Annotated in this window: 52 protein-coding genes, 1 tRNA gene and 1 pseudogene (1 of these 54 cut by a window edge); 22 read left to right on the top strand and 32 right to left on the bottom strand. The window is 62.3% G+C overall.

Going from position 1 to position 56,344, the window contains the following annotated elements; translation table 11 throughout:
• The 8 genes from AB4Y36_RS08325 to AB4Y36_RS08290 form a co-directional block, all read right to left on the bottom strand.
• Positions 1-31, bottom strand: partial view of a GntR family transcriptional regulator gene (locus AB4Y36_RS08325; RefSeq protein WP_368682719.1) — the start only. It extends 797 nt beyond the left edge of the window; the window shows 31 of its 828 coding nt (coding positions 1-31); its start codon is at positions 29-31; its stop codon lies off the left edge, out of view.
• Positions 32-83: 52 nt separating this feature from the next.
• Positions 84-308: a SymE family type I addiction module toxin gene (locus tag AB4Y36_RS08320; protein WP_081771492.1), complete on the bottom strand. Its 225-nt coding sequence runs from the start codon at positions 306-308 to the stop codon at positions 84-86.
• Between the two features lie 94 nt (positions 309-402).
• Positions 403-756 (bottom strand): helix-turn-helix domain-containing protein, encoded by a 354-nt coding sequence (locus AB4Y36_RS08315; RefSeq protein WP_266230456.1) that lies wholly within the window; start codon positions 754-756, stop codon positions 403-405.
• A 1,827-nt stretch (positions 757-2,583) separates the two neighbouring features.
• On the bottom strand, positions 2,584-3,492 hold the full coding sequence (locus AB4Y36_RS08310) for a hypothetical protein (RefSeq protein ID WP_368682718.1): 909 nt from the start codon (positions 3,490-3,492) through the stop codon (positions 2,584-2,586).
• Positions 3,493-3,606: 114 nt separating this feature from the next.
• Positions 3,607-6,687, bottom strand: coding sequence for a type I restriction endonuclease subunit R (locus AB4Y36_RS08305; RefSeq protein ID WP_368682717.1), 3,081 nt, complete (start codon positions 6,685-6,687; stop codon positions 3,607-3,609).
• Positions 6,684-7,742, bottom strand: a complete 1,059-nt coding sequence (locus tag AB4Y36_RS08300; RefSeq protein ID WP_368682716.1) for an SIR2 family protein — start codon at positions 7,740-7,742, stop codon at positions 6,684-6,686. The genes AB4Y36_RS08305 and AB4Y36_RS08300 overlap by 4 nt, the downstream gene beginning before the upstream one ends.
• Positions 7,739-9,016: a restriction endonuclease subunit S gene (locus AB4Y36_RS08295; protein WP_368682715.1), complete on the bottom strand. Its 1,278-nt coding sequence runs from the start codon at positions 9,014-9,016 to the stop codon at positions 7,739-7,741. Before AB4Y36_RS08295 ends, AB4Y36_RS08300 begins: the two co-directional genes overlap by 4 nt.
• A complete protein-coding gene (locus AB4Y36_RS08290) occupies positions 9,006-10,562 on the bottom strand; it encodes a type I restriction-modification system subunit M (protein ID WP_368682714.1) in 1,557 nt (518 codons plus the stop codon). The genes AB4Y36_RS08295 and AB4Y36_RS08290 overlap by 11 nt, the downstream gene beginning before the upstream one ends.
• A gap of 213 nt (positions 10,563-10,775) precedes the next feature.
• On the opposite strand from AB4Y36_RS08290, the gene AB4Y36_RS08285 reads away from it, so the two are divergent.
• Complete coding sequence (locus AB4Y36_RS08285) at positions 10,776-11,186, top strand: hypothetical protein (protein WP_368682713.1); 411 nt, start codon at positions 10,776-10,778, stop codon at positions 11,184-11,186.
• A gap of 65 nt (positions 11,187-11,251) precedes the next feature.
• Here AB4Y36_RS08285 and AB4Y36_RS08280 read toward each other — a convergent pair whose 3' ends face one another.
• Positions 11,252-11,866, bottom strand: coding sequence for a recombinase family protein (locus AB4Y36_RS08280; protein ID WP_368682712.1), 615 nt, complete (start codon positions 11,864-11,866; stop codon positions 11,252-11,254).
• Positions 11,867-12,521: 655 nt separating this feature from the next.
• Between AB4Y36_RS08280 and AB4Y36_RS08275 the strand changes: the two genes are divergently transcribed.
• Positions 12,522-13,004 carry a hypothetical protein gene (locus AB4Y36_RS08275; protein ID WP_368682711.1) on the top strand — a complete coding sequence of 161 codons (483 nt, stop codon included), beginning with the start codon at positions 12,522-12,524 and terminating at the stop codon, positions 13,002-13,004.
• A 63-nt stretch (positions 13,005-13,067) separates the two neighbouring features.
• Here the strand turns inward: AB4Y36_RS08275 and AB4Y36_RS08270 are convergent, their stop codons facing one another.
• The 12 genes from AB4Y36_RS08270 to AB4Y36_RS08215 all read right to left on the bottom strand — a co-directional run bounded on the left by AB4Y36_RS08270 (position 13,068) and on the right by AB4Y36_RS08215 (position 22,477).
• Positions 13,068-13,421: a lytic transglycosylase domain-containing protein gene (locus AB4Y36_RS08270; RefSeq protein ID WP_368682710.1), complete on the bottom strand. Its 354-nt coding sequence runs from the start codon at positions 13,419-13,421 to the stop codon at positions 13,068-13,070.
• A gap of 851 nt (positions 13,422-14,272) precedes the next feature.
• Entirely contained in the window at positions 14,273-16,405 is a 2,133-nt protein-coding gene (locus AB4Y36_RS08265) for a VapE domain-containing protein (RefSeq protein ID WP_368682709.1), read from the bottom strand.
• A gap of 159 nt (positions 16,406-16,564) precedes the next feature.
• The gene (locus tag AB4Y36_RS08260) at positions 16,565-17,098 is read right to left on the bottom strand and encodes a hypothetical protein (protein WP_368682708.1); all 534 of its coding nucleotides are present in this window, start codon (positions 17,096-17,098) and stop codon (positions 16,565-16,567) included.
• A 2-nt stretch (positions 17,099-17,100) separates the two neighbouring features.
• Entirely contained in the window at positions 17,101-17,343 is a 243-nt protein-coding gene (locus AB4Y36_RS08255) for a helix-turn-helix transcriptional regulator (RefSeq protein ID WP_368682707.1), read from the bottom strand.
• Positions 17,344-17,424: 81 nt separating this feature from the next.
• Positions 17,425-18,123, bottom strand: coding sequence for a hypothetical protein (locus AB4Y36_RS08250; protein ID WP_368682706.1), 699 nt, complete (start codon positions 18,121-18,123; stop codon positions 17,425-17,427).
• A gap of 4 nt (positions 18,124-18,127) precedes the next feature.
• The gene (locus tag AB4Y36_RS08245) at positions 18,128-19,339 is read right to left on the bottom strand and encodes a tyrosine-type recombinase/integrase (RefSeq protein WP_368682705.1); all 1,212 of its coding nucleotides are present in this window, start codon (positions 19,337-19,339) and stop codon (positions 18,128-18,130) included.
• Positions 19,340-19,341: 2 nt separating this feature from the next.
• A complete protein-coding gene (locus AB4Y36_RS08240; protein WP_368682704.1) occupies positions 19,342-19,782 on the bottom strand; it encodes an Arm DNA-binding domain-containing protein in 441 nt (146 codons plus the stop codon).
• 165 nt (positions 19,783-19,947) lie between these two features.
• Positions 19,948-20,023: transfer RNA gene (locus tag AB4Y36_RS08235), tRNA-Ala, on the bottom strand.
• A gap of 67 nt (positions 20,024-20,090) precedes the next feature.
• Complete coding sequence (locus tag AB4Y36_RS08230; protein WP_368682703.1) at positions 20,091-20,438, bottom strand: c-type cytochrome; 348 nt, start codon at positions 20,436-20,438, stop codon at positions 20,091-20,093.
• Positions 20,438-21,220 (bottom strand): BON domain-containing protein, encoded by a 783-nt coding sequence (locus AB4Y36_RS08225; RefSeq protein ID WP_368682702.1) that lies wholly within the window; start codon positions 21,218-21,220, stop codon positions 20,438-20,440. Before AB4Y36_RS08225 ends, AB4Y36_RS08230 begins: the two co-directional genes overlap by 1 nt.
• Before the next feature lie 28 nt (positions 21,221-21,248).
• Complete coding sequence (locus AB4Y36_RS08220) at positions 21,249-21,836, bottom strand: phosphoheptose isomerase (protein WP_069265196.1); 588 nt, start codon at positions 21,834-21,836, stop codon at positions 21,249-21,251.
• Between the two features lie 113 nt (positions 21,837-21,949).
• Positions 21,950-22,477 (bottom strand): YraN family protein, encoded by a 528-nt coding sequence (locus tag AB4Y36_RS08215; RefSeq protein WP_368618035.1) that lies wholly within the window; start codon positions 22,475-22,477, stop codon positions 21,950-21,952.
• Here AB4Y36_RS08215 and rsmI point away from each other — a divergent pair.
• Positions 22,476-23,378: a 16S rRNA (cytidine(1402)-2'-O)-methyltransferase gene (rsmI, locus tag AB4Y36_RS08210; protein WP_368682701.1), complete on the top strand. Its 903-nt coding sequence runs from the start codon at positions 22,476-22,478 to the stop codon at positions 23,376-23,378. The genes AB4Y36_RS08215 and rsmI overlap by 2 nt on opposite strands.
• Positions 23,379-23,533: 155 nt before the next feature.
• On the opposite strand, the gene AB4Y36_RS08205 is transcribed toward rsmI, so the two are convergent.
• Positions 23,534-24,133 carry a septal ring lytic transglycosylase RlpA family protein gene (locus AB4Y36_RS08205; protein ID WP_069265199.1) on the bottom strand — a complete coding sequence of 200 codons (600 nt, stop codon included), beginning with the start codon at positions 24,131-24,133 and terminating at the stop codon, positions 23,534-23,536.
• A 769-nt stretch (positions 24,134-24,902) separates the two neighbouring features.
• Here AB4Y36_RS08205 and AB4Y36_RS08200 point away from each other — a divergent pair.
• The 3 genes from AB4Y36_RS08200 to AB4Y36_RS08190 all read left to right on the top strand — a co-directional run bounded on the left by AB4Y36_RS08200 (position 24,903) and on the right by AB4Y36_RS08190 (position 26,742).
• Positions 24,903-25,547 carry an MBL fold metallo-hydrolase gene (locus AB4Y36_RS08200; protein ID WP_368682700.1) on the top strand — a complete coding sequence of 215 codons (645 nt, stop codon included), beginning with the start codon at positions 24,903-24,905 and terminating at the stop codon, positions 25,545-25,547.
• A gap of 14 nt (positions 25,548-25,561) precedes the next feature.
• Complete coding sequence (locus AB4Y36_RS08195) at positions 25,562-26,194, top strand: exonuclease (RefSeq protein WP_368682699.1); 633 nt, start codon at positions 25,562-25,564, stop codon at positions 26,192-26,194.
• A gap of 77 nt (positions 26,195-26,271) precedes the next feature.
• Positions 26,272-26,742 (top strand): Lrp/AsnC family transcriptional regulator, encoded by a 471-nt coding sequence (locus tag AB4Y36_RS08190; protein WP_174479506.1) that lies wholly within the window; start codon positions 26,272-26,274, stop codon positions 26,740-26,742.
• Positions 26,743-26,784: 42 nt separating this feature from the next.
• Here the strand turns inward: AB4Y36_RS08190 and AB4Y36_RS08185 are convergent, their stop codons facing one another.
• From AB4Y36_RS08185 to AB4Y36_RS08175, 3 genes are all read right to left on the bottom strand, one after another.
• On the bottom strand, positions 26,785-27,966 hold the full coding sequence (locus AB4Y36_RS08185) for a cation diffusion facilitator family transporter (protein ID WP_368682698.1): 1,182 nt from the start codon (positions 27,964-27,966) through the stop codon (positions 26,785-26,787).
• A gap of 295 nt (positions 27,967-28,261) precedes the next feature.
• Positions 28,262-28,570 (bottom strand): H-NS family nucleoid-associated regulatory protein, encoded by a 309-nt coding sequence (locus tag AB4Y36_RS08180; RefSeq protein WP_069265202.1) that lies wholly within the window; start codon positions 28,568-28,570, stop codon positions 28,262-28,264.
• Positions 28,571-28,983: 413 nt separating this feature from the next.
• Positions 28,984-29,670, bottom strand: a complete 687-nt coding sequence (locus tag AB4Y36_RS08175; RefSeq protein WP_368682697.1) for a HugZ family protein — start codon at positions 29,668-29,670, stop codon at positions 28,984-28,986.
• Positions 29,671-29,824: 154 nt separating this feature from the next.
• Here AB4Y36_RS08175 and AB4Y36_RS08170 point away from each other — a divergent pair, with 154 nt between their 5' ends.
• Positions 29,825-31,045, top strand: a complete 1,221-nt coding sequence (locus tag AB4Y36_RS08170) for an MFS transporter (protein ID WP_368682696.1) — start codon at positions 29,825-29,827, stop codon at positions 31,043-31,045.
• A 116-nt stretch (positions 31,046-31,161) separates the two neighbouring features.
• Here the strand turns inward: AB4Y36_RS08170 and AB4Y36_RS08165 are convergent, their stop codons facing one another.
• Entirely contained in the window at positions 31,162-32,307 is a 1,146-nt protein-coding gene (locus tag AB4Y36_RS08165) for a branched-chain amino acid ABC transporter substrate-binding protein (protein ID WP_342924397.1), read from the bottom strand.
• Positions 32,308-32,877: 570 nt separating this feature from the next.
• Positions 32,878-34,017 carry an NAD(P)H-dependent flavin oxidoreductase gene (locus AB4Y36_RS08160; protein ID WP_368682695.1) on the bottom strand — a complete coding sequence of 380 codons (1,140 nt, stop codon included), beginning with the start codon at positions 34,015-34,017 and terminating at the stop codon, positions 32,878-32,880.
• A 265-nt stretch (positions 34,018-34,282) separates the two neighbouring features.
• On the opposite strand from AB4Y36_RS08160, the gene AB4Y36_RS08155 reads away from it, so the two are divergent.
• Both AB4Y36_RS08155 and AB4Y36_RS08150 read left to right on the top strand, forming a co-directional pair.
• The gene (locus AB4Y36_RS08155; protein ID WP_368682694.1) at positions 34,283-34,981 is read left to right on the top strand and encodes a dienelactone hydrolase family protein; all 699 of its coding nucleotides are present in this window, start codon (positions 34,283-34,285) and stop codon (positions 34,979-34,981) included.
• 167 nt (positions 34,982-35,148) lie between these two features.
• Positions 35,149-36,663 (top strand): amidase, encoded by a 1,515-nt coding sequence (locus tag AB4Y36_RS08150; RefSeq protein WP_368682693.1) that lies wholly within the window; start codon positions 35,149-35,151, stop codon positions 36,661-36,663.
• A gap of 80 nt (positions 36,664-36,743) precedes the next feature.
• Here AB4Y36_RS08150 and AB4Y36_RS08145 read toward each other — a convergent pair whose 3' ends face one another.
• From AB4Y36_RS08145 to AB4Y36_RS08135, 3 genes are all read right to left on the bottom strand, one after another.
• Complete coding sequence (locus AB4Y36_RS08145; protein ID WP_069265209.1) at positions 36,744-37,055, bottom strand: high-potential iron-sulfur protein; 312 nt, start codon at positions 37,053-37,055, stop codon at positions 36,744-36,746.
• Positions 37,056-37,260: 205 nt separating this feature from the next.
• A complete protein-coding gene (locus AB4Y36_RS08140; RefSeq protein WP_069265210.1) occupies positions 37,261-38,367 on the bottom strand; it encodes an NAD(P)/FAD-dependent oxidoreductase in 1,107 nt (368 codons plus the stop codon).
• 201 nt (positions 38,368-38,568) lie between these two features.
• A complete protein-coding gene (locus AB4Y36_RS08135; protein ID WP_069265211.1) occupies positions 38,569-38,877 on the bottom strand; it encodes a DUF4148 domain-containing protein in 309 nt (102 codons plus the stop codon).
• A 649-nt stretch (positions 38,878-39,526) separates the two neighbouring features.
• On the opposite strand from AB4Y36_RS08135, the pseudogene AB4Y36_RS08130 reads away from it, so the two are divergent.
• The 13 genes and pseudogenes from AB4Y36_RS08130 to AB4Y36_RS08070 all read left to right on the top strand — a co-directional run.
• Positions 39,527-39,949, top strand: a pseudogene (locus tag AB4Y36_RS08130) (hypothetical protein); the annotation flags it as partial.
• Positions 39,950-40,003: 54 nt separating this feature from the next.
• A complete protein-coding gene (locus AB4Y36_RS08125) occupies positions 40,004-40,804 on the top strand; it encodes an endonuclease/exonuclease/phosphatase family protein (protein WP_069265212.1) in 801 nt (266 codons plus the stop codon).
• A 785-nt stretch (positions 40,805-41,589) separates the two neighbouring features.
• A complete protein-coding gene (locus AB4Y36_RS08120; protein ID WP_069265213.1) occupies positions 41,590-42,360 on the top strand; it encodes a ferredoxin--NADP reductase in 771 nt (256 codons plus the stop codon).
• 406 nt (positions 42,361-42,766) lie between these two features.
• Positions 42,767-43,795, top strand: coding sequence for a sensor histidine kinase (locus AB4Y36_RS08115; RefSeq protein ID WP_368682692.1), 1,029 nt, complete (start codon positions 42,767-42,769; stop codon positions 43,793-43,795).
• Entirely contained in the window at positions 43,792-44,448 is a 657-nt protein-coding gene (gene rqpR, locus AB4Y36_RS08110) for a response regulator transcription factor RqpR (protein WP_069265214.1), read from the top strand. The genes AB4Y36_RS08115 and rqpR overlap by 4 nt, the downstream gene beginning before the upstream one ends.
• 323 nt (positions 44,449-44,771) lie before the next feature.
• Positions 44,772-46,190, top strand: coding sequence for an amino acid permease (locus tag AB4Y36_RS08105; protein ID WP_368682691.1), 1,419 nt, complete (start codon positions 44,772-44,774; stop codon positions 46,188-46,190).
• A 435-nt stretch (positions 46,191-46,625) separates the two neighbouring features.
• Positions 46,626-47,123 (top strand): (2Fe-2S)-binding protein, encoded by a 498-nt coding sequence (locus tag AB4Y36_RS08100; protein ID WP_069265216.1) that lies wholly within the window; start codon positions 46,626-46,628, stop codon positions 47,121-47,123.
• A 14-nt stretch (positions 47,124-47,137) separates the two neighbouring features.
• Complete coding sequence (locus AB4Y36_RS08095) at positions 47,138-49,528, top strand: xanthine dehydrogenase family protein molybdopterin-binding subunit (protein ID WP_069265217.1); 2,391 nt, start codon at positions 47,138-47,140, stop codon at positions 49,526-49,528.
• Positions 49,529-49,541: 13 nt separating this feature from the next.
• On the top strand, positions 49,542-50,339 hold the full coding sequence (locus tag AB4Y36_RS08090; RefSeq protein WP_324162975.1) for a xanthine dehydrogenase family protein subunit M: 798 nt from the start codon (positions 49,542-49,544) through the stop codon (positions 50,337-50,339).
• Between the two features lie 77 nt (positions 50,340-50,416).
• Positions 50,417-51,304 carry an AAA family ATPase gene (locus AB4Y36_RS08085; RefSeq protein ID WP_368682690.1) on the top strand — a complete coding sequence of 296 codons (888 nt, stop codon included), beginning with the start codon at positions 50,417-50,419 and terminating at the stop codon, positions 51,302-51,304.
• Positions 51,305-51,309: 5 nt separating this feature from the next.
• Positions 51,310-52,620, top strand: coding sequence for a VWA domain-containing protein (locus AB4Y36_RS08080; protein WP_368682689.1), 1,311 nt, complete (start codon positions 51,310-51,312; stop codon positions 52,618-52,620).
• The gene (locus tag AB4Y36_RS08075; protein WP_368603788.1) at positions 52,611-53,183 is read left to right on the top strand and encodes a CoxG family protein; all 573 of its coding nucleotides are present in this window, start codon (positions 52,611-52,613) and stop codon (positions 53,181-53,183) included. The genes AB4Y36_RS08080 and AB4Y36_RS08075 overlap by 10 nt, the downstream gene beginning before the upstream one ends.
• On the top strand, positions 53,156-54,178 hold the full coding sequence (locus AB4Y36_RS08070; RefSeq protein ID WP_368682688.1) for an XdhC family protein: 1,023 nt from the start codon (positions 53,156-53,158) through the stop codon (positions 54,176-54,178). Before AB4Y36_RS08075 ends, AB4Y36_RS08070 begins: the two co-directional genes overlap by 28 nt.
• A 176-nt stretch (positions 54,179-54,354) precedes the next feature.
• On the opposite strand, the gene AB4Y36_RS08065 is transcribed toward AB4Y36_RS08070, so the two are convergent.
• Both AB4Y36_RS08065 and AB4Y36_RS08060 read right to left on the bottom strand, forming a co-directional pair.
• Positions 54,355-54,483: an oxalate:formate antiporter gene (locus tag AB4Y36_RS08065; protein ID WP_069265222.1), complete on the bottom strand. Its 129-nt coding sequence runs from the start codon at positions 54,481-54,483 to the stop codon at positions 54,355-54,357.
• A 13-nt stretch (positions 54,484-54,496) separates the two neighbouring features.
• Complete coding sequence (locus AB4Y36_RS08060; RefSeq protein WP_069265223.1) at positions 54,497-55,897, bottom strand: OFA family MFS transporter; 1,401 nt, start codon at positions 55,895-55,897, stop codon at positions 54,497-54,499.
• Positions 55,898-56,344 lie beyond the last annotated feature (447 nt).

The following is a 56,344-nucleotide window of genomic DNA, read 5'->3' as shown; positions in this document are numbered from 1 at the left end:
TGGTGATGGCTGCAGAAGGCGTGAAGGCCACGAACCTTGTGGGTTCGTGGCCTTCTTTGTGGGGCTTTGGTCTGACGGGTGGGCTAGTCTGGGGTGATCACAAGCCTTTTGTCTTCTACCGTGATTCGGACGCGCTGGCCTGGTTCAAAGCCTGCGACTTCGAGCCATCGGCCAGAAAGCTTGAGCCAGGGGTAAAGCGGCGGGTCATTTCTTGCCCGTGAACTGGACCTGCGGTACCGCCAGGACTGCTGGATGGTTACGCGGCGCTCGGGATGTGCGTGCGATGCATTAAGATTGGCGTCAGCCATGGTCAACTCCTCAGTTGAGTTGGTTTTGGTTAGCGGGCCGTGAGTGCTGGTAACACTCATGGCCCGCGCTTCGTTTACTGCATTGAGACTGCTACTACTTCCGTGCCTGTGCGAGCACGGTGTCCAACATTTGTGAGACGAACTGCTGTTTGGGCTTGGGGAGTTGTTCGATTGCGGCGATCTGACGTTGTAGGCGGGACATTGATCTGTAGCCTGCAACCGGCATGCCGAGCGGCTTGCCCAACAACTCATCGACAGTGAGCATCAACAGCTCCGCTATCATGGGCAACATGGACGCCGGAACGCGTGAGCGCCCGCCTTCATAGTGAGCAAGCGTCTGTTGGGCGATACCGAGTGCTTCGCCCAATTGCTGCTGAGTCAGGCCGTGCGATTTGCGCGCGCTGACGATGCGCTCCCCAAGCTCGCGGAAGAATTGTTCATCTTTCATGTTTGGGCCTCGCGGAAAAGCGTGCTAGCCAAATCCGAATATACAAGGATGATTGGTTAGGTCATTCTATAGAGAATCGGAGTACGAAGTACTGGATTTTGCTTATCTAAATTTACTTCTTATGTTTATTTGACTCAAGACAGATCGATGATGTGCACCGAACCGAAGATGCGCTCTTGAATGAAAGCACACTGTGAGTATGGTTCCCGTCACTGCACGGCTCGCCCTCTACGTGGCAGGTTCCCTGAAGCCCAGTGGTCAAAACCAGCGATGCGGTTATGCGAAGAAATCCAACGCGTACAGTGTGATCGACATCACCATCACAATGCAGATCCCACCTGTCCATTTGCGTACGGGCCATCTCTTCCACGCTACTGCATTTAGAATGGCAAGAGAAATCGCTGGTCCCAGTAGATAGGTAATGAGAAAGGGCAAGATCCACCAAGGGACAGCGCATTTTCCGAGTTCGTGGCAACCGCTAGCCACAGCATTCGGGTGCATAGTCCAATGGAAATACTTCAGAACGTGCAGACACACCCACGTTAGGGTGAATCCAGAGACGAACCCCACAAGGCTAACGAGACACCTTGTCAATTGCCCTCCCAAAAGAAGATATCTTTTGCCTCCAAGCCATGATCAACTGACGAACTGTGCCACTGTTAAGGCCACACTGCGGCGTAAAAACCAAAGTAATAAAGGACCGTGAAAGTGGCGAGCAGGGCTATCGAGGTGACGCGTGAGGACGCAACGGCATTAGCCTCTTTGAATCCAACGACAGCCCACAGCAAGCCAGGCCCAACAACGAATGCGGCAATAACTATGTAGCCCCACGCCGACACTTTGCAGTGCTCGATATCCCAACACTTGTGCCAACTGGTACTACATAGTGGCGGTGATAGTTGCCGCGACAATTTACTGAACCACAACGCTGACTGCCATGACAATAAAAGTCCAACAGTCAGGTAAGCGATCGATGGGGCGACACGCTTCACTGGATTTCCCAAAAAAGAATTTGCTTAGCCTTTCCCAAGTCTGCATACCATGCGAAAGATACACCGAGGGTAAAGCGCATGAACGAATTCACACGACCCTCTGTACCTTGCGACGTCAGTGATAGTCAGGCCGCTAATGTGGACATGAAATCGGATACGTCCGAAAAGGAGGACTACACGGTATCTATGATTCGGAGGACATCGGATGCTGCGTGCGGTTCGACACTCGTCAATTGCGTCGCGTTGCACGACGGGTTTCGCCATGCCATCGGGCGTTGCGGAATGTCTTCGAAAGAGGTGGTCCCCCAAGCGCGCCGATGCTGTCCACGCACGAGGGAGAGCGGATGCCACTCGACTACTCGACTGCAATGCGAACCGGCGCGTGCCAGCCACGCGCTTCATGGCCTGATCAAACTGTCACGCGAAGGGGAAGATATTCACTGGGGCGGAGGAGGATCGAACTTGGCTTGCGAGCCTAGGCTCATCAAGGATTTGTCGAAAACTGCTAGCCATGTTGCCCCCAAAGTCGTCCCCAACGGCTTGCTGCCGGTCGCGCCTATGGCTGCCCTCGCGACGGACAAGGTCGGTCGTACGCAGTCTGCCGCGCAAGGCTAGCGGCCGAAAAACTCGTGAGTACGATTTTCGAGTAGGTACTTTTCAAAATCGTACACTCGGGCAGGCCGATCCGCATTTCGTGGTCTGGCAGCCGGATCTGTGTACATGTAAAGATGGAATCGACCATTCGATCGTTGCTGGGCGAGGCAGCGACCAATCTGGCGCGTGTTGGTCGCGATCGACTCCCTGACGATTGTTAGCGTATTCATGCTTTCTTCGATCACCCGCGAAACCCCTCGACCTGCGTCATGCGCGGAATATATCGAAGCACCTCAACGACTTCGTAGTCCTTGTTGACGTAGATACCTGTATGGGGGTCGACCTGCTGTGTAACCCGCAGCTTCACGTCCAAAGCATCCCCCGGCGCGATGGTAACGCGATGCGCAAAGAATTCCGCGTAGAAGCGCTCGTCGAGAATTGGTGCAGACACCTTTATTCCGCGCCAGTAAAACTCCCACTTCCTGGTTCCACGCTCTAAGATTGCGCGTGAGATTTGAAGCGTGGCTTCTTCGACTATCTGGCGAGTGTCACCCTCCTGCTGCTCCGCATCAGGTTGCACTAACGAGAACTGCTCTCGCGAGATATAGAGATCGGGCCTTGAAGAGCTTTTAACCGGGCCGAATCCCAAGCCTTCCACGCTCGGGTCCTGCGTTGCTCCTTGCAACAGTCGACTCACGGACTGACGAAACTTGTTCGAGCGTTCAACCTCTTTCGTTGCGTCGTAGATCTCTCTGGGGATAACGACGGTTTGCGAACCGTTTTTCACCGTAACTAAATCGGGCGTCACACTGACCTGGAGAGGTTGAGTAGACACAAAGAGCTTGTCATAAAGGAAAGCTGCAAGGATGCTAAGCACGATGTTGCGAGCGTTCTCAGCCGAAAATAGATTGTGCGCCTCTCGCAGAACCGTACGCACAATCGCACGAAAGCTCCCCGGCTCCAGGGTATCTACAACGACCTCAACGTCATAGCCCGGATTGATGATGCTGTTCGCCTCCCGAACCGCATCAGCAAGTGCTACGAGCGTAGATGCCAGGGCGTACGCGTTGATTGACTGTTTCGGCGTTTCAAAATGCAGCACGAACCGATCGCTATCTGGCATTATTTCAATTGTCGTGGCTTCTATCATCGCTTGATGTGGGTCGTTGTTCGGGCTTTTGTGAGATGCCGAGCGGTCAACCAGCGCAGGAGCAGCTGGCTGCAGCGAACAGTTTGGCGGATATTGCTCGTGCCTTCGTGTCGTTTATGCCCATTCCGCACTCAACTTCTCGGCTTGCTGCAGTACTGTCTGCACGGCTTCCTCCTGCTGATCGGGCGGATACTTGTACTTCCGCAGAATCCGCTTCACCATCAGTCGCAGCTTCGCGCGCACACTCTCACGCTTCTCCCAGTCAACACTGACGCTCTTACGTAAGTTCTCCGTCAGATCATGGGCGATCATCTTCAGCGTCTCGTCACCGAGTAGCCGCACAGACGCTTCGTTGTTCGCGAGCGCATCGTAGAAGCGAAGCTCATCTTCATTCAGTCCTAGCCCCTCGCCCCTGTTCGCTGCCTCTCGAAACTTCTTTGCCATCTCAATTAGCTCCTCGATCACCTGTGCGGTCTCGATGGAGCGGTTCTGGTAGCGGGTGATCACACTAGCGAGCAGCTCCGAGAACTTCTTCTCCTGCACGACGTTGCTGCCGAAGCGACTCTTGATCTCCCCTTCGAGCAGACGCTCTAGCAGCTCGACGGCAAGGTTACGCTCAGGAAGATTCTGCACTTCGGCGAGGAAGCCATCGTCGAGAATGCCGATGTTCGGCTTGTCGAGGCCCACTGACTGGAAGATATCGACCACATCCTCCGACACGACTGCAGAGCCGATGATCTGCCGTATAGCCAGCTCTCGCTCCTCGTCTGTACGCTTCTTCTCGCTGATTTCCCGCTTCGTCAGCAAAACTTTCACAGCCTGAAAGAAGGCCACCTCCTCACGCACAGCCTTCGCCTCATCCAGAGTGCAGCACAGCGTGAACGCTTTGCTCATCTCCAGCGCAACATCAGCGAATCGCTTCTTGCCGTCCTTCTTTCCCAGGACAAAGTTGGCCGCACCGGCGAGCAGCTTGTGGCCGCCAGTCAGGAAGTCGGTATAGTCGAAGCCGTGGAGTATCCCTCTCAGGATGTCTAATTTCTCTTCGAGAACCGCGTAGGCCTCGTGAGCGTCTACGGTTGGTCGACCGCGACCATTGCTGGCCGTGTATTCTTTGAGCGCGAGCTTGAGGTCATTGGTAATACCGATGTAGTCGACCACTAGCCCGCCTTGCTTGTCCCTGAAGACGCGATTGACGCGTGCGATGGCCTGCATCAAGTTGTGGCCTTTCATCGGCTTGTCGACGTACAGCGTGTGCACGCACGGCGCATCAAAACCAGTAAGCCACATGTCGCGCACGATCACAAGCCGCAGTGGATCGGCTGGATCCTTGAAGCGCTTCTCTAGCCGCTTCTTAACCTGCTTCGGGTAGATATGCGAGCGCAGCAACGCCTTATCCGACGCAGACCCGGTCATGACGATCTTGATCTCCCCCTTCTCAGGATCGGGGTCGTGCCACTCAGGGCGCAGCTTCGCGATCTCGTCGTAGAGGTGAACGCAGATCTCGCGGCTCATCGCGACGATCATCGCCTTGCCGGGCATGGCCTTGTTACGCTCTTCGAAGTGTGCAACGAGGTCGGCTGCAATGCTCTTGACCCGGGGCTCTGCGCCCACGACCTTTTCGAGTGCAGCCCACCGCGTCTTCAGCCTCGATTGTTCGTCGGCCTCTTCATCCTCTGCCAGTTCATCGACTTCCTCATCGATCTCGAGCAGCGCCTCGTCCTTCAGCCCTAGCTTGGCAAGGCGCGACTCGTAGTAGATAGGAACCGTGGCCCCGTCATCGCGGGCCTGCTGCATGTCATAGACGTGGATGTAATCGCCGAAGACCGCGCGGGTATCACGATCCTCCTTCGAAACGGGAGTGCCCGTGAAAGCTACAAAGGTCGCGTTCGGCAATGCGTCGCGTAGGTGCTGCGCATAGCCAACCTGGTAGCCCTTCTCCTCGCCCTTGAACTTCGCAGAGAATCCGTACTGCGTGCGATGTGCTTCGTCCGCGATGACGACGATGTTGTGACGATCAGACAGTACAGGGAACGTATCCTCATCCTCGCCCGGCATGAACTTCTGGATTGTGGCGAAGACGATGCCGCCCGAGGGTCGATTTGCAAGCTTATCCCGCAAGTCCTGCCGGGTGGCAACTTGAACCGGCTCCTCACGAAGAAGGTCCTGCGAAAGCGAGAACACGCCGAATAGCTGGCCGTCGAGGTCGTTGCGATCGGTGATGACGACAATGGTGGGATTCCCCATCGCCTCCTCGCGCACGACTCGCGCAGCAAAGCAGGTCATCGTGATGCTCTTGCCGCTGCCTTGCGTGTGCCAGACAACGCCGCCCTTATGGCTCCCGTTTGGGCATGACGCTGCGATAACCTGCGCGATGGCCGCTCGTACCGCATGGAACTGATGGTAACCCGCGATTTTCTTCACTAGTCCGCCATCATCCTCGAATAGCACAAAGAAGCGAAGGTAGTCGAGCAGATAGGTCGGAGCGAGAACGCCGCGAATCAACGTTTCGAGTTCGTTAAACTGCCCCAGCGGGTCTAGCGCCGTGCCGTCGATGGTTCGCCAAGCCATGAACCGTTCAGAGTTGGCTGACAGAGAACCCATTCGTGCCTGGCTACCATCCGAAATCACAAGGATCTCGTTGTACTGGAATATGTCGGGGATCTGCTCTTTGTACGTCAGAATCTGGTCATACGCCTTCCAAATATCGGCGTTCTCATCGGCAGGGTTCTTCAGCTCCAGCAGCACCAGCGGCAAGCCATTCACGAACACTACGATGTCCGGGCGACGCGAGTGCTTTGGTCCTTTTATGCTGAACTGGTTGATTGCCAGCCACTCGTTGACAGAAGCATCGGCAAAGTCGATGAGCCTCACGTAGTCGCCACGAGTCTCGCCATCCTTCTGGTACTCGACTGGCACGCCGTTGACGAGCAGATTGTGAAAGTTGCGATTGGCCGATAGCAGGACCGGCATATCGAGATTGAGGACCTGGCGCAACGCGTCCTCGTGGGCCGCCAACGGCATCGAGGGGTTTAATCGAGCGATTGCGTCACGTAGTCGTTCGACGAGCACTACCTGTCGATAGTCGCTGCGCTCCGGAGAGTCTCCATCGGGTGCAATGTCTGGGCCATAGAAATGTTTGTAGCCAACGTCCCTCAGCCAGTCGAGTGCTTCCTGTTCAAGCTGGTCTTCAGTCATTGAGCGGCCCCGTTTGATAGTTTGGTCAACAAAGCTTCAATCGACTCATCATGCGTGCCTGCAGGGTACCAAATAGGGTAAATATGGCATCTCGCAAGCTCGCGTTGCCGTTCTAGCCGTTTTTCATTGGAATCTGGCTCAGCGAGGAACGCGTAATGCTTGGGCAGACGGTCATGCCCCTCTTCATTTACGTAATCACGAATCGCCGCAAGCGTTCGATCCACGGTCAGACTACACCCAAGGAAAAGTAGATTATGTGTATCACAAAATGATGCTATCGTTTTCTGAAGGGTTCGACCATTGGCGTAATGCTCTTCATACTCACTAAACGTGAGAATTCGTCCCCGCCCAGATGGAGCTTTTCCATGAAGCATAAGGAGGAAGTGCTCATCGTTCGCGAGCTTTCTCCTTATCTCCTGTGAATCACATCCAGAAAATGTTTCCACAAATTGATTGCCTGCGCTCGCAAAACTACGCGACAGCACATTGTCGAAATTCGTCGTAATTACGCTACCTTTGAATATATATGGCAGCAATTGGACAACTCCAGTCAATTCGCGCGTGCATCCAAAACTACTATCAACAGCCTCATTAAATGCGACATCCATCAGATCTGCGATACGCTGCGCAGCCTCTTCATACTTTCCTTCTTTGAGCAAATGCTCGAATTCTTCTTCAAGAATAGCCGTTTCTTTCCGCTGCCTTCTGAGAAACGTAGTCCAACCCGGATACCCGCTCGGCATCGAAAATCCCGCGCCTACAAACGGGACTACAGCACCCGTGTCATATGCTTCGGATAAGCGCCTGAAACGATCGCGTTGATCGTAGCGGTCGAGTATCTCGTCTGCCATTTGAAGCAAATCATCAGTTCGCTCCTCAAGCCAATTAGCAAATAGCTGATCGAAGACCTCATTTGTACCGTCTCTAGCGCCCGCCAACTCAACAATATCACTTGGTGACCAGTATCGCTCGCGGATATAAACCAGCCCATTCTTGACATAGAGATTCTCAGCCTCACCAAGTTCTTCTTTGAATTTTTGGTGCAGATGCTTCATTGGGGAGATTCCTCGCTCACCCGCGACGATTTGGACACTTCAATACGGCCGGAAATCAGACGCGGAAGCAGCGCATCGCGAATCTCCGCCAAGCTTTCAGAGTGCGCCGCATTTGCTCTCATGCGTTCATGCAACGTCATTGCGATAGCTTCGTATTTCTCGACACAGGCGCGGTTCGGGACAAGCTGCTTGAGGCCGTGCACATGATTGCGGTTAAGCGTTGGAACCGCCGATCCCGCATTGAACGAATGCAGATCTATGGTCTTTAATAATTCGTACGCGTAACACGGCGTCGCGCCACGAAAGTCTTTAATCCACAGCGTCGTGTTTAAAGGCCAAAAATCATCAATCTCAAAATACACGCGTCCCAAGACACCCGAGCGGCCCGTTACGACGCCTGGCCCTTTCACCATCGGGCTAACGTGAGTGCCCGCTGGACCGCTAGCAGCTATGATTGGGTATGCCCCCGGTACTCGATTAGCATTAGGCAAATCGAAGCCTCTTTGGAGAACGAGTAGATCCTCCAACCTGCCAACCTCCCACCCGATCGGTACCAGCCCCAACTCCGTCTCTACGAATCCGCCCGGAAACAGCGCAGCCGTCTCCGCATCGATGCCTACCGGGTCACGGCCTTCGGCCTTTGCACGAACCGGGTCGAAATCGACGAACCAAGACTTGAATAGTGCTTCAGCAATCGTTTCGAGTGTGGCATTGGTCTCACGAAGCAGGGCGATACGGTCATCCAGTGCTGCGACAATATGGCCGATAGCTCGCTGCGTTTGAATGTCCGGAAGTAAGACAACCAACTCGCGCTGCGCTGTCAGGCTCACATAGTCAGCCATATCGGTCTCACCCTTGCGAGCGGCAAGTTGTTCCCGAAACTCTTGGCTACGAAGATAGGCGAACAGATAAGACCTATCTATGCGGTCGCTGTCTCGCACTCGCCAGAATGTCGTCTGTGGCGAGCAAACGAATGGGGGGGCGTTCAATGGTGCAATTGCGACTTTCCCAACTGTGCCCTTGTGAGACAACAGCACGTCTCCGGGGCACCCGATACCTTTTCTAATTCGCGCAACTGCGACCTCGTTAATTTTCTCGGCGGTGTCGAACAGCACGCGCCCTGAATCCATATCAGCCGCCCGTATAAACGCCATTCCCCTGCTGCCGAATTCATCGGAGCGCGGACGATATTCGCCATGATTGCCGTCCTCGACGAGCAGAGCACCTTCAGATTGGAGTTGCGCGACCTTAGCGCGTTGCCATTCAGATGACATAACCTAGGCCCTCAAGCTTCTGTCGAATGAGCGCGTCCAGTTCCGCGCCCTTAGCCAATTGCTCACCGAGCTTCTCAGTAAGCTTTTGCATCTTCTCGGCGAAGGCCTCGTCATCGTCTTCAACCGCTTCCGCGCCGACATAGCGGCCCGGCGTCAACACGTGCCCATGCTCAGCGATTTCGGACAAGCTTGCACTACGGCAGAACCCCGGCACGTCGACATACGGCGTATTTGCCTGTGCGTCCCCGCGCCACGCATATACAGTCTCGGCGATCTTGGCGATGTGGTCATCACCCAGTTCGATCTGCACCCTGCTGACAGACTGTCCAAGCTTACGAGCGTCGATGAATAGCACTTCGCCTTTTCGAGTCGTCTTCTTCTTCGTGAGGAACCAGAGGCAAGCGGGAATTTGCGTATTGAAAAACAACTGCCCGGGCAACGAGATCATGCACTCAACCACATCGGCCTCGACCATTGCTGCTCGAATTTCGCCTTCGCCGTTCTGGCTCGAACTCATCGAGCCATTCGCGAGAACGATTCCAGCGCGGCCATCGGGCTTCAAGTGATAAAGCATATGCTGCAACCACCCGTAGTTCGCATTTCCCTGTGGCGGTGTACCGTAGACCCAGCGAGGATCGCCTTCCAGGCTGCCGTGCCACCAGTCCGACACGTTGAACGGCGGGTTAGCCAGTACGAAGTCGGCGCGCAGGTCGGGATGTTGGTTGCGGGTGAAACTATCCCCCGGCTCCTTGCCGAAGTCGAAATCGATCCCGCGAATCGCGAGATTCATAGCTGCGAGGCGCCACGTGGTCGGATTCGATTCCTGCCCATAGATTGACACGTCACCCAACTTGCCGCCGTGCGCCTCGATGAACTTCTCCGACTGCACGAACATGCCACCAGAGCCACAGCATGGGTCATAAACCTTGCCGTGATGGGGAGCGAGGACAGCAACGAGCGTCTTAACAATGCTGGCAGGCGTGTAGAACTGGCCGCCCTTCTTGCCCTCTGCACTTGCGAACTGGCCGAGGAAGTACTCGTACACCTGCCCGAGGATGTCGCGGGCGATATTGACGTCGTTGCCAAAGCCGATCTTCGAGATCAAGTCGACGAGTTCGCCGAGCTTGCCGTCAGGTAGTTGCGCACGAGCGTAGCGTTTGTCGAGGATGCCTTTGAGCTTCGGGTTCTCGGCTTCAATGGCCGCCAAAGCCTCATCGATGCGCTTACCGATATCGGCCTGCTTGGCTTGTGCTCGAAGGCTCTCCCATCGGGCGGCCTCGGGCACCCAAAACGCATTGACCTCCTTGTAGTAATCGCGGTCCTCCAGCTCGTCGGCAATCATGGCCTCGTCGCTGTCGGGCAGGAAGTAGTCGTCGCTCGGGTCGAGGAATCGGGCAGTCAGCTCTTCGCGCCGAGCCTGAAAGGTATCTGAAATATACTTGACAAAGATGAGCCCGAGCACAATGTGCTTGTACTCGGCGGCGTCCATATTCGCGCGCAGCTTGTCGGCTGCGGCCCACAGCGTTTTTCTGATGTCTTCGATCATTGTGGCTCTGTCGTTTCATTGTGCATTGGCGCGCACATTATGCCGCTTACCGCCGACTGGCGGCGAAGAAACGGGGACACCGAACGGCCCCCAACGCGAACAGGACTTCCCGACCCATACAAGATGAGGTTGACTGACGTACTCTGAATATGCGCCTGCCGAATGGTAGGGGCGAAATCCGGTTTCCCGCAACGTGATTGAACGAGGTGAAAAATGGCCAGTGTCGCAGGAGATTTTGGAGAAATTTATCAGAGGTTCATCGACGTACTCGGTCGGATAGCAGATACAGCGACCGGCAATTCAACGATCGATGAAACGCTTAAAGGTCAGGTACGTGATCAGCTTAATGCCGTGCTGCAGGAAGCTATGTCTCCAGCTGCAGTCGTTGCCGTGCGCAATGCGGCCTGCCAGCTGGATCCCACAAGCCGAAATCTGCTCGCCCAGGAACTCGAATTCTTTTGCGATCGTTACGCCGGGCAAGTGTATGGTGCCGCGAAAGAAATCGACGATGGAGAGACCGGAAAAGACAGTATTCTCGACCTCCTGGATGACTGGCTCCCAGACTGGCTGAAGAAACTGTTGAAGATTCTCGATCAGATACTATCGCTAATACGCCCCTCGTGATAACAAGCAAGGTTCAAGTTCGGGCTTCGATCTTGCAGCTGCTGCACGTTACGCCGCTTTCCTATCTAGCTCGCCTGTTGCGCGCCCTGTGTGGCGACCCGATGCACCGTCGCCACCCCGCAGCCCACCTTCTTTGCGATCCTCGCCATTGATACACCCTGTGCAAGCAGCGTGCGTATCTCCTCCTTACGTGGAGTTGCGATGCTTGGCCTGCCGAGTCGCTTCCCTTGTGCCCTCGCACGATCCAGGCCAGCACACACTCGGCTGATGATCATCGACCGTTCGAACTCTGCGAAGACTCCGCACATCTGGAAGAGCGCCTTCCCGCTTGGTGTAGTTGTGTCGACGCCCTGCTGGTGTAGATACAGGCCGACGCCCTTCGCTTCTATGTCGCCAAGGAAGGTAACGAGGTGCTGCAATGAGCGCCCCAGGCGGTCCACCGACCAAGCTGCGATAATGTCGAACTCCTTCCTCATCGCATCCTTCAGCAGCCGGTCGAACTCCGGTCGTTTGTCTCTGCCCTTCGCGCCGCTGATGCCGTGGTCGACGTATTCGCCCGCGATGCTCCATCCGTTCCTTAGTGCGACGGCACGTAGCTCAGCAAGTTGATTCTCAGTCGTCTGGCTGTCTGTTGATACACGGGCGTACAGGGCGACGCGCGGTTGCGGTTTGATATTCATAGCCCTACTCCTCTGCATTCCTTATGAACTCTCTCACACTTCCAGGATAGGACACTGCCATTCCGTTTACAACTGATTTCGGAGCGCGTCGAATTTCGCCCTGCGTGCCCCATGGCATCGTGTGCTATCGCAGAGGGGATTTCGGAATGGGTGCAGGCCCCGGACTGCAGCGCCGTCGCGCGCTGAGGCGTTCGCCCGGCATGACGCCAGCTATCCGCCTGCGCTACCTGGCCAAACCGCCCCTGTTGACCCGACGCAGTGTGGATCATTGAATCACTTTCATCTTGTGTCGGCGCAACACGTTCCATTAGAAAGCGTTTTTGCCGGCCAAGGGGGTAGGGAGGGGAAAAAAGAGATGGTCGGTGGTCGGTTTAAGCCGTGTCTAATACAGCAACAACCGGCGCGAATTTAAATCTTGATCGAGATTTTCTGTGGGCGCGGCTCGCCACGGTTTATCGCAATGTTACAGTCGTGCCCATGAATAGCCCTTATAGAACGCTCGAATCAAACGCCAGCCCATCTGGCGAGTGACCATACGATTCTCTTTCGGATCGAAGTGTTCGCAAGCTAACACCGGTCAGTGCGCGGATGTTGACCGCTCACGTGCCCCACAAATACCATAAGACTCGAAATTAATTAACCGATCGGAGAAACCATGCGGAAGTGGATCTGGGCACCTGGCCGAGCTGTCAAGAGTGTGCTTGCGAGAGGTATTGCCATCTTTCTCGGGAGTCTTGCTGGTTCCAGCGTCGCCCTTGCTTATACCGACGCCGATAAGCATGCGGTCATCCAGGCGGCACTGATCTCCAAGATGAACGAATTGAACAGCAGTACTCCAGTCATGATCGACAAAATTACGAGACTGGATAATGTCAACGGCCTCGGTTGGCAGCTCACCTACACCTATACAATCGTCGGAAGTAAGGCGAGCGAAATCGACAAAGCTGCCATAAACACGAATCTTCGTCCCTATCTGGCCAACGAACTCTGCACCAGTGAGGCGATGAAGGTGTTTTTCGACAACGGCGTACCTATCACCTATGTCTATCGTGATGACGCCGGAGCCGAGATCGGAAAATTCAGGTACACCGCCGCCGACTGTCGTCGCCGAGTCGCCAGTTCAAAGCCGGCGAGCTAGCCGAAACAAACCTGAAAGCAAAAAAGAAGCCTGCGTCAGCCGGGGCAGAGCCCCAGCGTTCCATCAGTCGTTCGAAGCCATCATCTGCGTCGCTTCAATCTTCTCCACCTGCTTCTGGATAAGCTTGGCGTAGCGCCGTCGCTCCTTGGGTGATTCGCTGTGATAGGCGCCGATCGCCGTTGTTGTGTTCCCGTGTTTCACCATCTTCTGCTTGAGCAGGAACGCGCCCGCATAGATGCTCTTGCACTCATCCATCAGATCTCGGCGATGGATGCCGTACTTGTTCAACTCTTTCAAATTCACCGAGTTGATCTGCATCATTCCGTAATCGACAGTGCCGTTTTTGTTTCGATGGACTGCCTTCGGGTTGTTGTTGCTCTCATGGGCAGCGATGCCTCGGAGAACCAGGGGATTCACGTGCTGATATGCAACTCGGCCAGGAAACTTAGTGTTGCATGCAACTCGTAGATCCACGGTCGCCCATAACGATGCCAATATTTAGTCACACAGGCAGTATATTTCGCGGGCATTTCGACATATGGTGATTGGCTCGGACGCCTTTCGCTGCGGGCATCTCCGCCGCTTTTTTGCACTTTGCTTGAGCGGTTATTTTCAGGTTCTTAGGCTGCCGCGCTAGCACTTAATATTCACGTTACGAGGTGGCCCGAGTTTCGAACACAGACCGAGGACGTCGCCAGTGCAAGCCTCGACGCAGCCCTGTGGAGTTTCCCGGCGCCTTCATCACTGAAAGGAATCACCGAGCTACATGCGGCGGAAGGGTTGTTTAGGCATCCCGTCACTGCGTCGTAATGGTACCCAGTGGTACTGATGTTGAAGCCGCGCAATTGGTAGGTTTCCCTCCAGTTGTAGCACAAGTGAGGGGGGGACCGGGGTATCCCCAGACGAGCAGGCGCACGCCCCGGGCTCGGCGGGGGCGGTCACCAGCCGACGAGGCGGTCTTGCAGGTTGCCGTGAGGACATAGGCAGGCCGCCGCTACGCTACACGCTACACATCCGCGACAGGTGGGGGTGTAACGCTTGAAACCTTTCTGGACCAAGGCTTCCGGGGGAACGCTACACCACTACGTCTGCTTCAGACTGAACTACTCTCCATATATACGCACTCCGTATTTCTCTATACCTCTCTTCCTCCTACAACTTTTTTTAGAAAAGAGGTGTAGTGGTGTAGTAGCGAGCCAGAAGCCTTATCCAGCAGGGATTCCGTCGTTACACGTGCCGGTGTAGCAGTGGCGTAGCAGGTGCAGCGGTTACCCCGACGCATCCGTTTGTCGTAGCCACCGCCGTTCCTGCTTGCCAGCGTAGTTACGATTCAGATTGCTGAAGCCCATCAGACGTAGTTCCCCGCATACCTCCTTGCGCGTTTGTGCGTTGACTTCCATCACCTCTTTTCCTGCCATGAGTTCCAGAAGCGTTTCCAGCTTGAACGGACCGTATTTTTCATAGAGATCTAGGACCAACGGCTTCATGAAATCATACAATTCGGAATGCTTCAGATAGCCTTGATGTACCTCACGGGATAGTTGCTCCGCCTCACGATATAGGACACCTGATCGACGATACAGTTGTACTGCCTCCGCCCATAGTTGTGGTACGTCTTCGCGCAGCAGCGCAAGATCGATCTGCTTCGCATCTATAGGAAACCAACGCCGGTTACCCGTTGTGTCCTTCAAGAACTCCCGTTCGTTTCCGGTAGCAATGAAAACCGTGCGACGCGGTGCGCGGTGTGGCAGTTCCTTGTACTTCGGCACCCATTCATCTTCCGTGGCGGAGATGAAATCCTTGATTGCTTCCTGATCGCGAGTGCCGAAGCCGCGCAACTCAGGTAGCTCACACACCAACTTCCCCTGCATTTTGCGGCAGATGTCGGCATCCCTGGTATCCAGCGCGATCTTCCCGGCTGCCAGAACGCCATCTATTGTCGGTGCGAGTGCCTGCACAAGGGATGTCTTGCCGATACCCTGGTCCCCCAGCAATACAATCACTCCGTCGGCTTTGATGCCCGGACTGCACGCACGTCCTGCGAGCGCGGTCCACAGGTACCTTGAAGCAGCAACGGCATAGGGATCGTTCTGGGCTCCGCAGTAGGTCGCAAAGAAGGTATCAACGCGAGACACCCCGTCCCATTCAGGCACCTCATTTTTTATCCACTCTTCAAGCGAGTCAAAATCATCGTCCTTTGCCCGCCGCTCAACGCAATCACGCAACAACTGTTTGTCCGGCGTCTTGAACCCCATGCGCTCCAGTTCCTCCTGCATCTTGTTATAGTCGGTCTCTACTAAGGGGCAACTCATGCCGTCAGACTTCCGAACCAGAACGACGCGGCTCATGAACCTGTCGTAGCGGATTGCAGTTGGCTGTGATCGCAGCGCGAGCATGATGTTTGTCACGTTCGGGATGATCTTGTTCTTCCTCGTGCCGTCTCGCTCAAATGTTGACGTGGGGGACACCCCCTGCCCCCCTATACTTGTGCTCTGCGCGGGCACACGCATTGATACAGCCGCCCCCGTGTACGCCATAGCTCTTACCTTGGCAATGTCCCTTAGCAGATCTTCACCTATGAGATCTTTGCGTGTAGGGTCACCATGATGCCGCAGAGGGCTGTGCTCAATGACCGAAGCAATCTCCTCATCAGGCCATCCCTTCTCGATAAATGCCCGGTACACAGCCGCTCTGGCCTCACTAGGTGACGCGTAATCACACCCTTCGGTCCAGCCCCCATGCAGTAGCCCGATCACCGCATCGTCTAACTCGACATCTGGCGAGCTAGACCGGTCAGGCTTCGATACATCAACATTTTCCCTATGCCGCTCCAGGTTTAGTAGTAGTTCAAAAAGATCATCCGGCATCCCTGCAATTTCAACGGTTGCATCCTTCCATCGATAAGAGCCATGAGCCGTTGTGGACGGTGCAACGACAATGATTGCATTGCCCGTGATGATATCGAGACCAGAGCTTTCTGGATGTGGCCCGAGCTTCGCATTCGTGTGCTTACGCAGTTTTCCTCGCTGGTCTGGCTTTAGCTCGAATACCTTGTGCCACGCACCCGACTGGGATCGCTGCGTAAGTGTGCCCCGCACCGCCGGGAAGCGCTGCGCAAACCATGCAAGCGTTGCTCGCCCTTGCTTCCCGTCCTTGAAGTCGAAATCAAGCGTCACATACTGTTCCCCCATGAGCCACCCGATGTTGTCCTCTGGATTGACCTCCCAATGTGCGGCAGCCAACTCGCACGTTGTTATAGGGCGACGCTGCCACCCCTCCCCTGTCGGATGCGTGGGGTTATACGGTCGCTTCATGTCTGGACGAACAGCAACGATGCTTCTTCCCCAGCCGACATATGTAGTGGCCGCACTCGCTTTCGTTAGAAGTGAATTTGTATCCATCCCAAACTTCCTATGCCGCATTCATGTACTTAGGTATCCTGTATATATAATACGGATATGACCCGGTGACAGGATGCAAATGGTCTCCCGGCGCACGCCTAATTGCTTTAGGAGCGACGAGACTTGCGCTTCTTCTTGTCCTCTATGAGACGACGAAACTCAGGGTTCCGGCGACAACTGCAGGATTGCAGTCTCTCTCAACTCTTTCTTTGCTGGCTCTCGCAGGCTTTCAATTTGAGCCTTCAGATTATCGACTGTCTCATCAATCTCACGCTCGGTGGCAAGTTGTACGGTGATAGTGATTGCACTGCCATCGCAGGAGCGACCGTAATTGCACAACGCAATCTTGATGTTGGCGGCAAGAGGATAGGTGCCGATCGCCTTGCCGCGAAACGGGTTATAGATGCGGAACGTCTGTCCGCCCTCCGAAATTGCTTCGGGCGGTAAATAGTCCGCCAGCGTTTCCCGTGCTAAAGCGATGCGCCAGCAGCGATGCTCACCGGAAGTGGTCCTCCGTACAGTGAAGCGAAATTCGCGATGACGCTTTGAGTACCTATACGCAGCCTCACGAACCCGACGAACGTGTGCAACCGGAACGGCGAAGCTGTCACCCTCTTGCATTGCGCCGAAAGGATACGTCTGCCTCAGCGGGGGGCATGGAATACGCGAAGTGACGTTGATCGGCCTCGTCATGATCACACCTCCTTTGCCGACAGTTTCGACTCACGGCGCGTAGCCGCAATGCGCGCTTCGAGCCAGTGGTCGATATCGGCTACAGTCCAGCCGACGGCTCTGGAACCGAGCTGGATCGGCGGAGGAAATGTTCCCTGTTGAATGCGCGCGTAGATGGTGCTGCGGGAAAGCCCCGTCAGCGTTTCGACTTGGGACCGGCGAAGGATGCGCTTCCGTTCAAGCGCTTCTTGTACTGCGACAGCCATGTTGGCCTCCTTTTGGATCCTCCGAGCCATCCTCGGAGTACATGGCTATCAAAATACTGTCACGTACTCGCGCGTAGCCGGCTAGCGCGAATCTTTTTTTGCCTTGGTTCTGCTCACTCGATCCTTGATCGCGGAGATCTTTGTTTTCTTGATCTGCCCGTCATCGGCATACCATTCAATATTGGATTCAGTGACCGTCTCGATAACGCCGTTGCACTGTTCCCTCTTAATTTCCCGTACCACCTGCACCGCACTCCATTGTGGATGCCGTTCGAGAATCTCTTCGATCAAACGCGTCAGCGCGTCCTTCTTGCGCCGGGGCTTGGAAGCGATCGATTGCTGGCGCAGCCTGAAACCGTCCTTGTACACTTCAGACATCTGTAGCGTTTCGGCGAGCGACTCAATATGCCAGAGGTAAAGGGCATAGTTATGGCAAGCTTCGATCGACGCGACTCCCCGCGCGGCTACGCTGTCAGACACCCGCCTGAAGAGAATTGCAGTTTCAATTACTGCCACCGCTGCCATTGAGGGAAGGTAGTCGCTCGCGAACCGTGGATCGATATCGTCATCAGACATGCCCGCCGGATAATCCGCGTTGGGGTATAGATGCTTCGCGAACATGACTGCTTTGGCGAACTCGTGCTCGCCCTCCTGCAGCGCGCGCAGATCGACCTGATACTGCTCGCCCCCAATCTCAATACCAGAATCGGCAAGAAACTGAGTCGCCACGGCCACTAAGGACTCGACCCGCTTGAGGTCATCTCGGAGCGCCGGATGCATGAGATTACGCCTCCTGGCGAAGGCTGCGAACCGCCACGCCTCGCTTCAAGCCGTCGAGGTAGTCAGCCCACTGCTGCATCATCTCTCGTCGCTCCTTGAGAAATTTTGTACGGTTGTAGGCCGTTCCCAAAGGATCCGGAACCTTGTGCGCAAGCTGATGCTCGATCACTTCCGGTTTGAAATGAAGCTCTTCATGCAGGATCGTGCGGGCCATCGCGCGAAACCCGTGGCCTGTAATTTCAGTTTTAGTGTCGTACCCCATACGCCGCAAAGCCGCGTTGATCGCCGCTTCGCTCATCGGCTTGCGTGGATCCCGGCCCGGAAACACGTAACGTCGTTGTCCGGTCAGCGCTTGCAGCTCCCTAAGAATCGCCACGGCTTGTGTTGAGAGTGGAACGAGGTGCTCGGTCTTCGTCTTGGTCACAAAATAGCGCCACTCTGCTTTTTCGAGATCGAATCCAGCCCATTCCGCCTTGCGCAATTCGCCGGGCCGCACGAATAACAGAGGAGACAACTGCAACGCGCACTTCACGACGAACGTGCCAAGAAAGCCGTCGATCGCACGCAGCAACTCCGCCACTTTTCCGGGATCGGTGATTGACGCGAAATTCTCGTGCCTGACAGGCGGCAGAGCTCCTTTCAGGTCAGCAGTGGGATCACGCATGGCCCGGCCCGTAGCCACGGCGTAGCGGAACACCTGTCCGCAGTTCTGCATTGCTCGATGGGCTGTATCCCTTGCACCCCGCTCTTCGATCCGCCGAATCACCGCCAACACCTCAGGGGCAGTAATCTCACCGATCGGTCGCTTGCCGAGCCAAGGGAAGATATCTTTTTCTAGGCGTTGAATAACCTTGTCAGCATGGCTCGCAGCCCAACCCTGCTCCTGCCCAGCAAACCACTCGCGGGCAACGACTTCAAACGAATTGGCTGCCGCTTCCTGTGTCGCGGCCTTTGTAGCCTTTTTCCGCGCGCTAGGGTCGATTCCGTGCGCCACGAGCGTGCGCGCCTCATCCCGACGCTCGCGCGCATCCTTCAAACTGATATCCGGATAGACGCCAAGCGACATCCGCTTCTCCTTGCCCCCAAAACGGTATTTGAAGCGCCACCACTTGCCCCCAGTGGCGGAAACCTCCAGATACATGCCGCGCTCGTCAAACAGGCGGTAGAGCTTGCCGGTCGCCTTGGCATTGCGAACGGCCACATCAGTCAGTGCCATGGTTACTCCTTCGGAAGCACCTCGCGCGTTGCGATCAGAAAAGCGCGAAGCCGGGCGGTCTCCGATGGATTCAGGTTCATGCGACGCGAGCCGAGCTGGATCGACAGCGCACCATCGCTGTCCACGGAAAAGCGCATTTCCGCCTCCAGCCTGGTGGCTTCGTGGTGTTGGATGGCGCGCTCTTCCTTCCGCACTTCGCTCGGATCGACTCCCTCAGCGAGAAGGGCTCGGGCTCTGTCTCGCAGGCCCCGCGCTGCCGTGAGTGAGACTGCCGGATAGACGCCGAACGACAGGCTTTTCTCCTTGCCGTCGAATCGGTACTTGAGCCGCCAGTATTTGCCCCGGTCGGGCGTGACGAGCAGGTATAGGCCACCGCCGTCGAACAGCTTCCTCGGCTTTTCGGCGGAGTTGGCTTGCCTGATGGTGGAATCGGTCAGCGCCATTTCGGGAATACTGCTCTGGCTGGATGAGCAGTAGCCCCAAAAATTCTCCCCTTTTCGGGCAGGATGTCAATGGATTGCGCTGGACAGTGCCGGAAACAAAAAACCCCACGAGCCTTGCTGGCTGCGGGGTTTGCGGACTTTCCTGGATTGCTCTGGAACTGTTTTTGGTGGAGCGGAGGAGGATCGAACTCCCGACCTTCGCATTGCGAACGCGACGCTCTCCCAGCTGAGCTACCGCCCCAACGAATCACCGATTCTACACACACAAAATCCGTTTTGCCAAGCGTCAAATTTGACCCCAAGCAAAACTACTTCGAAGGCGCCCCAGCGAGCACCCAGGTCACGACAGAATGGACATCGGCGGCGCTCATCCCCGGGTGCGAGGGCATAGGAATAGCTCCCCAAACCCCAGCCCCACCATCCCGCACCTTCTTCTCCAGCTTGGCCTGGGCCGCGGCATCGCCCTTGTACTTCGTGGCGACATCCTTAAACGACGGCCCCACAAGCTTGCGATCCACCGCATGGCACCCCATGCAAGCATTCGCCTGAGCCACCTTCAACCCATCGGGCACAGCAGCAAAAGCCGGCGAAGCGAGACCAAAACCAGCTACAGCAAGCACCACGCCAGCAACAACCCCACCAACCAAACGCAGCATCACAAAGCCCCCGTATTCCCCGGCTTCGTAGCCGACGAATTAGTCACAGGCGCGGGCGCCTGGTGCTCAATAGGCTGCGACGTCACGCCCGAATCAGGCACTGCCCCCACCGTCGGCGCATCGGCAGCAGGAGCCGCCGCCGGCGCACTGGTCGCAGCCGCCGTCGCCACCGTCGCCTGTTGCGGGTCGATGTACTGGTAGCACTTCACCACCTGCGCCACGCCCATCACCCCGGCCGTCGCGTTGGCGGCGATATTGCCTTCCTGCGGCGTAACAAGGCCCATCAGATAGATCGTGCCGCGCTCGCTCACCACCTTGAAGTTGTTCGCGGAGATGTCCTTATAGGCAATCAGCTCTCCCTTCACGCGTCCTTCGAGGTACGAGTCGTTCGCGCGCGAAGAGAACGAGCTGGCCGGCTGCACCGCCAGCTCGTTGACGATCGATGCAACGTTCGTCACGGCTCGCACAATGCTCTCGGCCTTCTGCTTCGAGGCGTCGTCGGGCACTTCACCCGTGATCAGCACGCGCTGGTTGAACACCGCCACGTTCACGTGCGCCGTGTCGGGCAGTTGCTTGCCGAGATCGGCCAGCGCCTTCACCTGGATCTCGCGGTCTTCCGTTTGCGATCCCACCGTGCGCCGGTCGGTTGCCACCAGCGCCGTGCCGCCCGCCGCGCCCGCCAGCGCCAGGAAGCAGCCCTGCAGGCTTGCGCAGAGCGAGGCTGCGAAGCCGATCGTCAGCGTGGTCCGTGCCAGCGCGCGCGTCATGCCGTATCTGCTCATCAACTTCCCCTCTCTTCGTCTTACGGTGTCAGTCTTCGCCCAGCAGCATCGCGTCGATGCCGTCGCACAGGCAGTGAATAGTTAACAGATGCACTTCCTGAACACGCGCCGTCCGGTCACTCGGCACGCACAGCTGAATGTCGGTATCGGCGAGCACGCTGTTCACGTCGCCGCCGCCCTTGCCGGTCAGCGCGATCACGACCATTTCGCGTTCGTGCGCTTCCTGAATGGCGGCCAGCACGTTCACGGAGTTGCCCGAGGTCGTGATAGCGAGCAGCACGTCGCCGGGCTGGCCAAGCGCACGCACCTGCTTCGCGAATACCTGCTCGTACGCGTAATCGTTGGCAACCGCGGTGAGCACCGAGGCGTCGGTGGTCAGCGCGAGCGCGGGCAGGCCCGGGCGTTCGCGCTCGAACCGGCCGATCAGTTCGGCGGCGAGTTGCTGGGCGGTGGCGGCGGATCCGCCATTGCCACACGCGAGAATCTTGTTGCTGTTCGCGAGCGCGGCGAACATCGTATCGACCGCGGCGGCTATCGGGACCGCCAGGGTTTCCATGGCCGCGAGCGTAGTGGCTGCGCTATCGCGGAAGTGCTGTTGAATGCGTTCGACGGACATCGACTCTCTAATCTGTACTGCGGGTATCGCAAAATTTCCGCGCGGTGCGGCGTGCCGCAAGTTTAGCGCACTCGAGGGCGTTCATTTTCACCCTTCTTTCTATTGCGTAAGTTTTAGCTCTCGTGCGCTTCCGGTTGAAAAGCGTCGCGCAGCCAGACGAGCCGGCCGCTCTCGAACGCGATCACGTCGAAGCGGCACGCGGGCGGCGTTCGCGCTTGCGTGGCCGCTTTCCCGTTCGCATCGGCGGCGCGCCACGTCGCGAGAAAGTAGCGCGCCGCGCGCAGTACGCGCTGCTGTTTGCGCCATCCCACGCTCGCCGCCGCCCCGCCGAATGCCGGCCGCGCGCGGGCGCGCACTTCCACGAAAACCAGCGTGCCGTCGCGCTCACGCATCACGAGATCGAGTTCGCCGCCGCGGCAATTCACGTTGCGCGCGACCAGCTCCAGGCGCTCGCGACGCAAAAACGCCAGTGCGTGCGCCTCGAAACGCGCGCCCGTCGCGCGGCGTTGGGCATTCGACTGCGCCCGCGCGCAAAAGTTGTCGACGCGTGCACTTTCGTTCGCGCCGCTTCCCTCGGGTGCGCTCGCGCCCGCGTGGCACAATGTCGGCCTCTTTTCCTGCTTTCGCGCGTTGCGTGTCATGACGTCCCTCTCGTCCCCCTTCGAACTCGCACAGGCCCAGCAGTATCCGGCCGCCACGCTGTACGTCGTGGCCACGCCCATCGGCAATGTCGCCGACATCACGCTGCGCGCCCTGCACGTGCTCGGCCTCGTCGATCGCATCGCCGCCGAAGACACGCGCAACACCGGCCAGCTCCTCGCGCGCTACGGTATTTCGAAGCCGCTCGTCGCCGTGCACGAGCACAACGAGCGCGAGGCCGCGCAGCGCGTGATCGAATTTCTGCGCGCCGGCGAGCGCGTGGCCTGCGTTTCGGACGCGGGCACGCCCGGCATTTCCGATCCGGGCGCGAAACTCGTGGACGCCGTGCGCGCCGCCGGCCTGAACGTCATGCCGCTACCTGGCGCGAGCGCACTCGCAACGGCGCTTTCCGCTGCCGGCGACTGGGTCTCGACCTTCACGTTCCTCGGTTTTCTGCCGCCCAAGCCCAAGCAGCGTGCAGCCGCATTGCAGCCGCTCGCCTCGCATACGCACGCGATGGTGTTCTACGAAGCCCCGCATCGCATCGTCGAAACCGTGCAGTCGCTCGCCGATGCGTTCGGTCCCGCGCGCCGCATCCTCATCGCCCGCGAATTGACGAAGCTACACGAGTCGCTCTGGAGCGGCACCCTGGCCGAAGCGCCAACGTGGCTCGCAGCGGATGCGAACCGTCAGCGCGGCGAGTTCGTGCTGGTGGTGGAAGGTGCGAGCGAGCAGGCGGAAGGCGAAGCCGATCACGACGCGCTCTTGCGCGTGCTGCTTCAGGAAGTACCGGTAAAGGGCGCGGCGAAGATCGCGGCGGCGCTCACGGGCGCGTCGCGCAATGCGCTCTACGCGCGGGCGCTGGAATTGAAGGGTGAAGGCGGGGAAGAAGCGGGCGACTGAGCCGCCAGCCAACTACAGTCAAAAGCACCAGCCAGAAAAACCGAAGGGCCGCCTGAGTCAATCAAGCGGCCCTTCGCGTATGCATTCGACTCTGCCAGGCGGGTCAGCCTCGGGCGCGTCGCGGCGCACTCAGCGCCACGCCCAAACGAGATCGCTTAGTGATCGATGTTCGAGTTCGCGGCAAGCATATCCGCTTGCGCGGCCTTCGCTTCCTGGCGCGTGAGGCCTTCGATGTCCACCTTCGCCGTACCCGCGTGCTGCACGCCAAGGAGCTTGGCGGCGGCATACGAGAGGTCGAGCACACGGCCACGTGCGTACGGGCCACGGTCGTTGATCTTCACCACCACCCACTTCGACGTGCCGGGCACGCTCACGCGCACATACGAGCCGAGCGGCAGCGTGCGGTGCGCAGCCGTGAGCGCCTTCATGTTGAAGCGCTCGCCGCTTGCGGTGCGGCGGCCGTGGAACGCGCGGCCGTACCACGAGGCGCGGCCGGTCTGGTGGAACGAGTGGACGTCCGGGCCGTTCTCGTCGATCGCCTCGGCGTTCGCGAGCGAGTTGTCCTTCGCGGTGCCCGATGCGGGCAGCGCAGCGAGCGCGGAGCCGTAGCCCTGCGGCGCAGTGAAAGCCGCGTCCTTCGTGCGAAGGGCGTCGCTGGATGCCTGGTCCTGCTGGGCAGGCGGCACCGCGCAACCGGCCAGAATGGACACGGCTGCGAGACTCCCGAGTCGTCGTCGAGTCAGTCTAAGGTTCATAACATTGCCATCACGTTCTCGAAGCCTGTCCCGCGCCATGTGTGCGCGTTGTCGGAAAGGCTTCGGCGGTCGCGGGCAAAGCTTCGCCATCGCTCGCCTGGAATGAAAAAGGCGAACGCGTGCCAATGCCCGGATGCAGCCCTAATAAGCCGCTAACCGCTAGTTATCTTTCACGTCTGGCGCAACCTGTCCCCGGCAGCCTGACCAGACCCCACATGCCGCCATCGAACGATGAAGCTCGTTCAGGCGCGCCGGAAACTCTCGGCGCACAGGAACGGCGGCGTAGGCCCCACCCAGCGTCACGGCATGTAGGCCGTTGCAGGCGCGTGGCACCTGGCTGGGCAAGACGTGCGGCGTCGAACGGATCGACACCTGATTTGCTATCTTGTAAGGCAGCCTGTTTCGGCCCGCCTAGAACGACAGCACTGCTTGACGGCGATGTATGCGACCTCTTTTTTTTACGAAGGTCACACCGCCCTTTGAAAGCACGAATTCCGTGCGTGATGGGTCGCATTATACCCAAAAGTTATTCCTGTCACGCCGGTGCCTCACAAATCTCCATGATTTTTCACTATTGATGTAACAAAGCCGTTCGCCTTGCGCCGCCGCATCCCTTGTCAGACAAGGGACTGAGGCTGTCGCGAGCGGCGTCGGCGGCGCTTCCTGCACCCCGGTACAATCGATCCTTTGGCTGGGGCCTTCGGCACGCGACGTCGATTTCGACGCGTCGCTGTACCCGCCCCGCAAGACCCGAACCCACGATCCCCGCATGAAAGTCACGCTGATTCCCGTCACGCCGTTCCAGCAAAACTGCTCGCTGCTCGTCGACGAAACGACGAACCGCGCCGCCGTCGTCGATCCGGGCGGCGACCTCGAACGCATCGAGGCCGAGATCGAACGTCAGGGCGTGCAGCTGGAAAAGGTGCTGCTCACCCATGGCCACCTCGACCACTGCGCCGGCGCGAAGGCGCTCGCCACGACGTTCGGCGTGCCGATCGAAGGCCCGCAGGAAGACGAGCGCTTCTGGATCGACCAGTTGCCGCAGCAGAGCGTGCGCTTCGGCTTCGGTCACGCCGAGGCGTTCGAGCCCACGCGCTGGCTTCAAGACGGCGACACGGTGCGCTTCGGCGGCGAGGAACTCGAGGTCTATCACTGCCCCGGGCACACGCCGGGTCACGTGATCTTCTTCAGCCGCAAGCACCGGGTCGCCACGGTCGGCGACGTGCTGTTCGCGGGTTCGATCGGCCGCACGGACTTTCCGCGCGGCAATCATGCGGACCTGATCCGTTCGATCCGCGAAAAGCTCTGGCCGCTGGGCGACGACGTCACGTTCGTGCCGGGCCATGGCCCCGTTTCGACATTCGGCGAGGAGCGCCGCTCCAACCCCTACGTCGCAGATGGCGTACCTGGATGAGAGTGAAAAGTAAGATGAATCAAGCCGCAATTGAGGAGATTTACGTCAGCACTGACGTCGAGGCCGATGGTCCCATTCCCGGCCCGCATTCGATGCTGAGTTTCGCTTCGGCGGCGTACACCGCCGACAAGCGTTTGATCGCCACGTTCTCGGCCAATCTCGAGATGCTCGAAGGCGCGGCGCCGCATCCGGTGCAGGCCGCCTGGTGGGAGACGCAGCCCGAGGCCTGGGCCGCATGCCGCAAGGATCTGCAAGACCCGGCGGCGGCGCTCGTGGCCTACGTCGAATGGGTGGAGGCGCTGCCCGGCAAGCCCGTGTTCGTGGCGATGCCGGCGGGCTTCGATTTCACCTTCATGTTCTGGTACATGATGCGTTTTGCCGGGCGTTGCCCGTTCTCGTGGTCGGCGCTCGACATCAAGACGCTCGCCTTCGCGATGACGGGCTTGCCGTACCGCAAGTGCATCAAGCCGCGCTTTCCGAAGCACTGGTTCGACGATCACCCGCACACGCATGTCGCGCTCGACGACGCGATCGAGCAAGGCGCCCTCTTCTGCAACATGCTGGCCGACCTGCGCGCACAGCAAGCCACGCTCGCCGCTGATGGGGACGACTCAGGACAAAACGCCGCGAGCACTCCGGCAAATTAGGTAATCTCCCTCATCATCTGCGCTTCGCATTGCGTTCTGTTCTCCTGGCCTCTAACATTCAGGAATACAGCGACGCAATGGAGGCGCAGTTGACACTCGATACGTTCTCTCAGAAGATCCTGCGCCTGCTGCAGCTCGACGCGCGCCGCTCGGTCCAGGAAATCTCCGACCAGGTGGGGCTCTCCAGCACCCCTTGCTGGCGCCGTATCAAGGACATGGAACAGTCGGGCGTGATCCAGCGCTACACGGCGCTGCTCGATCGCGAAAAGCTTGGCCTGCACGTCTGCGCGCTCGCGCATATCCATCTCACGCGCCACACCGAAGGCGGCGTCGAAGCCTTCGAACGCGAGATCGCCACCTGCCCCGAAGTCACCGAGTGTTACAGCACCACGGGCGAGTCGGACTACATCCTCAAGATCGTCGCGCCCGACATCAAGGCCTACGACGCCTTCCTGCACGAACGCATCTTCCGCATTCCCGCGGTGGCGCAGGTGCGCACGAGCGTCGTGCTGCGGGAAATCAAGTTCGATACGCAATTGCCGCTGTGAAGCCGCGACGGCGCGGCAGCTTCTCCGCCGCGCCAAGCGCATTCAATGCGACTCGCGCGATTTGCCGTGCGCGGCCAGTGCGCCATGCGCATCGAGCGGCTGCATCACGACGAGCTTGCTCGCGCCGAGGCGCGCGCGCAGCGCTTCCAGATCCATGGCGGCCACGCGCCGCGCGTCGTCCGCCGCGGCCAGCACCACCTGAATCTCCAGCCCCGTGCTCAGGTAGTGCAGCGTGATGCCTTCGACATGCACGTCATGCTCCGACAGCTCGCTTCGCAGGCGCCTGGCCACGTCGTCGCGCGCGGGCAGGTTGGCCACGGAGCGCACGTGCATGTCGTCTTCGGGATCGACGTGAATCAGTGCATCTAGTACGCGTGCATCGGTGAGCAGGCGAGCGCGCGCCGTCTCCGCGATGTAGTGCCCTTCCGAAACCGAAATCAGCGGATCGACGAGGATGTGCGCATCCACTAGCGCGAGGTCGCCGGTCTTGCGTGTGCGCATCTCGTGCACGTCGAGCACGCCCGGCGTGCCCATCAGCAGCGCGCGCAGGTCCGCGGCGGCGGCTTCGTCGAGCGCGCGGTCGGAGAGGTCCTGCAGCGCATCCCAGCCGAACACCCAGCCCATGCGCGCGACCATGAAGCCGACGATGGCCGCCGCGATCGGATCGAGCAGCCGCACGCCCGCGAGGCTGCCCACAATGCCGATCGCCACGACCAGCGACGAAGCCGCGTCCGAGCGCGCATGCCAGGCATTGGCGATCAGCATGGCCGAGCGCACGCGCTGCGCCTCGCGCAGCATGTAGCGAAAGAGCCCTTCCTTGGAAACCAGCACGAGGAGCGCCACGACCAGCGCGCTCACGTGCAGCGCCGGAATATCGCCGAGATTCATGATGCGCGTGCCGGCGCGCACCAGCATGCCGACGCCCACCGCAATCAATAATGCGCCAAGGAATAACGACGCGACCGTCTCATAACGGCTGTGGCCGTAGTTATGATCGGCGTCCGGCTTGGCGCCGCTATGCCGGTTGGCCAGCAGCACGACGAAGTCGGAAACGATATCGGCGAGTGAATGCACGCCATCGGCAATCAGCGCCTGCGAATGCGCAAACACACCGATGACGATTTGCAGCACCACCAGAACAGAATTGACGCCAACGCTGACCCACGTCGTACGGCGTGCGACCTCGTGTTTATCTGAGAACGGGGGGGCGGCGGAAGAAGTCATGCGCGGCGAGAGAGCAAATTAGGGAATAACCGCGATTGTAGCGACTACATGCGACGATTTTATGGATAGCCCTAAAAATCTCTTTTAAATCAGATGCCTACAATACCAGGAAGCATTCTCATTCAAGCCGTGGATGCGGTTCGAACCAAACCGCACATGGTGCAGAAAATCAAAAAGCCGCGCGTCCCCGGACTGCGCGGCTTCTTGTTTTCGAGAATCAGGAGATACCTCGCCCGACTCCGCTCCTGCTTTCACTCATGTGCAGCGCGTTCAAACGCGCCGCTGACAAGTTGATTTACTTCTGGATCAGAAAACGATCGCGGTCTTGACCGGCGATCCAGCGCGGCGGCTTGCCACGGCCCGACCACGTGCTGCCGCTGTCGGGATCGCGGTATTTCGGCGCAACGCTCGCACGCGAACGGCTGGCTGCCTTCGCGGCTTTGGCGCTGGCGCGGCCGCCACCGAGCTCTGCCAGGGTAATGCCGTAGTCGGCCATTTTCTGCTTGATTTCATCGAGGACCTCGGCATATTCGCGAGCCTTCGCCTCTTCAATCTGCTTTTCCAGCTTCTCTCGCTGAGCGAGAAGTTCCTTGTAGGAAGACATAGGTGCCCTTGTGGTTTGATCTTAATGGCTACTGATCTCGCGTCAGTATGCCGATTGATAGATGCGTGCCTCGGAAATCGGTGGCGAGATTAACACAGATTTGAATGCCGGGTTGCGTGTAAGCAATAAAAATAATTAAAGCCAGATTTCCAATCCCGCGCCTTCCAGCAAGCCTCTAACTCATTGTCATTTCGTGCAAATCGGTATTTTTACTAAATCCCGCTTTTGCCAGATAAATCCACATCTCATAATTAGCAGCGGATGAAAATTAAATGCGTTGAAATACGTCAAACATTTCATCGCATGACAACTTTGAGCCAATCAACGGGGATAGAAACCGGTTGCTGCGAAGCAGCATGAGGCGACGCGCTATATAGGACGGCGGACAACGCCCGCATGGGCGGAATAAACCGTCATTGCGTATGGCGCTCAATGCAGTCGGCTAGCACCGCATGCAAGGATTGCAAATCAAACTGTGGCGCATCGAAAACAAAGCGCGTGCGGGCGCCGTCGATCACGAGATCGGCGCCGTAGCGATCCACGCCTGCGAGGTCCAGTCCGGCTCGGCGGGTGGGGTGCGTTTCGAAAAAGCGGATCAGCGTGGTTTCGTCGGCGGGAGCGAGCGGGGGGAGCGCGTCGAGGTCGGCGCCGTCCATCCAGCCCATTGCGCCAAACCCGCCGATATAACGCAGCCGCTCGACGTGCATGACCCAGAAGGTGAAGTCGCCGAGTGCGAGATAGCGCTCGGCGTCCGGGTGATAGCGCACGTAGCGCCGCGCCAGCGCCTCGCTCGCTTCGTGGGCGGCTGAATCGACCGGCGCGACTGGTTCGAAGCGGCCGAGCAGCGTGGCGCGCGGGGCGTTCAGCACGTCGGCGTCGGGTACGTGCGCGACGAGAAAGCCCGCGCGCGGGTCGTCGAGCAAATTGCGCGTGTGCTCGGCCAGACGGCTCACCAGGATCACCGGACGGTGCTGCGCGTCGGGCGCGAACGGCAGCAGCGTCGGATACGGAAAACCGCGCGGCTCGCGCGAGTGCGTGGCGAGCGTGCCGATAGGCGCCTGGTGCAGCAGATGCAGTGGGGCGTGAGCGGGAATCTTCAAGGGCGCGTCCTCGAGTCGAACGATGGATGCTCCTGATATTAGAGCAGCTGACCCGGCCAACGCGCTGCGACAGGCCAGTCGCACCTTCGTTAGAATCATCGTTTGCTTTCAGGCGCCTTCCTGGTCCCTTCCCTTCCTTCTGCCCGGAATCCCCGTGTCCGACCGACCGACCGACCCCGCCCTCGCCGTTGCGAGCCCAGCCGCCCACCATCGGGCGCTGCCCGCCGGCACGCGTCATCGCGCGCGCATCGCGACCATGGCGCTCTTTTTCGTCGCCGGCATGATGTACGCGTCGTGGGGCGTGCACGTGCCGACCGTGCGCGACAAGTTTCATCTGAGCCCGGCACTTCTCTCTTACGCGCTCTTCGCGGTCGCGGGCGGCTCTATCGCCGCGATGACGACGATCGGCGGCTGGATCGCGCGCGTGGGCTCGCGCCGCGCCTGCCTCACCGGCGGCCTGACGATGTCCGTGTGCGGCGCGCTGATCCTGGTGGTCCCGTATTACTGGATGCTGATCGTGGTGCTCGCCTTTTTTGGCGTGGGCATGGCCACGCTCGACGTCGCCATGAACGCCGAAGCGAGCGCCGTGGAAGAAGCCGTCGCCAAGCCGATCATGTCGGGACTGCACGGCATGTTCAGCCTGGGCGGCATGGCGGGCGCGGCGATTGGCGGCGCGCTGCTCGCGCGCGGCATGGCGCCGGCGCTGCATCTCTTTCTCGCTTCGGCGCTGGCGGCGCTCGTGCTGTTCGTCTCGTGCCCGGCTGTCCTGCCGCACGTGCCGCACGCTACGCACGGCGAGCACGCGAAAACCGGCAACCGCTGGCGCACGCCCGCGCTCTGGGCGCTAGGCGCCATCGCGCTGATCGCTCTGATCGCCGAAGGCGCGATGTACGACTGGGCCACGGTCTACATGCGCGACGTGGTGCTCTCCACGCCTGCGCTCGCCAGCGCGGCCTACGCGGCGTTTTCGGGCGGCATGGCCGCGGCGCGCTTCGCCGGGGACGCCGTGCGCGCGCGCTTTGGCGCGCCGCAGCTCGTGATGGCGAGCGCCTCGCTCGCGTGCGCGGGCATGATCGGCGCGCTGTTGCTGCCGTTCTCGTTCACCGCGCTCACGGGCTTCACGCTGATGGGGCTCGGCCTCGCCAACATGATGCCGGTGCTGTTCGCGGCCGCTGCGCGCGTGAAAGGTATCCACGCGGCCGAAGGGCTCGCGCACGTCGCGGGCATCGCCTATTTCGGCTTGCTGTTCGGGCCGGTGGTGATCGGCGGCATCGCGCAGGTGACCAACCTCACGGTCGGGCTCGCCGTGGTGGCGTTGTGCGCGGCGCTCGTGGCGTTTGCGGGGCCGAAGGTGCTGCGGCGGCTGGGGATCTGAAAGCGCATCGATAACTGCGTCACGCGCAGCCCCAAACGAAAAAAAGCCCGCAGGCCGAAACCTGCGGGCTTTTCCAATCGCGTGAGCGAAATGGGTAAGTACGCGCTAAGCGCGAATTACATCTTCACGACGTCGAGCAGCGACTTCTTGCCCGACTTGTAGTTGTACAGCGAGATCACACCGTGCTTGAGGTCGCCCTTCGAATCGAAGGTCGTCTCGCCAATCACGCCCTTGTAGTCCGTCGTCGGCATTTCGGCGAGGATCTTTGCCGGATCCGTCGAGTTCGCACGCTTCATGGCGTCGACGATGATGTACACAGCGTCATACGTGAACGGTGCGTAGATCTGGATCGGCTGGCCGAAGCGCTTCTCGAACTTGGCTTCGAATTCCTTGCCGCCCGGCATCTTTTCGAGCGCCATGCCGGCTTCCGAACACACGATGTTGTCGGTCGCGTCGCCGGCGAGGTCGGCCAGCTTGTCGGTACAGACGCCGTCACCCGCGAGCACCTTCGCGCGCAGGCCAAGCTGCTTGGCTTGCTTGGCGAACGGGCCGCCGGTGGCATCCATGCCGCCGTACATGATCGCGTCGGGGTTTTCGCCCTTGATCTTCGTCAGAATGGCGCGGAAGTCCACGGCCTTGTCGTTCGTCGCGTCATGCGACAGCACGTTCATGCCGAGCGACTTGGCGGTCTTCTCGAACTCGTTCGCGAGACCCTGGCCATAAGCCGTCGAGTCGTCGACCACGGCAACGGTCTTGACCTTCAGGTTCTTCGCCGCGTAGTTCGCGAGCGCCGGGCCCTGCTGGGCGTCGGTCGCCACGACACGGTAGGTCGTCTTGAAGCCTTGTTGCGTGTAGGCCGGGTTCGTGGCCGACGGCGAGATCTGGACGATGCCTGCATCGCTGTAGATCTTCGATGCCGGGATCGACGTGCCCGAGTTCAGGTGGCCGACGACGGCAACGACCTTGTCGTCGACGAGCTTCTGCGCGACCTGGGTGGCCGTGCGCGGGTCAGCTGCGTCGTCTTGTGCGTCGAGCACGAGCGTGACCTTCTGGCCGCCGACCATGAGGCCCTTCGCGTTGATCTCTTCGACTGCGAGACGTGCGCCGTTTTCGTTGTCTTTACCGAGGTGCGCAATCCCACCCGTAAGCGGCGCGACGTGGCCAATCTTGACCGTAACGTCTGCGCTCGCTGCCGTTGCGAACGACGCGAACATAATGGCCGCAGCGCTGATCGGCAACAGCTTGTGAAGCTTGATAGTCATGTAAGTCTCCAGTTTCGAACCCAAAAGCTACGTAATCGCCCAGTGCTCCCGCGCCCCGAACGTGTCGCTCCCCGTGCGGACGACCACGCAGGATGCATCCTTGATGCACCTGGCCAGCATGGCGAATGGTCCGTTCATGGCGGGCCGCCCATCCATACTTGCGCGCAAGTGTAGGTGATCAAATTAATTTGGGGGACTTTTTTCAGATATTGGTGCGAGTACCAATATGCGTACTGCAAGAACAGTTCGAAACCCTGATCAATCGACCGCAAGCCTTATGTAATAAGGCATCCGGACTTTGGATCCAATTATTGGGAGATTCCCTGAGGGGTCCCGTGCGAATCGTTTTTTGGATTATTTGACGGGAGTTATTGGTGTGTTAGCGCACGCGTTCCGGGAATACACCAGGATGCCTTGCGACCATATCAAAATCCCTCCCATTCGCGATAACGTTTGCGAGTCGCACGGACGCCCGGAACGCACTTTTTTGCGCGTGCCGGTTCAAGTAAGCATTCGATTAATTTTGCACGCCGATGCGTTGCGGACTCGCCTCTCATGCGGCTACCTGCCTCACGCGTCGTGACTCAGTTTGCCTGACACAGCACGCCATTCGGCATCGAGCGCAGCGACGATTTGCGCGGCGCCGAGACCGGCCTCGCGCGTACGCGAAAGCGGTGCGCCCTGCCCCGACCACAGCGACAGATAATCGCCGTCGTTCTCGCGCGCCGCGCGCTGCCGCAACGGCTGCGTGAGCGCGTTTTGCACGGGGTACGGCGCGACCGTCTCGGGCCGAGCCTCGAGCTGCTGCATGAGCGGATTGCGAATGCCGCGCGCGTGGCGTCCGGTGATCGCGCGCGTGACCGAGGTCGCGGTATCCGTCGACGTACGCAGCCGCGCCTTCCAGTCGGCGGGAATCGCACTTTCCGCGCAGCCGAGAAACGCGGTGCCCATCTGCACGCCTTGCGCGCCCAGCGCGAGCGCCGCGACGATGCCGCGCCCGTCCATGATGCCGCCCGCCGCCAGGACCGGCAGGCCGACCGCACCGGGCGCAGCGACCGCATCGACGAGTTGCGGCACCAGCGCCATCGTGCCGATAAGCGCGTGCGGCGCCTCGCCGATGAACGTGCCGCGGTGGCCGCCCGCTTCGGCGCCTTGCGCGACGATCGCATCCGCACCCGCGTCGCGCCACGCGATGGCTTCGGCCACGTGAGTGGCCGTGCCCATCACGTAGCTGCCCGCCGCATGCAGGCGCGCGACGTCGGACTTGGGCAACAGGCCGAACGTGAAGCTCACCACCGGCACGCGCAGCTCGATCACCGCGTCGAGTTGCGCGCGAAAGTCGGGCGCGTAACGTGCGAGCGCCTCACCGGGCGGCAAACCGTGCTGAGCCGCCACCGGATCGATCGCCTCGAGCGCGCGGCGCACGGTGGCTTCGTCTGGATTCGCAGGGTCGAGCACGAAGAGATTCACGCCGAAGGGCTTGTCGGTAAGCGCGCGAATCGCGGCGACTTCGCTCGCGATCTTTTCGGGTGCGAGCGCCGCCCCGGCGAGAAAACCGAGCCCGCCCGCGTTCGACACCGCCGCGACGAGCGCGGGCGTGGTCGGGCCGCCCGCCATCGGCCCCTGCACGAGCGGCAGGCGCAAACCGAAGCGGCGGCTGAACGGCGTGGAAAAGTCGGGCGACGTGCGCAACGCGGGAGCAGAACTCATGAGGCGATCCTTGTATGGCTGAATGAGCGATGACGATGCAATCGCTACCGACTCTAGCCAAAGCCCTCCTGCCCGAAAAATGAATAATCGAGATCATTACGATCCGCTTGCGAGAACGGGTTTTCCGTGGCGTGCGCTGCAGAGGTCCAAGGGCCTATGGCAAACTGGCTCCCCGATTTCGCGATGCGCCGCGGGCAGTGTGCGAGCCGCCTGCCTGAGCGCTGCGGCGCGTCGCATGACTCATTGATGAAGACGGAGAAACAACATGAGCGTTTCGACCAAATGGATCGACATTCCCGCCGGCAATGACAGCTTCGGCGCGTACCTCGCGCTGCCCAGGGGCGGCAAGGGTCCGGGCATCGTCATCCTGCAGGAGATCTTCGGCGTGAACGGGCACATCCGCGACGTCGTCGAGCAATATGCGCTCGACGGCTACGTGGCGATCGCCCCCGACATGTTCTGGCGCGCGGCCCCTCGCGTCGAGCTCGACTACGTGGGCGCGGACCGCGATCGCGGCATCGCGCTGATGCAGAAGACGGACGTCAACCTCGTGGTCGAGGACATCGCCGCGACGGCGGCTGCGCTGCGCGCGCTGCCCGAGTGCACGGGCAAGGTCGCGGCGATCGGCTACTGCTTCGGCGGCCGTCTTGCCTACCTCGCGGCCGCCAGCGGTTCGGTGGATGCGGCGGTGTCGTACTACGGCGGCGGTATCCAGAATCAGCTCGATCTCGCCGACAAGGTCACCAAGCCGATCCTCTTCCACTACGCCGAACTCGATCACGGCATTCCGCTTTCGGCGGTGGGCCAGGTGAAGGAGCGCTTCGCGGGCCGCCCGAACGCCGAGTTCCACCTGTACCCGAACGCCGATCACGGCTTCAACTGCTCGGTGCGCGCCTCGTACAACCAGCACGCTGCGGCGCTCGCGCACGGCCGCACGTTGAGCTTCCTGGCCGAGCATCTGTAATACCCTTCGGGCGGCGACGACGGTTGTCGCCCGGCCGTCGTTGCGCACGCCTTGCTGCATCGATGCGCGCGCAACGACAAACCCCGCAAGCGCGCCGCCCGCTTACACTCCTTGCGTAGCCGTATCGCTCAAGCCCGGCCCCAACCCAACGACGAGGAGTGCGCGCCTTGCAATCCGACTATCTGGAATACGACGCCATCGGCCTCGCCGATCTCGTGCGCCGCCGCGAGGTGAGCGCGCGCGAGCTGCTCGACACCGCCATCGCCCGTGCGGAAGCCACCAATCCCGCGATCAACGCCATCGTCCTCAAGGACTATGAAGCGGCGCGCGAGCGCGCGCGGCGCATCGAGGCGTCCGGCAACGGCGTGAGCGCGCTGAGCGAAGGACCGCTCGCCGGCGTGCCGTTTCTCGTCAAGGACCTCGGCGCGGCCGTGGCCGGGCTGCGGATGACGCTTGGCAGCCGTCATTACCGCCACTACATTCCCACCGCCGACGCGCCCGTGGTTGCGCGGTTTCGCGCCGCGGGCCTGAATATCTTCGGCAAGACCAGCGCCTCGGAACTCGGGCAGATGCCCTATACCGAACCCGAGCTGTTCGGCCCCTGCCGCAACCCGTGGAACCTCGATCACACGCCCGGCGGCTCGAGCGGCGGCGCGGCCGCCTCGGTCGCGGCAGGCATCGTACCGCTCGCGCACGCGTCCGACGGTGGCGGTTCGATCCGCATTCCAGCGTCGTGCTGCGGGCTCTTCGGCTTCAAGCCGTCGCGCGCGTTCCAGCCGGCGTCCGACGTGCCGCCCCCGCCCGGCGCACTCGGCGTCGATCTCGCGGTGTCGCGCAGCGGGCGTGACAGCGCGCTGATGCTCGACCTGATCGCCGGCGACCCCGCGTTGCCTGCCGGCGCGCCCCGCACCTTCCTCGCCGCCGCGCGCGCCCCGCTCGACGGCTCGAAGCCGCTCGCCATCGCGCTGTTGACCGAGCCGATGTTCGCGGACACACTCGCGCCCGAAGTGCGCAGCGCGCTCGACGATGCCGCCGAACTGCTCACGTCGCTCGGCCATCGCGTGGAGCCGTTTTCGCTGCCCGTGGATTACGCACAGGCGCGCGAGGCGTTCCTGATGCTGTGGTCGGTGGTGGCCGAGCAGTACGTGCTGCACGCGGACGACATCACGGGCACGAAGCCGCACCGCCGGGAGTTCGAGATCGCAACCTGGGCCATGGCGCACATCGGCCAGAAGCTCGGCGAGCGCGAGCTGCCCGCGGCGCTCGACGTACAGCAGCGCATCACGGCGCAGCTCGCCGACCTGATGAAGCGCTACGACGTGCTGCTGTGCCCGACGCTCGCGGCTCCGCCGGTGAAAATCGGCGAACTGAAGCCAAGCCAGAGCGAGCGCATCCAGATGCGCGCGGTCACGGCCATGCCGGTGGAAGTGCTGATGAGAAAGCTGCTGACCGAAGCCTCGAACAAGGCATTCGCGTGGGCCGGCTGCACGGAGCTTTTCAACTTGACGGGCCAGCCGTCGATGTCGGTGCCGCTCGCGTGGAACGCTCGCGGGCTGCCGATCGGCGTTCAGTTCGCCGCACGCGAGGGCAACGACGCATTGTTGCTGCGCCTCGCGGCGCAACTGGAGGCGGCGCGCCCGTGGTTCAACCGTCGGCCGCCGCTGCTGCAGGCGCGGCGCTAGCGCGCTCGCGCTTTCATGAACGACGTGCGCGGGCAGCGAAGCGTGTGGGGTCTACGCGTTGCAGTGCCCGCACCGTTCCATCACGCCTTCTTGTTATAAGCGCTGCACCAGCCCTTGCCCGCGACCTGCTTGCCGCCGAACATCGGGCACGGCGCGAACGCGTCGGTGGCCTTGCCCTGGTAGAACGTGCAGTTGCTGCAGTCCTGGCCGGCGGCGTACTTCGCGAACTTCGCTCGGTCGACCTTGGTCGCGTCGAGCTTGTAGCCGAGCGCCTGGGAGGTGGGATCGGATTCGGCAGCCTTGGGCGCGTCGGCGAAGGCCTGGCGCGAAAGCGCGAGCGTCGACGCGACGCCGATGCTCGTAATCAGAAAGCTGCGGCGGGACGATTTCATATGACTCACTCCAGTATTGTGGCGATTCGTTCGCTGGGTTTTCGCGCGGCGCTATGGTGTGACGCGTGCCGCGCATGCCTCTGAGCCGCTCTGGTGGCGGCGTCGCGAAGAAGCTTAACAACGAAGCAAGCCCCGGTGACGCTGCAATGCCGGAGATAAGCGAGCGGCATGATGCCGCTCGGCGGAAGAAGGGCGCAAAGCCCGATCAATCGAACGAAGCCATCTCGCACACGCGCTGTGCGATCGCCAGTGAAGCCGTGAGCCCCGGCGACTCGATGCCGAACAGGTTCACGAGGCCGCGCACGCCGTGCGACGCCGCGCCCTGAATCATGAAGTCGGCGGCGGGTTCGCCCGGCCCGGAGAGCTTCGGGCGGATGCCCGCGTAAGCGGGCTGCAGTGCGCCATCGGGCAGCGCCGGCCAGTAGGTGCGGATCTGCGCGTAGAAGGAATCGGCGCGGCGGGGATCGACGTCGTAATCGACCGCATCGATCCATTCGACGTCGGGGCCGAAGCGCGCCTGGCCGCCCAGATCGAGCGTGAGATGCACGCCGAGGCCCGCGTCGTTGGGCATCGGATAGATGAGGCGCGAGAACGGCACCCGACCCGAAACGCTGAAGTAATTGCCGCGCGCCAGATAGAACGGCGGCACATGGCGCGCGTCGAGCCCGCGAATGCGTTTGGCGAGCTTCGTCGCATAGAGGCCTGCGCTATTGATGACGCAGGTGGCTCGAATGTCGATCGGCGCGTCGCCGCCGGTTCGCACCGTGAAGCCGCCGCCCAGCGCATCGATCGACTCGACCGGCGACTTCAGCGCGATCACGGCGCCGTCGCGCTCCGCGTCGCCTTGCAGCGCGAGCATGAGCTGATGGCTGTCGACGATGCCGGTTTGCGGCGAGTACACGGCCGCGACGCATTCGAGCGCCGGTTCGAGCGCGAGCGCCTCGCTGCCGCTGATGCGCGTGAGGTCGAACACGCCGTTTTCCTTGCCGCGCGCCCGAATCGCCTCGAGTTGCGGAATCTGGTTCGCCGCCGTGGCGACGAGCAGCTTGCCGCAGCGCGCGTGTGTGACATTGTGCGACGCGCAGTACTCGTAGAGCATTTCGCGCCCGCGCACGCACAACGTGGCCTTGAGCGAGCCGCGCGGGTAGTAGAGCCCGGCGTGAATCACCTCGCTATTGCGCGAACTGGTGCTGGTGCCGATGGCCTCGGCGGCTTCGAGCACGATCACCTCGCGCCCGCGCGCGGCAAGCGCACGCGCAACGGCGAGGCCGACCACGCCCGCGCCGATCACCACGCATTCGATCTGGTCCATGTCCCTGCGTCCCGCCTTCGCAGCGCCGGCAGGCAAGCCGGCCGCACCGCGATCCTCTCTGCCATGGGGTGGGCAGCGCACCACGCGCGCCGCCGCCTGACAAAAATTGTACGCCGCCCGGCGGGGAGGCTACGCCAGACTCTCGCAAGGAAAGAGCGGAAGGGAACAGAGCAGGGCTGTCGGCGCGCATGCGCCGAAGCGTCAGTTGGCGACGTTGTGTGCGCGGAAAAAGCCTGCGGCCTGCTCGCGAGGCGCGGTATAGCCGCCCATCGCGTATTGCTGCGGATAAGCCGGCGAATTCGGGTCCAGACTCAGTTCACCGTGAGCACGGGCGCTGGCCAGCTCGGCCTTCACCTCGGCACGCGTCTTCGGGGCGTTCGTGGCGACCGCCGCGACGGGAAGCGATTGAACCGCCGGCGTCGCCGCATCGCCGCCGGCGAACGCGGGCGCAGTGGCAAGAGCGGTGGCGGCGCTGACCAGCAGGACAGCAAGCGTAACGGACTGCTTCATGGCGATGCTCCTTCGAGACGATGCCCGGCAAGCTTTGCAACCGATGCTGGCCAGCCGGCGGAATCCGGACAACGCGTTTGGCGCGTGGAAGCCAGTGTAAACACGGGCTATCGAAAAGCCATCCCGATAAGGAACAAGTCAGCGTTGCAGCCACGACAACAATTTTCGACAGAACACCCCAAGTTATTTATGTTTGTTGCGCTTCAATAACCAATCACTGGGCGCGCGATGGTTGAAGCGCGCCTGCCGCGCCCCCATCTCTGATGAACCGCTGCGGTCCGGCGTTTGCGAACCCGGTATAGGATCGATGGTCAGAACGTACCCGCCCCGCCGTAGCGTTGCCGACACTGTCGCCTCGCGCGGCGCCGTGCACGGAGCCACCTATATGAAGTTGTGGAAACATTGCCTTGCCCTGCTGCTCTTCGCCGCCCTCGCCGGAACGAGCGTGTGCGCGCTGGCGCAAACAACGGCGCAGCCGGCCTATACGACGCCTTCGGAGCCGCCCATCCTGCCGGGCACGCAAGCGCCGGCAGAGCCGCCTCCGCCTCCCCCGCCGCCGACCTCACGCGCGGTGACGCCACCGCCCCCGCCGCCGCCCACTGCACCCGCCGGGACCGCCGGTGCGCCCGCTCCTGTCACGCAGGGCGCTGTCCAGTGGGAGCTGCAGGTGATGCGCGACGGCCAGCAAATCGACGCGTTCAATGGCACGACCTCGATCGGCCAGGCGCACACGGACACGCATCACAAGGTCGTCTCGCACCGCGTGGGCTGCAAGGATCAGCCGGCCGGCAGCATCGATCTCTCGCGCACGATCACCGTTTCGCCGCTGCAGGTTCGTGCGAACCTGGTCGTCCTGTCGGTCGACGCGCAGGAAACTCTCGAGAACGACACCGTGCCGACTACGCCCGAAGGCTGCCGGCTGCCACCGCAGCCGCGCCAGGTGAACGCGAGCCACCCGGGCCTGATCGTGCCCGATGGGCAGTGGGTGACCTGGCAGATCGTCGACCAGAACCCCTCGCTTGCGTACCGGGTACGCGCAACGCTCGCGCCGCCGTCCGCATCCGCACAGTGACCGCAACAATTCAATGCACGACCCGGCGTGACCCAAACCGTTAGAAAAAAACGCATGCGAAATCCCGAACAACCGCTCATCGACACCTCACTGAGCAAAGACTTCGTCGCCGTGAGCTGGAATCTGCACAAGGGCCGCTCGCCGCTGGGCTTCGAGGCCTGGGAGGCGATGCGGCGCTGGGTGCAGTCCACCCATGCCGACGCCTGGTTTCTCCAAGAAGCGATGGCCCGCCGCTTGCCGCAGCCGGTGCTCGCCTCGGCCTTCGGCGCGCAGCTGGGCGACCCGCTCGACGACGTCTGGCACTGCCAGGCCACCGAAATCGCCACCGCGCTCGAATTGCAGATCGCCCTCGGGCCCAACGTGTTCAAGCCTTCATGGCGGCACGGCAATGCGATTCTTTCGCCGCATCCGCTCGATCTGGGCGGACGCTGGGACATTTCTGCGCACCGCTTCGAGCGGCGCGGGTTGCTCGTTGCGCGCGCAAACATAGCCGGCCAGTCCGTCACGCTGCTGTGCGCGCACCTCGCGCTCACCCGCAGCGCGCGGCTGCGGCAGATGAACTGGATCGCGCACTGGATCGTGAAGGAGGCGCCGCAGGGGCCGCTCGTGCTGGCGGGCGACTTCAACGACTGGCGCAACGATTCCGTGCCGCTTTTCGCGGAGCATGGGCTGCAGGAAGTCGCGACGCTGCTCGGCGAGCCGGCGCGCACCTTTCCGGCCTTTTCGCCGGCGCTCGCGCTCGACAAGATGTTCGTCCGGGGCCTCAAGCCCGTCGAGCTGATCCAGCCCGCGCAGGAGACCGCCTGGCTCTCCGATCATCTGCCGTATATGGCGCGCCTGCGGCTCGAAGACTGACGCACCAGGCAGCAATGGCGGCGCGCGGTTCCACCGAAGCATCCGCGCGCCACTCCCCCGATCGCGGCCCACGGCGCGTGCAAGCCCGCGCTAATATGTCGCGTCGCGCGCGCCGCGCGTTTCGTCAGGTCTCCTCAGATGCATTACTTCGCCACGCTGTCTCGCGCGCCGCGGCGCACCGTCGCAGCACCGCTGCAGCGTCGAAAATGGCGCCATTGCGCGCGCATCGGCGCCTAAAACCCGCGCCGAAACAGCCCCGCCAGCAGGGTCAATGCTGCGGGCTGTCAGACCTTCCGGTATCATTTAGCGGAAAATTCGCACAAGCCGATCGCGTTTTCGCAATCCGGCGCGTGCCGCCAGCAGCAGGAGAACCCGCTCTCGCGGGTCCTGGCAAGCTCCGCTCCGGCCCGCGAGGCCGGGTGAAGTTTGACCCGCCGCCCCCTTTTGCCGTCGCCAGCCGTCCCCGCGAAAGCGTGTTGCGCCCGCGCGCGGACGCCAGCACACCGCCGCAGCGAGCCACCCTCCCTTGCCGCGCAGCGGACCCAACCCGGTCCAGGCAGATCGACAAGCAGGATCGACCGGGTCCTTGCGGCGCGAGCGCGGTAAAATAGCGGATTGCGCCCCGTTCGCAGCGGGGCAAACTGGCAAAACAACAGGGACTTGCCTGCCGTGGCGTAAAGCCAGGCCGACGGGTCCCGGGCATATCGTCAAAGCTACGCTGTACTGGACAGCAGGCCGGCAGGATCGCCGCAGTCAGGCGGCGCTTGTTTCGCACTTCAGGAACCATGAGCAAATTCACCGAAGAAACCGTTCTGAGCGTCCATCACTGGACCGACACGCTTTTCAGCTTCACCTGCACGCGCGACCAGGCCCTGCGTTTCGATAACGGCCAGTTCACCATGGTCGGCCTCGAAGTGGACGGCAAGCCGCTGATGCGCGCGTACTCGCTCGCGAGCGCGAACTACGAAGAACATCTGGAGTTTCTGAGCATCAAGGTGCCGGACGGCCCGCTCACGTCGCGCCTGCAGCACCTGAAGATCGGCGACAAGGTGCTGATCGGCAAGAAGCCCGTCGGCACGCTGGTGGCCGACAACCTGCTGCCCGGCAAGGTGCTGTGGCTGCTCTCGACCGGCACGGGCCTCGCCCCGTTCATGTCGATCATCAAAGACCCGGACATCTACGACCGCTTCGACAAGATCGTGCTCACGCACACCTGCCGTTTCGTCGACGAACTCGCGTACAAGGACTTCATCACCGAAGAGCTGCGCGAGCATGAATACCTCGGCGAGATCGTGCGCGAGAAGCTCGTGTACTACCCGACCGTCACGCGCGAAGTGTTCGACAACCGCGGCCGCATCACCGAGCTGATCGACACGAAGAAACTGTTCGAAGACCTCGATCTGCCGTCGTTCTCGCCCGAGCGCGACCGCATCATGCTCTGCGGCAGCACGCACATGCTGCGCGACACCGTCGATCTGCTGGAAAAGGCCGGCCTCACGGAAGGCAGCAACAACCAGCCGGGTCACTACGTGGTGGAAAAGGCGTTCGTCGGTTAAGCGCCCGCGTCAGGTCGCTCGCGACAAGAAGAACCGGAGCCTCGTGCTCCGGTTTTTTTTCGCCTGCGCATTTTTAATTGGCCCTGTATTTTGTCGTTGACGCAGTTACAGTTGTCACACAAATGCGATACCTTTCCTGTCAGTATTTTTCCTACATGACAAAGCGCTGCGACCTCATGCTACACCTGAAGTTTGGCCGCTAACCCTTGCCCAGCCTGAAGTTTTTCTTTTTTTAAGATATTATCGCAACGCAACATTGGACACACTCATACGTGTCCAGGGGCAGAGCCAGGTTGTTACTGGTTGTAAATTTCGTTACGCTGCGCCGTGCTGTTCGCCGTCACGCGGGGAAGCCAAATCCCGACGGACGTCTGACAGCAGGAACCGGTTCCTGAACGGGGGAATGATGGATACGTCGAGATACGCCGCGCCGAACGCGCGCACGCCCGCCGGCGATGCGCCGCGCGCCGCTCATGGCGTCGACGGCCTCGCCCTCCTCGCCTGGTCCGCTGCCGCCGACCAGGCGGCCACGGTGGCCGCGCTCGAAGGCCTCGAGCGCGCACATCGGCAGATTGCCGCGCCAGCGCGCGGCGCACACCGCCGCGCGAGCCGCACGCTTGCCCACGGCAGCGCCGCCCAGTCCATTCACGCCGACGAAGCCGTGCGCCACCAGCTCGCGCGCGACCTGCACGACAGCGTCGGCGCGGAACTCGCCGCCACGCACTTCGCGCTCGCCAACGTCCACACCTGGCTGCCCGCCAATGCCCCGCCGCAATGCGCCGAGGCGCTCGCGCTCGTCGCCCGCTCGCTCGAAGCCGCCACCGGCGCAATGCGCCAGGTGCTCGACGGCCTGCACGCGCCGCACCTCGACGCGGGCCTGGCACCGGCGCTCTCGTCGTGGGTGCACAGCTTCGCAGCGCGCACGGGCCTCGCCGCAAGCGTAGCCGGCGCCGGCGACGACGCGCGCCTTGCCCGCCTGCCCGCCGAGGCCGCGCTCGCCGTGTTCCGCGTCGCCCAGGAGGCGCTCGCCAATGTGGCGCGCCACGCGCAGGCCACGTGCGCCGAGGTGCGGCTCGAAAGCACGGCGCGCCACCTCACGCTCACCATCGCCGACGACGGCATCGGCATCGGCCTCGCGCGCGCCGCGGGCCGCCCGCGCCGCAGCCTGACGAACGGTCATGGCGACGACAGCACAGACAAAGGCGCGAGCCGCACCGGCCACTACGGCCTCGCCGGCATGCGCGAGCGCTGCGCCGCCTTCGGCGGCTCGCTGCGCGCCGTCAAGGGCGGCATCACGCACGCGCACCACGACGACGCACTGCAGGAAGCCGCCCCGCGCGGCACGACCGTGCGCGCGCGCTTCGCCTGGGACGCGCTGCTCGGCGCCGCCCATTCCGCCTCGCCCCTCCTCATGAAACAAGGCGCCCGCTCATGACCCATCGCATCCTGCTCGTCGATGACCATGCCGTCGTGCGCCAGGGCGTTCGCCAGTTGCTGCTCGACCGCGGCATTGCCACCGAGGTGATCGAAGCGCAAACGGGCGCCGAGGCGCTGGCCGCGATCGCGAAGCATGTGTGCGACGTGGTCCTGCTCGACATCTCGCTGCCGGACATGAATGGCGTGGAGGTGCTCAAGCGCGCCAAGAAAAAGGCGCCGCGCGTGCCAGTGCTGATGTTCTCGATGTATCGCGAGGATCAATACGCGGTGCGCGCGCTGAAGGCGGGCGCGGCCGGCTATCTGTCGAAGACGGTGGACGCCGCGCAGATGATCTCCGCGATCCAGCAGGTCGCCGCGGGCCGCAAGTACGTGAGCCCGGCCATGGCCGAAGCGCTCGCCGACTACGTGCTGGTGGACGGCGAGCAACTGCCGCACGAGAAGCTTTCCGACCGCGAATACCAGACGCTGTGCATGCTCGCCTCGGGCAAGCGTCTCACCGACATCGCGCACGCGCTCTCGCTGTCGGTGAAGACCGTGAGCGTCTACCGCACGCGCCTGCTCGAAAAGATGAAGCTCACCAATAACGCCGAGCTGACCTTCTATGTGATGAGCAACCGGCTCGTCGACCTTTCGCCTACCGTCAACGCCTGACGTTGCGGCGCCCCTGCGGCATCAAGGCGGCCTTTCGCCACAACCCGTTGATCCGGAAATGAATCTCGCCGTTTGCGCGGGTCCCCGCAAGGATCGCGCGCGGGCGTCGCGGATTGCGGCGGAATCGTCCGCGTCGAACGAACGTTTCCGACCCTGCTCGACCGGTCTCGCGCGCGAGTTCCGCTAAAATTTAGGGTTTCCCCCAAAGGCATCCGGCACGCGAAGCCGGCGCAGGCGGGCGTAGGTCAATCATGGGTCAACCACGGGTCAACCACCGCTCCAGCTCCTCGCCTTCGCGCGTTTTACGTGGAGTTCCCCGCCAAATGTCCCTCTTTCGCAAGAAGAACGTCGAGCACATGTTGCAGGCAAGCGCCCAGGGCGCCGGCCTGAAAAAAGCACTCGGCGCACTTGACCTCACCTTTCTCGGCATCGGCGCGATCATCGGCACCGGCATTTTCGTGCTGACCGGCACCGGCGCCGTGCAGGCCGGCCCGGCGCTCATGATCGCGTTCCTGATCGCGGCCGTGGCCTGCTGCTTCGCCGCGCTCGCCTACGCCGAGTTCGCCTCGACCATTCCCGTGGCCGGCTCGATCTACACCTATTCGTACGCCACGCTCGGCGAGCTGGCCGCGTGGGTGATCGGCTGGGACCTGATGCTCGAGTACGGGCTCGCCACTTCCGCAGTCTCGGTGGGCTGGTCGGGCTACCTGCAGTCGCTGCTTTCGGGCTTCGGCCTCACGCTGCCGGCCGCGCTCTCGGCCGCGCCCGGCGCCGTGCCCGGCGTGCACACGCTCTTCAATCTGCCCGCCTTCCTCGTGATGATGGCGATCACGGGGCTGCTTTCCGTGGGCGTGCGCGAATCCACGCGCATCAACAACATCATGGTGGCGATCAAGGTGACCGTGGTGGTGCTCGTGATCGCCGTGGGCGTGTTCCACGTGACCCCCGCGAACTGGCATCCGTTCATGCCCAACGGCTGGCGCGGCGTGTTCGGCGCCGCGGCGGTGATGTTCTTCGCGTTCATCGGCTTCGACTCGGTGTCGTCCGCCGCCGAGGAAGTAAAGAACCCCAAGCGCGATCTGCCCATCGGTATCATCGCCTCGCTCGCCGTGTGCGCGGTGCTCTACGTCGCCGTGGCGGCGGTCGTGACCGGCATCGTGCCCTCGCCGCGCTTCGCCCATGTCGGCCACCCGGTCTCGTTCGCGCTGCAGGTGGCGGGCGAAAACTGGGTCGCGGGCTTCATCGATCTGGGCGCCGTGCTCGGCATGCTCACCGTGATCCTCGTGATGAGCTACGGCCAGACCCGCATCATCTTTGCGATGTCGCGCGACGGTCTCTTGCCCGCGAAGCTCTCGAAGGTGCATCCGCGCTTCGCCACGCCGTTCTTCACGACCTGGCTGGTCGGCATTTTCTTTGGTCTGATCGGCGCGCTCGTGCCCCTGAACGTGCTCGCCGAACTCATCAACATCGGCACGCTCGCCGCCTTCTCGATGGTGTCGATCGCCGTGCTCGTCCTGCGCCGTACGCACCCGCACCTGCCGCGCGCGTTCCGCTGCCCGGGTGTGCCCGTGGTGCCGATTCTCGCGGTCGCTTCGTGCCTGTTCCTCATGATCAATCTCCAGCCGCTCACGTGGGTCGCGTTCCTGGTCTGGACCGCGTTCGGCCTCATCGTCTACTTCGGCTACTCGCGTCGCCATTCGCGTCTCGCGCACGCGCCGCACGAGCACGTGCATCACGACTGATGCGCGTGATCTCGCGGTGACTCATCGCTGCACTGCAACGCAACGGCCCGCCCGAGCCATCGAGGCGGGCCGTTTTTTTTGCTGGCCGCAAGCATTCTGGAGGGTAAAACTCCGCGCAGCGAAATTCGGCAAATTGTGCTTTACTGTCCGGGCGTCACCCCAGGCTTCACTGAACAGCAAGGCACCAGCCGGACCCAGATTCCGCTCCACCCGCAATGGTTCGATCCGCCCGAAGCGCCCCGCGTGGTTTGCGTGGCGCCGTGCGTTGCGCGCGCGTTGAGGCGCAACGCGTTAAACGGGCGAGTTTTCCCACGGGCGGTTATAGCGGTCGATTCAGTGTAAAAAAGCGGGCCCAGGCAGGTCTCTATCCCATCATCTGGCATGGGACCGGAGCCACACGCAGCGCCGTGCTCCGGTCGACATTGGAGACAATCAATGGCGATCAGTATTAGCCTCACGGTCAACGGCGCGCCCGTGACCGCCGAGGTCGAACCTCACACGCTCCTCGTCCAGTTCCTGCGCGAACAGCAGCGTCTCACCGGCACGCACGTCGGCTGCGATACTGCCCAATGCGGGGCCTGCACCGTCCACCTGAACGGCCGCGCGATCAAGTCGTGCAACCAGCTCGCGGTGCAGTGCGACGGCATGGAGGTGACGACGATCGAAGGCCTCGCGAAGAATGGCGAGCTGCATCCCATGCAGACCGCGTTCCGCGAATGCCACGGCCTGCAATGCGGTTTCTGCACGCCCGGCATGGTGATGTGCGCGACCGCGCTCGCCGCCGCCAATCCCGACCTCACGGAAAGCGACATACGCGAAGGACTCGACGGCAACTTCTGCCGCTGTACGGGCTATCACAACATCGTGAAGGCCGTGGCCGCGGGCGCGCAGGCAATGCGCACCGGCGCCCCCGCTGCCGCCACGACGGCGTGACTCGGGAGGCCACCATGAACGCACCCGAACCCAATCGCATGATCGGCGCACCCGTCAAGCGCAAGGAAGACTTCCGCTTCCTCACCGGCGTCGGCCAGTACACCGACGACGTCGTGCTGCCCGCACAGACCTACGCCGTGTTCGTGCGCTCGCCGCACGCCCATGCGCGCATCAAGCGCATCGACGTCAATGCCGCGAAGGCCTCGCCCGGCGTCGTGGCGGTCTTCACCGGCGCGGACCTCGCCGCGGAAAACGTGGGCGGCCTGCCGTGCGGCTGGCTCATCCACAGCATCGACGGCACGCCCATGAACGAGCCGCCGCATCCCGTGATCGCGCACGAGAAAGCGCGCCACGTCGGCGACCAGGTCGCACTCGTGATCGCCGATTCGGTCAAGGCCGCGAAGGATGCCGCCGAACTGGTCGAGGTCGATTACGAAGAGCTGCCTGCCGCCGTCGACACGGCGCACGCCGCCGACGCCGGCCAGCCTCTCGTGCACGACGGCGTGCCGAACAACACCTGCTACACGTGGGGCCACGGCGACAAGGCCGCGACCGACGCCGCCTTCGCACAGGCCGCGCACGTGACGACGCTCGACATCGTCAACAACCGGCTGATACCGAACGCCATCGAGCCGCGCGCCGTGAACGCGAGCTACTCGCAGCACGACGACAGCTACATCGTGTACGTGGCGAACCAGAACCCGCACGTCGAGCGCCTGCTGATGGCCGCGTTCGTGCTCGGGCTGCCGGAAACGAAGCTGCGCATCGTCGCGCCCGACGTGGGCGGCGGCTTCGGCTCGAAGATCTTTCTGTATGCCGAAGATGTCGCGCTCACGTGGGCCGCGAAGAAAATTCGCCGGCCGGTGAAGTGGACCGCCGAACGATCGGAGTCCTTCGTTTCCGATGCGCACGGCCGCGACCACGTGACCAAGGCCGAACTCGCCCTCGACAAGGACGGCAAGTTCCTCGCCATGCGCGTGCACACCACGGCGAACATGGGCGCGTATCTCTCGACGTTCGCTTCGAGCGTGCCGACCATCCTCTACGCCACGCTGCTCGCGGGCCAGTACACCACGCCCGCGATCTACGCCGAGGTGAAGGCCGTGTTCACGAACACGGTGCCCGTGGATGCGTACCGCGGCGCAGGGCGTCCGGAAGCGACCTACGTGGTCGAACGTCTCGTGGAGACGGCCGCGCGCGAGATGAACATCGACCCGGCCGAAATCCGCCGCCGCAACTTCATCACGAGCTTCCCGTATGCCACGCCCGTTGGCCTCACCTACGACACGGGCGACTACGAAGCCTGTCTCGGGCGCGCACTGGAGCTCGCCGACGTGAAGGGCTTCGCCGCGCGCCGCGACGCATCGAAGGCGCAGGGGAAACTGCGCGGTCTCGGCTACTCGTGCTACATCGAGGCATGCGGGCTCGCGCCGTCGAACATCGCGGGTGCGCTCGGCGCGCGTGCGGGCCTCTTCGAAGCCGGCGAGGTCCGCGTGAACCCGACCGGTTCCGTCACCGTGTTCACGGGCTCGCACAGTCACGGCCAGGGCCACGAGACGACGTTCGCGCAAGTCGTGGCCGATCGCCTCGGCGTGCCGATCGAACAGGTCGAGATCGTGCACGGCGACACGGGCCGCATTCCGTTCGGCATGGGCACCTATGGCTCGCGCTCGATCTCGGTGGGCGGCTCGGCCATCATGAAGGCGCTCGACAAGATCGAGGCGAAGGCGAAGAAGATCGCCGCGCACATGCTCGAAGCGGGCGCGGAGGACATCGAGTTCGCCGACGGCGTGTTCCGCGTCGCGGGCACCGACCGCACGAAGACCTTCGCGGAAATCTCGCTCGCCGCGTACGTGCCGCACAACTATCCGCTGGAGACGCTGGAACCCGGCCTCGACGAAAGCGCGTTCTACGATCCGACCAACTTCACCTATCCGTCGGGCGCGTATCTCTGCGAAGTCGAAGTCGATCCCGAGACGGGCGAGACGCGCATCGAACGCTTCACCGCGGTCGACGACTTCGGCAACGTCATCAACCCGATGATCGTCGAAGGCCAGGTGCATGGCGGTCTCGGCCAGGGGATCGGCCAGGCGATGCTCGAGCAGTGCGTGTACGACAACGAGAGTGGCCAGTTGCTCTCCGGCTCGTACATGGACTATGCGATGCCGCACGCGTCGGATGTGCCTTCGTATACGGTCGAAACCGCGAAAGGCACGCCGTGCACGCACAATCCGCTCGGCGTGAAGGGCTGCGGCGAAGCCGGCGCGATCGGCTCGCCACCCGCCGTGATCAACGCGATTCTTGACGCACTCGCGCCGCTAGGCGTGAAGGACCTGCAGATGCCGGCCACGCCGCATCGTGTATGGCAAGCGATCCAGGCCGCGCAGGCCACTTCGCAACCTTGAGCGGAGGCGCTCCATGTACGCATTCGACTATCAGCGCGCCAGCGACGCGCAAGGCGCCGTGAAAGCCCTCGCGGCCGACGCCGACGCCAAATTCCTCGGCGGCGGCCAGAGCCTGCTCGCGGCGATGAAGCTGCGGCTCGCCCAGCCCACCACGCTCGTGGACGTCACGCGCATTCCCGAGCTGAAAGCCGTGCAGGTGGACGGCAAGGTGGTGAAAGTGGGCGCGGCCGTGTGCCATGCCGACGTCGCCGAAAACGCGCAGATCCGCAACACGCTGCCGGCGCTCGCGGACCTCGCGGGCATGATCGGCGACCGCCAGGTGCGCGCGCTCGGCACGCTCGGCGGCTCGCTCGCGAACGACGATCCCGCCGCCGACTATCCCGCTGCGGTGCTCGCGCTGAACGCGACGGTGGTGACGGACCGGCGGCGCATCGCAGCGGACGACTTCTTCCTCGGCATGTACGAAACGGCGCTGGAACCCGACGAGCTGATCGTGGCCGTCGAATTCCAGGTGCCCGAACGCGCGGCCTACGAGAAGTTTCGCAATCCGGCCTCGCACTTCGCGCTCGCGGGCGTGTTCGTCGCAAAGTACGCCGGGGAGGTGCGTGTGGCGGTCACGGGCGCCGGGCCTTCGGTATTTCGCGCGGGTGCGCTGGAAAGCGCACTGAAGACGAACTTCGCGCCCGAAGCCGCACGCGCGGTGAAGATGCCCGCCGACGACCTCAACACCGACCTGCACGCGAGCGCGGCCTATCGCGCGCACCTCATCCCGGTGCTTGCGGCGCGCGCGGTGGCGAAGGCCAACGGCTAGGCTGGTCCCGAGGGCGAGCGCTTCCAGGTGAACATGGGAGCGCTCGCCGCCTTTGATTCGCGTTGCCAGAATCCCGCATGCAATCCGCCTCGATCGACGACACCCTCGCACAACTCGAAGCGCACGGCTATTTCGCGAGCCGCGAACTCGCCACGGCGCTCTTTCTTGCGCTGCGCATGGAACGCCCGCTGTTTCTCGAAGGCGAGCCGGGCGTGGGCAAGACCGAACTCGCGAAGGCCGCGGCGGCGATGCTCGGCACAACGGTCTTGCGCCTGCAATGCTACGAAGGACTCGATACAGCCAGCGCGCTATACGAGTGGGACTATCCGCGCCAGATCATGGCGCTGCGACTGGCCGAAGCCGCCGGCGAAAAGCCCCGCAACGACACGCTCTATCGCGACGAATTTCTGCTCAAGCGCCCGCTGCTCCAGGCGCTGCAACCCGACCCGCAAAACCCGGGCGCGCGCCGCGTGCTGCTGATCGACGAAATCGACCGCGCCGACGAACCGTTCGAAGCCTTCCTGCTCGAGCTCCTTTCGGACTTCCAGGTATCGATTCCCGAATACGGCACTGTGCGCGCGAGCACGCCGCCGCTCGTCGTGATCACGTCGAACCGCACGCGCGAAGTGCACGACGCGCTCAAGCGGCGCTGCCTTTATCAATGGCTCGGCTACCCTGACCGTGCACGCGAACTCGCGATCGTGGCCGCGCGCGCGCCTGAAACCGCCGCGGATTTGCAGCAACGCGCCGTGGCGTTCGTGCACCAGTTGCGCACGATGGATCTCTTCAAGGCGCCCGGCATTGCGGAAACGATCGACTGGTGCCGCGCGCTTAGCGCGCTCGCCGTGACGGAACTCGATCCGCAGTCGGTGCAGGACACGCTAGGCGTGCTGCTGAAGTACCAGGACGACCTAGCGCAGCTCGACGCGCAACGCATCGCGCAAACGCTCGCGCTCGCGGAGTGAGGACGATGCCCCGCGCCACATCGCCCGCCGCCATGCCCACGCTCGCGCCCGTGTTCGCGCGCAACGTCGTGCATTTCGTGCGCGTGCTGCGCGGCGCGGGCCTGCCGATGTCGCCTTCGCGCGCCGTCGACGCGATCGACGCGCTGCGCCACATCGACCTCGGCCGCCGCGACGACGTGCACGCCGCGCTCGCCGCGCTCCTCACGAGTGCGCCCGACGAGCGCGAGATCTTCGACGCGGCGTTCGCGCTGTTCTGGCGCGATCCGGATTTCGAAGGCAAGCTGCGCGCGCTGCTGCTGCCGAAGGTGCAAGGCGGCGTGCCGCCGCCGCGCCGCAACAACCGCCTCGCCGACGCGCTTGCGGCGCGCCCTGCCCATCGCCCGGGCGCGAAGCCACCGCCCTCGCACGAAGAACACGAGTTGCGCGCACACGCCACGTTCAGCGCCGAAGAGCGCTTGCGCCAGCGCGACTTCGATACGCTCACCGCCGACGAATGGCGCACGCTGCGCCACCTGATCCGCGCGCGCCGCCTGCCGCTCGCCACCGTTCGCACGCGGCGCCTGAAGGCATCGTCGCGCGGCACCCACGCCGACCTGCGTGCGAGCGCGCGCCATGCGGTACGCGCGGGCGGCGACTGGACCGTGTGGAAATATCGCGCGCCGGTGGAACGCAAGCTGCCGCTCGTGCTGCTGCTCGACATTTCCGGCTCGATGAGCAGCTACTCGCGCGCGGTGCTCTACTTCTGCCACGCGTTGCTGCAATCGCGCGAACGCCTGCAAGTGTTCCTGTTCGGCACGCGCCTGACCCACGCCACGCGCGCGCTGCGCGAACGCGACCCCGACGTCGCGCTCGCCCAGCTCGCCGCCCAGGTCGCGGACTGGTCCGGCGGCACGCGCATCGGCGCCACGCTTGCGGAATTCAACCGCCGCTGGGCGCGCCGCATGCTCGGAGGGCGCGCGACAGTGCTGATCGTCACCGACGGGCTCGATCACGATGAATGCGGTCTGCTCAGCGAAGAGATGGCGCGCCTGCACCGCTTCGCGCATCGCGTGATCTGGCTCAATCCGCTCTTGCGTTACCGCGATTTCGCGCCCAAGGCGCGCGGCGTGCAGGCGATGCTGCCCCACGTCGACGCGCATTACCCCGTCCACAATCTCGACAGCCTCGAAGCGTTTGCGCGCAGCCTGTGCGAAGCCGCGCCGATCGGGCCCGCGCCTCGTGCAGCAACGCATCTGGCGACTCATCTGCCAAAACCGGCACGCGCATTGCATACTCTGGAGGCGCGCCCGGCACAAGGAGACACACGATGGAGCTGACCGAAAGCCACACGCTGCCGGTGCCGCAACAGCGCGCCTGGGAAGCGCTCAACGACACGGCGATCCTCAAGGCGTGCATACCGGGCTGCGAAAGCATCGAAGCCGACGGTGAGAACGCCTACGCCGTCGCGCTAACCGCCGCGGTAGGCCCCGTGAAGGCGCGCTTCAAAGGCCGCATGCAGCTCGCCGATATCGACGCGCCGAACAGCTACACGATCGTCTTCGAGGGCCAGGGCGGCGCCGCAGGCTTCGGCAAGGGCGACGCGCACGTGAAGCTCGAATCCGCCGGCGACGAATCGACCACGCTCACCTACACCGCGAACGCCCAGGTGGGCGGCAAGCTCGCGCAGATCGGCTCGCGGCTCGTGGATGGCGCGGCGCGCAAGATCGCCGGCGAGTTTTTCAAGCGTTTCGGGGAACAGCTGGGCGGCGGCGCGCAGGAAAATACCGACGAGACGGCGGAACCCGCCGCGGGCGACGCAGAAGGCCAGCCGCAAGGCGAAGGCGCAGAGGAAACACCGAAGAGGAAACGATCATGGACAGCGTGGATCTCGAAGTCCTGAAATCCAGCGTGCGCTGGCTCGACGCAGGGCACCGCGCGCTGCTGGTGACAGTGGTGAAAACGTGGGGCTCGTCGCCGCGTCCCGAGGGCGCGATGCTCGTGGTGCGCGGCGACGGCCTCGTGGTCGGCTCCGTGTCGGGCGGCTGCATCGAGGACGATCTGATCGACCGCGTGCGCCGCGAAGGCGTGACGATCGTGAAGCCCGAAGCCGTCAAATACGGCATCACGGCCGAAGAGGCGCATCGTTTCGGACTGCCGTGCGGCGGCACGATCCAGCTCGTGCTCGAACCGCTCTCCGAGGCCTCGGGCATTCGCGAACTGCTCGAAACCGTCGAGCGCGGCGAACTCGTTGCGCGCACACTCGACATAGCGACCGGCCGCGCCACGCTCGGCCCCGCGAAAGCGACCGATGGCGTGGACTTCGACGACGTGCGCCTGCTCACGATCCACGGGCCGCGCTACCGCATGCTGGTGATCGGCGCGGGGCAGCTCTCTCGCTATCTCTGCCAGATCGCGGTGGGGCTCGATTACCAGGTGACGGTGTGCGACCCGCGCGAGGAATACACCGACACCTGGGACGTGCCCGGCACGGCGCTCGTGCGCACGATGCCCGACGACACGGTGCTCGACATGAAGCTCGACGAACGCTGCGCCGTGATCGCGCTCACGCACGACCCCAAGCTCGACGACCTCGCACTGATGGAGGCGCTCAAGACGCCCGCGTTCTACGTCGGCGCGCTGGGCTCACGGCGCAACAACGCGGCGCGGCGCGAGCGGCTCAAGGAGTTCGACCTGAGCGAGGCGGAACTCGCGCGGCTGCATGGGCCGGTGGGCATTTACATCGGCAGCCGCACGCCGCCGGAAATCGCGGTGTCGATCCTCGCGGAGGTCACGGCGGCGAAGAACGGCGTCTCGCTGCCGACCATTCTCCAGGTGGAAGGCGCAAAGGCCGCGCGCGAACACGCAGCAGGCGCGGGATCGACGTGCGACGTGTGAGGCCGCTGCGCGGCCGCCTTCACGCGTGAGGTGAGCGCCCGTCGTCGTCTGTCTCGCGCTCGTGTCACTACTATGCCCCCCAAAAAACTGCGGGCCGCGACTTTCGTCGGCGGCCCGCAATAGGGTGTTTCTGGCGGGCGGCTTGCGCCGCCTCGCTTCACCTGAGCGTCACGGCATCAGCCGAACAGCTTCATCGCCTGCGTGAGCGTGTTGGTCACGCCCCACACGAGCGGCACCAGCACGTAGAGCCAGAAGATCGCCATCAGCGTCTTGTTCGACGATTTCGGGGCAGCTTGGGTAGACATTGCGCGTTCCTCCTTATTTACCGGCGGCGAGTTGCGTCTCGCTCATGTGATGCTTCGCGTCCACGCGGCGCACGAGCAGGTTGCAGATGAAGCCGACCACGAGCAGCGAGGCCATGATGTGCACGGTCATCGTGTACGCATCGGCCTTCGCCACGCCGTGTGCGACCTGATACGCACGCACGTAGTTCACGAGCACCGGGCCCGCCACGCCTGCCGCGGCCCACGCGGTGAGCAGACGGCCGTGAATGCCGCCGACGAACGCCGTGCCGAACATATCCGCGAGATACGCGGGCACGGTCGAAAAGCCGCCGCCGTACATCGAGAGAATCAGGCAGAACGCGAGCACGAAGAACACGATGTTGCCGCTCTGCGCGAACTGCGGCACCGCGTAATAGAGCACCGCGCCGAACACGAAGAAGATGAAGTAGGTGTTCTTGCGGCCCACCCAGTCGGAGGCCGACGCCCACACGAAGCGCCCGCCCATGTTGAAGAGCGAGAGCAGGCCGACGAAGCCCGCCGCCGCGCCGGCGCTCACGGTGTCCTTGAAGCTTTCCTGGATCATGACCGAGGCCTGACCCAGAATGCCGATGCCGGCCGTCACGTTGAGGAACAGCACGAGCCAGATCAGATAGAACTGCGGCGTCTTGAGCGCCTGGTCGATATGCACGTGCTGGTTCGACACGAGTTTCTTCGCCACGACGGGCGGGGTCCAGCCCGCCGGCTTCCAGTCCGGCGCGGGCACGCGGATGGTGATGGCGCCGATCGTCATCGAGATGAAGTAGGCCACGCCGAGCACCACAAAGGTCTGGGCGACGCCCACGCTCGTGTCGCTCGCGAAATGCTTCATCAGCATGACGGAGAGCGGTGCGGCGATCATCGCGCCGCCGCCGAAGCCCATGATCGCGAGGCCCGTTGCCATGCCGCGGCGGTCGGGGAACCAGCGGATCAGCGTCGAAACCGGAGAGACATAGCCGAGCCCGAGGCCGATGCCGCCGATCACGCCGTAGCCGAGATAGAGCAGCGCGATCTGATGCAGATACACGCCGAGCGCGGAAACGAGGAAACCGCCGCCAAAGCAGCACGCCGCGGTAAACATCGTGCGGCGCGGGCCCACGCGTTCGAGCCACTTGCCGCCGAACGCGGCGGAAAGGCCGAGAAACACGATGGCCAGCGAGAAAATCCAGCCCAGCGTGGTGAGCGACCAGTCATCGGCCGCGGACTGCGTAATGCCGATCACCTTCGTGAGCGGCGCGTTGAACACGGAAAACGCGTAGGCCTGGCCGATACACAGATGCACGGCCAGCGCCGCGGGCGGCACCATCCAGCGCGAAAAGCCCGGCGGGGCGATGGTCGCCTCTTTGGAAAAGAAAGGTGCGCTTTGCGCACCGCGCGTCGAATCTGCAACGCTGCTCATGGGATCTCCCGAATCGACCAGAGGTTGAGAGCGCGGGGTAAGCGCTCGCTCTGGTCCCATCCAAAATGGCTGTTGGTAGGCGTGGTCTTTCGTGCTCTTTATATGCGCAAACGCATAGAACACTTAATTGCCGCTTGACGGCTGCACGAACCTTAGTCCCCAACCGCCTCCTTGGCAATATGAGGTAAACATACATATGCCCTACAACGGCCCGCGCGCCGCCGTGTTTCCTCGATTGTTGCGTGCGCAGCAAATCGGTGGGGGGACCTATGACGCCGCGGAGAACGTTGCAGGCGGGCATGTCGTTGCGCGGCCCAGCATTTAGACTCAACACTCGATTCAGGGCCCCCTGCGGGCGGTGTGCGGGCCATCCGCTTGACAAGCGGGTTGCATGACTTTTAAGTGGCAGAAGTAGCGCCTATCTGCGACCCGCCACCTGCCGAGCCC

The organism is Paraburkholderia sp. BR10936 (assembly GCF_040965735.1).
GTDB classification, from domain to species: Bacteria; Pseudomonadota; Gammaproteobacteria; order Burkholderiales; family Burkholderiaceae; genus Paraburkholderia; species Paraburkholderia nodosa_A.
The sequence above is the reverse complement of the archived record's forward strand: the minus strand, read 5'-3'. Positions and strand labels throughout refer to the sequence as shown.

Excerpts from the sequence above, each read along its gene's own strand:
- AB4Y36_RS08275 (WP_368682711.1), top strand. The coding sequence starts at position 12,522 with ATGCGGAAGTGGATCTGGGCACCTGGCCGAGCTGTCAAGAGTGTGCTT.
- AB4Y36_RS08255 (WP_368682707.1), bottom strand. The coding sequence starts at position 17,343 with ATGGCTGTCGCAGTACAAGAAGCGCTTGAACGGAAGCGCATCCTTCGC.
- AB4Y36_RS08215 (WP_368618035.1), bottom strand. The coding sequence starts at position 22,477 with ATGACACGCAACGCGCGAAAGCAGGAAAAGAGGCCGACATTGTGCCAC.
- AB4Y36_RS08240 (WP_368682704.1), bottom strand. The coding sequence starts at position 19,782 with ATGGCGCTGACCGATTCCACCATCAGGCAAGCCAACTCCGCCGAAAAG.
- AB4Y36_RS08290 (WP_368682714.1), bottom strand. The coding sequence starts at position 10,562 with ATGATCGAAGACATCAGAAAAACGCTGTGGGCCGCAGCCGACAAGCTG.
- AB4Y36_RS08190 (WP_174479506.1), top strand. The coding sequence starts at position 26,272 with ATGGAGGCGCAGTTGACACTCGATACGTTCTCTCAGAAGATCCTGCGC.
- AB4Y36_RS08140 (WP_069265210.1), bottom strand. The coding sequence starts at position 38,367 with ATGGACCAGATCGAATGCGTGGTGATCGGCGCGGGCGTGGTCGGCCTC.
- rsmI (WP_368682701.1), top strand. The coding sequence starts at position 22,476 with ATGACGTCCCTCTCGTCCCCCTTCGAACTCGCACAGGCCCAGCAGTAT.
- AB4Y36_RS08060 (WP_069265223.1), bottom strand. The coding sequence starts at position 55,897 with ATGAGCAGCGTTGCAGATTCGACGCGCGGTGCGCAAAGCGCACCTTTC.
- AB4Y36_RS08155 (WP_368682694.1), top strand. The coding sequence starts at position 34,283 with ATGAGCGTTTCGACCAAATGGATCGACATTCCCGCCGGCAATGACAGC.
- AB4Y36_RS08220 (WP_069265196.1), bottom strand. The coding sequence starts at position 21,836 with ATGTCCGTCGAACGCATTCAACAGCACTTCCGCGATAGCGCAGCCACT.
- AB4Y36_RS08230 (WP_368682703.1), bottom strand. The coding sequence starts at position 20,438 with ATGCTGCGTTTGGTTGGTGGGGTTGTTGCTGGCGTGGTGCTTGCTGTA.
- AB4Y36_RS08160 (WP_368682695.1), bottom strand. The coding sequence starts at position 34,017 with ATGAGTTCTGCTCCCGCGTTGCGCACGTCGCCCGACTTTTCCACGCCG.
- AB4Y36_RS08125 (WP_069265212.1), top strand. The coding sequence starts at position 40,004 with ATGCGAAATCCCGAACAACCGCTCATCGACACCTCACTGAGCAAAGAC.
- AB4Y36_RS08145 (WP_069265209.1), bottom strand. The coding sequence starts at position 37,055 with ATGAAATCGTCCCGCCGCAGCTTTCTGATTACGAGCATCGGCGTCGCG.
- AB4Y36_RS08320 (WP_081771492.1), bottom strand. The coding sequence starts at position 308 with ATGGCTGACGCCAATCTTAATGCATCGCACGCACATCCCGAGCGCCGC.
- AB4Y36_RS08105 (WP_368682691.1), top strand. The coding sequence starts at position 44,772 with ATGTCCCTCTTTCGCAAGAAGAACGTCGAGCACATGTTGCAGGCAAGC.
- AB4Y36_RS08195 (WP_368682699.1), top strand. The coding sequence starts at position 25,562 with ATGAATCAAGCCGCAATTGAGGAGATTTACGTCAGCACTGACGTCGAG.
- rqpR (WP_069265214.1), top strand. The coding sequence starts at position 43,792 with ATGACCCATCGCATCCTGCTCGTCGATGACCATGCCGTCGTGCGCCAG.
- AB4Y36_RS08100 (WP_069265216.1), top strand. The coding sequence starts at position 46,626 with ATGGCGATCAGTATTAGCCTCACGGTCAACGGCGCGCCCGTGACCGCC.
- AB4Y36_RS08200 (WP_368682700.1), top strand. The coding sequence starts at position 24,903 with ATGAAAGTCACGCTGATTCCCGTCACGCCGTTCCAGCAAAACTGCTCG.
- AB4Y36_RS08120 (WP_069265213.1), top strand. The coding sequence starts at position 41,590 with ATGAGCAAATTCACCGAAGAAACCGTTCTGAGCGTCCATCACTGGACC.
- AB4Y36_RS08095 (WP_069265217.1), top strand. The coding sequence starts at position 47,138 with ATGAACGCACCCGAACCCAATCGCATGATCGGCGCACCCGTCAAGCGC.
- AB4Y36_RS08315 (WP_266230456.1), bottom strand. The coding sequence starts at position 756 with ATGAAAGATGAACAATTCTTCCGCGAGCTTGGGGAGCGCATCGTCAGC.
- AB4Y36_RS08245 (WP_368682705.1), bottom strand. The coding sequence starts at position 19,339 with ATGGCACTGACTGATGTGGCCGTTCGCAATGCCAAGGCGACCGGCAAG.
- AB4Y36_RS08185 (WP_368682698.1), bottom strand. The coding sequence starts at position 27,966 with ATGACTTCTTCCGCCGCCCCCCCGTTCTCAGATAAACACGAGGTCGCA.
- AB4Y36_RS08070 (WP_368682688.1), top strand. The coding sequence starts at position 53,156 with ATGGACAGCGTGGATCTCGAAGTCCTGAAATCCAGCGTGCGCTGGCTC.
- AB4Y36_RS08285 (WP_368682713.1), top strand. The coding sequence starts at position 10,776 with ATGGCCAGTGTCGCAGGAGATTTTGGAGAAATTTATCAGAGGTTCATC.
- AB4Y36_RS08225 (WP_368682702.1), bottom strand. The coding sequence starts at position 21,220 with ATGAGCAGATACGGCATGACGCGCGCGCTGGCACGGACCACGCTGACG.
- AB4Y36_RS08080 (WP_368682689.1), top strand. The coding sequence starts at position 51,310 with ATGCCCCGCGCCACATCGCCCGCCGCCATGCCCACGCTCGCGCCCGTG.
- AB4Y36_RS08090 (WP_324162975.1), top strand. The coding sequence starts at position 49,542 with ATGTACGCATTCGACTATCAGCGCGCCAGCGACGCGCAAGGCGCCGTG.
- AB4Y36_RS08135 (WP_069265211.1), bottom strand. The coding sequence starts at position 38,877 with ATGAAGCAGTCCGTTACGCTTGCTGTCCTGCTGGTCAGCGCCGCCACC.
- AB4Y36_RS08310 (WP_368682718.1), bottom strand. The coding sequence starts at position 3,492 with ATGATAGAAGCCACGACAATTGAAATAATGCCAGATAGCGATCGGTTC.
- AB4Y36_RS08115 (WP_368682692.1), top strand. The coding sequence starts at position 42,767 with ATGGATACGTCGAGATACGCCGCGCCGAACGCGCGCACGCCCGCCGGC.
- AB4Y36_RS08075 (WP_368603788.1), top strand. The coding sequence starts at position 52,611 with ATGGAGCTGACCGAAAGCCACACGCTGCCGGTGCCGCAACAGCGCGCC.
- AB4Y36_RS08280 (WP_368682712.1), bottom strand. The coding sequence starts at position 11,866 with ATGAATATCAAACCGCAACCGCGCGTCGCCCTGTACGCCCGTGTATCA.
- AB4Y36_RS08085 (WP_368682690.1), top strand. The coding sequence starts at position 50,417 with ATGCAATCCGCCTCGATCGACGACACCCTCGCACAACTCGAAGCGCAC.
- AB4Y36_RS08305 (WP_368682717.1), bottom strand. The coding sequence starts at position 6,687 with ATGACTGAAGACCAGCTTGAACAGGAAGCACTCGACTGGCTGAGGGAC.
- AB4Y36_RS08165 (WP_342924397.1), bottom strand. The coding sequence starts at position 32,307 with ATGACTATCAAGCTTCACAAGCTGTTGCCGATCAGCGCTGCGGCCATT.
- AB4Y36_RS08250 (WP_368682706.1), bottom strand. The coding sequence starts at position 18,123 with ATGCATCCGGCGCTCCGAGATGACCTCAAGCGGGTCGAGTCCTTAGTG.
- AB4Y36_RS08265 (WP_368682709.1), bottom strand. The coding sequence starts at position 16,405 with ATGGATACAAATTCACTTCTAACGAAAGCGAGTGCGGCCACTACATAT.
- AB4Y36_RS08300 (WP_368682716.1), bottom strand. The coding sequence starts at position 7,742 with ATGAAGCATCTGCACCAAAAATTCAAAGAAGAACTTGGTGAGGCTGAG.
- AB4Y36_RS08205 (WP_069265199.1), bottom strand. The coding sequence starts at position 24,133 with ATGAACCTTAGACTGACTCGACGACGACTCGGGAGTCTCGCAGCCGTG.
- AB4Y36_RS08065 (WP_069265222.1), bottom strand. The coding sequence starts at position 54,483 with ATGTCTACCCAAGCTGCCCCGAAATCGTCGAACAAGACGCTGATGGCG.
- AB4Y36_RS08260 (WP_368682708.1), bottom strand. The coding sequence starts at position 17,098 with ATGACGAGGCCGATCAACGTCACTTCGCGTATTCCATGCCCCCCGCTG.
- AB4Y36_RS08180 (WP_069265202.1), bottom strand. The coding sequence starts at position 28,570 with ATGTCTTCCTACAAGGAACTTCTCGCTCAGCGAGAGAAGCTGGAAAAG.
- AB4Y36_RS08295 (WP_368682715.1), bottom strand. The coding sequence starts at position 9,016 with ATGTCATCTGAATGGCAACGCGCTAAGGTCGCGCAACTCCAATCTGAA.